The 57381-nt window shown below is 52.2% G+C and carries 54 protein-coding genes, 5 tRNA genes, 1 other RNA gene and 1 pseudogene (1 of these 61 only partly in view); 33 read left to right on the top strand and 28 right to left on the bottom strand.

The window, feature by feature from the left end; all coding sequences use genetic code 11:
- A partial coding sequence (locus tag OGY13_RS02660) for an IS5 family transposase (RefSeq protein ID WP_230199854.1) occupies window positions 1-950 on the top strand: 950 nt, incomplete at its 5' end.
- 85 nt (window positions 951-1035) lie between these two features.
- Here OGY13_RS02660 and OGY13_RS02665 read toward each other — a convergent pair.
- Genes OGY13_RS02665 through otnK form a run of 5 tightly spaced genes read right to left on the bottom strand, consistent with a single transcriptional unit; the run spans window position 1036 to window position 5347 of the window.
- Window positions 1036-1848 carry a beta-keto acid cleavage family enzyme gene (locus OGY13_RS02665; RefSeq protein WP_213752990.1) on the bottom strand — a complete coding sequence of 271 codons (813 nt, stop codon included), beginning with the start codon at window positions 1846-1848 and terminating at the stop codon, window positions 1036-1038.
- 28 nt (window positions 1849-1876) lie between these two features.
- Complete coding sequence (locus OGY13_RS02670) at window positions 1877-2653, bottom strand: hydroxypyruvate isomerase family protein (RefSeq protein ID WP_020996542.1); 777 nt, start codon at window positions 2651-2653, stop codon at window positions 1877-1879.
- A complete protein-coding gene (locus OGY13_RS02675; protein ID WP_008784145.1) occupies window positions 2634-3443 on the bottom strand; it encodes a DeoR/GlpR family DNA-binding transcription regulator in 810 nt (269 codons plus the stop codon). The genes OGY13_RS02670 and OGY13_RS02675 overlap by 20 nt, the downstream gene beginning before the upstream one ends.
- A 6-nt stretch (window positions 3444-3449) precedes the next feature.
- Window positions 3450-4094, bottom strand: a complete 645-nt coding sequence (gene otnC, locus OGY13_RS02680; protein WP_008784146.1) for a 3-oxo-tetronate 4-phosphate decarboxylase — start codon at window positions 4092-4094, stop codon at window positions 3450-3452.
- Entirely contained in the window at window positions 4091-5347 is a 1257-nt protein-coding gene (gene otnK, locus OGY13_RS02685) for a 3-oxo-tetronate kinase (protein ID WP_079934622.1), read from the bottom strand. The genes otnC and otnK overlap by 4 nt, the downstream gene beginning before the upstream one ends.
- Before the next feature lie 372 nt (window positions 5348-5719).
- On the opposite strand from otnK, the gene OGY13_RS02690 reads away from it, so the two are divergent.
- Entirely contained in the window at window positions 5720-6613 is an 894-nt protein-coding gene (locus tag OGY13_RS02690; RefSeq protein ID WP_048235841.1) for a PocR ligand-binding domain-containing protein, read from the top strand.
- Here the strand turns inward: OGY13_RS02690 and cobA are convergent.
- Window positions 6592-7380, bottom strand: a complete 789-nt coding sequence (gene cobA, locus OGY13_RS02695) for a uroporphyrinogen-III C-methyltransferase (RefSeq protein ID WP_003831416.1) — start codon at window positions 7378-7380, stop codon at window positions 6592-6594. The genes OGY13_RS02690 and cobA overlap by 22 nt on opposite strands.
- Window positions 7381-7785: 405 nt before the next feature.
- On the opposite strand from cobA, the gene OGY13_RS02700 reads away from it, so the two are divergent.
- The gene (locus OGY13_RS02700) at window positions 7786-8688 is read left to right on the top strand and encodes a LysR substrate-binding domain-containing protein (RefSeq protein WP_003022936.1); all 903 of its coding nucleotides are present in this window, start codon (window positions 7786-7788) and stop codon (window positions 8686-8688) included.
- Window positions 8689-8770: 82 nt separating this feature from the next.
- Here the strand turns inward: OGY13_RS02700 and cobO are convergent, their stop codons facing one another.
- The 10 genes and pseudogenes from cobO to glmS form a co-directional block, all read right to left on the bottom strand.
- Window positions 8771-9373 carry a cob(I)yrinic acid a,c-diamide adenosyltransferase gene (gene cobO, locus OGY13_RS02705; RefSeq protein ID WP_063940686.1) on the bottom strand — a complete coding sequence of 201 codons (603 nt, stop codon included), beginning with the start codon at window positions 9371-9373 and terminating at the stop codon, window positions 8771-8773.
- Window positions 9374-9382: 9 nt separating this feature from the next.
- Entirely contained in the window at window positions 9383-11035 is a 1653-nt protein-coding gene (locus OGY13_RS02710; RefSeq protein WP_057068971.1) for a class I fumarate hydratase, read from the bottom strand.
- 109 nt (window positions 11036-11144) lie between these two features.
- On the bottom strand, window positions 11145-12146 hold the full coding sequence (gene glsA / locus OGY13_RS02715; RefSeq protein WP_032942734.1) for a glutaminase A: 1002 nt from the start codon (window positions 12144-12146) through the stop codon (window positions 11145-11147).
- A gap of 119 nt (window positions 12147-12265) precedes the next feature.
- Window positions 12266-13547: pseudogene (locus OGY13_RS02720) on the bottom strand (dicarboxylate/amino acid:cation symporter); the annotation flags it as partial.
- A gap of 169 nt (window positions 13548-13716) precedes the next feature.
- On the bottom strand, window positions 13717-14034 hold the full coding sequence (locus OGY13_RS02725) for a DUF4387 domain-containing protein (protein ID WP_003831425.1): 318 nt from the start codon (window positions 14032-14034) through the stop codon (window positions 13717-13719).
- Complete coding sequence (locus OGY13_RS02730) at window positions 14031-15401, bottom strand: acyclic terpene utilization AtuA family protein (protein ID WP_003022951.1); 1371 nt, start codon at window positions 15399-15401, stop codon at window positions 14031-14033. Before OGY13_RS02730 ends, OGY13_RS02725 begins: the two co-directional genes overlap by 4 nt.
- A 3-nt stretch (window positions 15402-15404) precedes the next feature.
- On the bottom strand, window positions 15405-16646 hold the full coding sequence (locus tag OGY13_RS02735; RefSeq protein ID WP_032942736.1) for a methylaspartate ammonia-lyase: 1242 nt from the start codon (window positions 16644-16646) through the stop codon (window positions 15405-15407).
- Window positions 16646-18091 (bottom strand): methylaspartate mutase subunit E, encoded by a 1446-nt coding sequence (locus tag OGY13_RS02740; RefSeq protein ID WP_079934626.1) that lies wholly within the window; start codon window positions 18089-18091, stop codon window positions 16646-16648. Before OGY13_RS02740 ends, OGY13_RS02735 begins: the two co-directional genes overlap by 1 nt.
- 18 nt (window positions 18092-18109) lie before the next feature.
- A complete protein-coding gene (gene glmL, locus OGY13_RS02745; RefSeq protein WP_003831429.1) occupies window positions 18110-19498 on the bottom strand; it encodes a methylaspartate mutase accessory protein GlmL in 1389 nt (462 codons plus the stop codon).
- Window positions 19498-19947, bottom strand: a complete 450-nt coding sequence (gene glmS, locus OGY13_RS02750) for a methylaspartate mutase subunit S (RefSeq protein WP_003022963.1) — start codon at window positions 19945-19947, stop codon at window positions 19498-19500. Before glmS ends, glmL begins: the two co-directional genes overlap by 1 nt.
- 1217 nt (window positions 19948-21164) lie before the next feature.
- Between glmS and cydA the strand changes: the two genes are divergently transcribed.
- The 19 genes from cydA to pnuC all read left to right on the top strand — a co-directional run bounded on the left by cydA (window position 21165) and on the right by pnuC (window position 33360).
- Window positions 21165-22733, top strand: coding sequence for a cytochrome ubiquinol oxidase subunit I (gene cydA, locus OGY13_RS02755; protein ID WP_008784156.1), 1569 nt, complete (start codon window positions 21165-21167; stop codon window positions 22731-22733).
- Window positions 22734-22748: 15 nt separating this feature from the next.
- Window positions 22749-23888 carry a cytochrome d ubiquinol oxidase subunit II gene (cydB, locus tag OGY13_RS02760; RefSeq protein ID WP_213752093.1) on the top strand — a complete coding sequence of 380 codons (1140 nt, stop codon included), beginning with the start codon at window positions 22749-22751 and terminating at the stop codon, window positions 23886-23888.
- A gap of 14 nt (window positions 23889-23902) precedes the next feature.
- Window positions 23903-24016, top strand: a complete 114-nt coding sequence (gene cydX / locus OGY13_RS02765) for a cytochrome bd-I oxidase subunit CydX (RefSeq protein ID WP_003022970.1) — start codon at window positions 23903-23905, stop codon at window positions 24014-24016.
- On the top strand, window positions 24016-24309 hold the full coding sequence (gene ybgE / locus OGY13_RS02770; protein WP_003831434.1) for a cyd operon protein YbgE: 294 nt from the start codon (window positions 24016-24018) through the stop codon (window positions 24307-24309). The genes cydX and ybgE overlap by 1 nt, the downstream gene beginning before the upstream one ends.
- A 542-nt stretch (window positions 24310-24851) precedes the next feature.
- Window positions 24852-25256: a tol-pal system-associated acyl-CoA thioesterase gene (gene ybgC, locus OGY13_RS02775; protein WP_003831439.1), complete on the top strand. Its 405-nt coding sequence runs from the start codon at window positions 24852-24854 to the stop codon at window positions 25254-25256.
- On the top strand, window positions 25253-25945 hold the full coding sequence (tolQ, locus tag OGY13_RS02780) for a Tol-Pal system protein TolQ (RefSeq protein WP_003022976.1): 693 nt from the start codon (window positions 25253-25255) through the stop codon (window positions 25943-25945). Before ybgC ends, tolQ begins: the two co-directional genes overlap by 4 nt.
- Before the next feature lie 3 nt (window positions 25946-25948).
- The gene (gene tolR, locus OGY13_RS02785; RefSeq protein ID WP_003022978.1) at window positions 25949-26377 is read left to right on the top strand and encodes a colicin uptake protein TolR; all 429 of its coding nucleotides are present in this window, start codon (window positions 25949-25951) and stop codon (window positions 26375-26377) included.
- A 64-nt stretch (window positions 26378-26441) separates the two neighbouring features.
- Complete coding sequence (gene tolA, locus OGY13_RS02790) at window positions 26442-27695, top strand: cell envelope integrity protein TolA (protein ID WP_079934627.1); 1254 nt, start codon at window positions 26442-26444, stop codon at window positions 27693-27695.
- 131 nt (window positions 27696-27826) lie between these two features.
- Window positions 27827-29119 carry a Tol-Pal system beta propeller repeat protein TolB gene (tolB, locus tag OGY13_RS02795; RefSeq protein WP_003022981.1) on the top strand — a complete coding sequence of 431 codons (1293 nt, stop codon included), beginning with the start codon at window positions 27827-27829 and terminating at the stop codon, window positions 29117-29119.
- A gap of 34 nt (window positions 29120-29153) precedes the next feature.
- Window positions 29154-29672: a peptidoglycan-associated lipoprotein Pal gene (pal, locus tag OGY13_RS02800; protein WP_003022983.1), complete on the top strand. Its 519-nt coding sequence runs from the start codon at window positions 29154-29156 to the stop codon at window positions 29670-29672.
- Window positions 29673-29681: 9 nt separating this feature from the next.
- Entirely contained in the window at window positions 29682-30473 is a 792-nt protein-coding gene (gene cpoB, locus OGY13_RS02805) for a cell division protein CpoB (RefSeq protein ID WP_213752092.1), read from the top strand.
- Window positions 30474-30638: 165 nt separating this feature from the next.
- Window positions 30639-30714 (top strand) — tRNA-Lys (locus OGY13_RS02810).
- 36 nt (window positions 30715-30750) lie between these two features.
- Window positions 30751-30826 (top strand) — tRNA-Val (locus tag OGY13_RS02815).
- A 3-nt stretch (window positions 30827-30829) separates the two neighbouring features.
- A tRNA-Lys gene (locus OGY13_RS02820) sits at window positions 30830-30905 on the top strand.
- 45 nt (window positions 30906-30950) lie between these two features.
- A tRNA-Lys gene (locus tag OGY13_RS02825) sits at window positions 30951-31026 on the top strand.
- Window positions 31027-31058: 32 nt separating this feature from the next.
- Window positions 31059-31134: transfer RNA gene (locus tag OGY13_RS02830), tRNA-Lys, on the top strand.
- 22 nt (window positions 31135-31156) lie between these two features.
- A non-coding RNA gene (locus tag OGY13_RS02835) (RtT sRNA) lies at window positions 31157-31289 on the top strand.
- A 281-nt stretch (window positions 31290-31570) separates the two neighbouring features.
- On the top strand, window positions 31571-32614 hold the full coding sequence (gene nadA, locus OGY13_RS02840) for a quinolinate synthase NadA (RefSeq protein ID WP_003837113.1): 1044 nt from the start codon (window positions 31571-31573) through the stop codon (window positions 32612-32614).
- Between the two features lie 26 nt (window positions 32615-32640).
- Window positions 32641-33360 (top strand): nicotinamide riboside transporter PnuC, encoded by a 720-nt coding sequence (gene pnuC, locus OGY13_RS02845; RefSeq protein ID WP_008784161.1) that lies wholly within the window; start codon window positions 32641-32643, stop codon window positions 33358-33360.
- On the opposite strand, the gene zitB is transcribed toward pnuC, so the two are convergent.
- Together zitB and OGY13_RS02855 are read right to left on the bottom strand one after the other, a co-directional pair.
- Entirely contained in the window at window positions 33357-34298 is a 942-nt protein-coding gene (gene zitB / locus OGY13_RS02850; RefSeq protein WP_213752091.1) for a CDF family zinc transporter ZitB, read from the bottom strand. The genes pnuC and zitB overlap by 4 nt on opposite strands.
- Window positions 34299-34411: 113 nt before the next feature.
- Window positions 34412-34786: a YbgS-like family protein gene (locus tag OGY13_RS02855; protein ID WP_003022994.1), complete on the bottom strand. Its 375-nt coding sequence runs from the start codon at window positions 34784-34786 to the stop codon at window positions 34412-34414.
- Between the two features lie 317 nt (window positions 34787-35103).
- Here OGY13_RS02855 and aroG point away from each other — a divergent pair, with 317 nt between their 5' ends.
- The gene (gene aroG, locus OGY13_RS02860) at window positions 35104-36156 is read left to right on the top strand and encodes a 3-deoxy-7-phosphoheptulonate synthase AroG (protein WP_100272745.1); all 1053 of its coding nucleotides are present in this window, start codon (window positions 35104-35106) and stop codon (window positions 36154-36156) included.
- Window positions 36157-36264: 108 nt separating this feature from the next.
- Here the strand turns inward: aroG and gpmA are convergent, their stop codons facing one another.
- The 7 genes from gpmA to modE form a co-directional block, all read right to left on the bottom strand.
- Window positions 36265-37017, bottom strand: a complete 753-nt coding sequence (gene gpmA, locus OGY13_RS02865; protein ID WP_003022999.1) for a 2,3-diphosphoglycerate-dependent phosphoglycerate mutase — start codon at window positions 37015-37017, stop codon at window positions 36265-36267.
- 232 nt (window positions 37018-37249) lie between these two features.
- Window positions 37250-38290, bottom strand: a complete 1041-nt coding sequence (gene galM / locus OGY13_RS02870; RefSeq protein WP_213752090.1) for a galactose-1-epimerase — start codon at window positions 38288-38290, stop codon at window positions 37250-37252.
- Window positions 38284-39432 (bottom strand): galactokinase, encoded by a 1149-nt coding sequence (galK, locus tag OGY13_RS02875; RefSeq protein ID WP_032942744.1) that lies wholly within the window; start codon window positions 39430-39432, stop codon window positions 38284-38286. Before galK ends, galM begins: the two co-directional genes overlap by 7 nt.
- 3 nt (window positions 39433-39435) lie before the next feature.
- Window positions 39436-40482 carry a galactose-1-phosphate uridylyltransferase gene (galT, locus tag OGY13_RS02880; RefSeq protein WP_032942745.1) on the bottom strand — a complete coding sequence of 349 codons (1047 nt, stop codon included), beginning with the start codon at window positions 40480-40482 and terminating at the stop codon, window positions 39436-39438.
- Window positions 40483-40491: 9 nt separating this feature from the next.
- Window positions 40492-41508, bottom strand: coding sequence for a UDP-glucose 4-epimerase GalE (galE, locus tag OGY13_RS02885; protein WP_003831462.1), 1017 nt, complete (start codon window positions 41506-41508; stop codon window positions 40492-40494).
- 217 nt (window positions 41509-41725) lie between these two features.
- A complete protein-coding gene (gene modF / locus OGY13_RS02890) occupies window positions 41726-43198 on the bottom strand; it encodes a molybdate ABC transporter ATP-binding protein ModF (RefSeq protein ID WP_213752089.1) in 1473 nt (490 codons plus the stop codon).
- A 67-nt stretch (window positions 43199-43265) separates the two neighbouring features.
- A complete protein-coding gene (gene modE, locus OGY13_RS02895; protein WP_003831465.1) occupies window positions 43266-44054 on the bottom strand; it encodes a molybdenum-dependent transcriptional regulator in 789 nt (262 codons plus the stop codon).
- A 129-nt stretch (window positions 44055-44183) separates the two neighbouring features.
- Here modE and OGY13_RS02900 point away from each other — a divergent pair, with 129 nt between their 5' ends.
- The 4 genes from OGY13_RS02900 to modC all read left to right on the top strand — a co-directional run bounded on the left by OGY13_RS02900 (window position 44184) and on the right by modC (window position 47041).
- Window positions 44184-44333, top strand: coding sequence for an AcrZ family multidrug efflux pump-associated protein (locus OGY13_RS02900; RefSeq protein WP_020996536.1), 150 nt, complete (start codon window positions 44184-44186; stop codon window positions 44331-44333).
- Between the two features lie 184 nt (window positions 44334-44517).
- Window positions 44518-45291 carry a molybdate ABC transporter substrate-binding protein gene (gene modA / locus OGY13_RS02905; protein ID WP_003831470.1) on the top strand — a complete coding sequence of 258 codons (774 nt, stop codon included), beginning with the start codon at window positions 44518-44520 and terminating at the stop codon, window positions 45289-45291.
- Window positions 45291-45980 (top strand): molybdate ABC transporter permease subunit, encoded by a 690-nt coding sequence (gene modB / locus OGY13_RS02910; RefSeq protein ID WP_213752088.1) that lies wholly within the window; start codon window positions 45291-45293, stop codon window positions 45978-45980. The genes modA and modB overlap by 1 nt, the downstream gene beginning before the upstream one ends.
- A gap of 2 nt (window positions 45981-45982) precedes the next feature.
- A complete protein-coding gene (gene modC, locus OGY13_RS02915; protein WP_003831474.1) occupies window positions 45983-47041 on the top strand; it encodes a molybdenum ABC transporter ATP-binding protein ModC in 1059 nt (352 codons plus the stop codon).
- Here the strand turns inward: modC and OGY13_RS02920 are convergent, their stop codons facing one another.
- Window positions 47042-47860 carry a pyridoxal phosphatase gene (locus OGY13_RS02920; protein WP_213752087.1) on the bottom strand — a complete coding sequence of 273 codons (819 nt, stop codon included), beginning with the start codon at window positions 47858-47860 and terminating at the stop codon, window positions 47042-47044.
- A 165-nt stretch (window positions 47861-48025) separates the two neighbouring features.
- Here OGY13_RS02920 and pgl point away from each other — a divergent pair, with 165 nt between their 5' ends.
- Window positions 48026-49021 carry a 6-phosphogluconolactonase gene (gene pgl / locus OGY13_RS02925; protein ID WP_020996535.1) on the top strand — a complete coding sequence of 332 codons (996 nt, stop codon included), beginning with the start codon at window positions 48026-48028 and terminating at the stop codon, window positions 49019-49021.
- An 82-nt stretch (window positions 49022-49103) separates the two neighbouring features.
- Here the strand turns inward: pgl and OGY13_RS02930 are convergent, their stop codons facing one another.
- A complete protein-coding gene (locus OGY13_RS02930; RefSeq protein ID WP_213752086.1) occupies window positions 49104-50387 on the bottom strand; it encodes a putative acyl-CoA thioester hydrolase in 1284 nt (427 codons plus the stop codon).
- 224 nt (window positions 50388-50611) lie between these two features.
- On the opposite strand from OGY13_RS02930, the gene hutI reads away from it, so the two are divergent.
- From hutI to hutH, 5 genes are all read left to right on the top strand, one after another.
- Window positions 50612-51835, top strand: a complete 1224-nt coding sequence (gene hutI / locus OGY13_RS02935; RefSeq protein WP_103284911.1) for an imidazolonepropionase — start codon at window positions 50612-50614, stop codon at window positions 51833-51835.
- A complete protein-coding gene (gene hutG / locus OGY13_RS02940) occupies window positions 51832-52773 on the top strand; it encodes a formimidoylglutamase (protein WP_213752085.1) in 942 nt (313 codons plus the stop codon). Before hutI ends, hutG begins: the two co-directional genes overlap by 4 nt.
- Before the next feature lie 87 nt (window positions 52774-52860).
- The gene (locus tag OGY13_RS02945; RefSeq protein WP_213752084.1) at window positions 52861-53580 is read left to right on the top strand and encodes a histidine utilization repressor; all 720 of its coding nucleotides are present in this window, start codon (window positions 52861-52863) and stop codon (window positions 53578-53580) included.
- 136 nt (window positions 53581-53716) lie between these two features.
- Window positions 53717-55402 (top strand): urocanate hydratase, encoded by a 1686-nt coding sequence (gene hutU, locus OGY13_RS02950; RefSeq protein WP_079934633.1) that lies wholly within the window; start codon window positions 53717-53719, stop codon window positions 55400-55402.
- Window position 55403: 1 nt separating this feature from the next.
- Entirely contained in the window at window positions 55404-56924 is a 1521-nt protein-coding gene (hutH, locus tag OGY13_RS02955; RefSeq protein WP_048226039.1) for a histidine ammonia-lyase, read from the top strand.
- A 95-nt stretch (window positions 56925-57019) separates the two neighbouring features.
- On the opposite strand, the gene OGY13_RS02960 is transcribed toward hutH, so the two are convergent.
- A protein-coding gene (locus OGY13_RS02960; RefSeq protein ID WP_008784178.1) for a kinase inhibitor crosses the window boundary here: on the bottom strand, window positions 57020-57381 show its 3' portion. It continues 115 nt past the right edge of the window; 362 of the gene's 477 nt are visible here — the last part of the coding sequence; its start codon lies off the right edge, out of view; the stop codon is at window positions 57020-57022.

The following is a 57381-nucleotide window of genomic DNA, read 5'->3' on the forward strand; positions in this document are numbered from 1 at the left end:
ATCTTCCCGACAACGCAGACCGTTCCGTGGCAAAGCAAAAGTTCAAAATCACCAACTGGCCCACCTACAATAAAGCCCTCATCAACCGTGGCTCCATAACTTTCTGGCTGGATGATGAAGCTATTCAGGCCTGGTATGAGTCAGCAACACCTTCTTCACGAGGCAGACCTCAGCGCTATTCTGACCTTGCCATCACGACTGTGCTGGTCATTAAACGCGTATTCAGGCTGACCCTGCGGGCTGCGCAGGGCTTTATTGATTCCATTTTTTCTCTGATGAACGTTCCGCTACGCTGCCCGGATTACAGCTGTGTCAGCAGGCGGGCAAAGTCGGTTAATGTCAGTTTCAAAACGCCCACCCGGGGTGAAATCGCACACCTGGTAATTGATTCCACCGGGCTGAAGGTCTTCGGTGAAGGCGAGTGGAAAGTCAAAAAGCATGGCCAGGAACGCCGCCGTATCTGGCGTAAGCTGCATCTCGCCGTTGACAGTAAAACACATGAAATCATCTGCGCTGACCTGTCGCTGAACAACGTTACGGACTCAGAGGCCTTCCCCGGGTTAATCCGGCAAACCCACCGGAAAATCAGGTCAGCCGCCGCCGATGGCGCTTACGATACCCGGCTATGTCACGATGAACTGCGGCGTAAGAAAATCAGCGCGCTTATCCCTCCCCGAAAAGGTGCTGGTTACTGGCCCGGTGAATATGCAGACCGTAACCGTGCAGTGGCTAATCAGCGAATGACCGGGAGTAATGCGCGGTGGAAATGGACAACAGATTACAATCGTCGCTCGATAGCGGAAACGGCGATGTACCGGGTAAAACAGCTGTTCGGGGGTTCACTGACGCTGCGTGACTACGATGGTCAGGTTGCGGAGGCTATGGCCCTGGTACGAGCGCTGAACAAAATGACGAAAGCAGGTATACCTGAAAGCGTGCGTATTGCCTGAAAACACAACCCGCTACGGGGGAGACTTACCCGAAATCTGATTTATTCAACAAAGCCATAGTCATGTTGAAATGTCCTTGCTGTTGTTATTGCTGCCGGGGTGGAATAGATAACATGCGCCGCGCAATTTCCGGCGTAGCAACTTTTTTATCCATACTGCGAATGAGCGTAGCGAGTTTGGCTACCTGCTGATAATTATGCTGCGCTTTTTCTTCGGCGCTTAAATAATAACTATCTTCATAGCCGATTCGCACTTCACTGGCACCCATAGCGACCGCGGCAGCGATAATATCGAAATTCCTTCTGCCAAAATGAGTAATTCCCCATAAGGCTTCGCGTGGGATCATGCTACGCAGAGCAATTAATGCATCAACGGTTGCAGGCGTACTGCCGCGGTAACCGAGAACAATATTAAAGAGCATAGGTTTTTGAAATTTTATTTTATCTTCAAGGTTCAGGATGTTATTAATCATGCCGATTTCAAAAACTTCAAACTCTGGAATAATATTGCGTTCAGTTATTTGCCGTGAACAATATTCCACGTCCGGACCGGGATTAAAATACACCGCATCACCGAGGTTAACGGAACCGACGTTCAGCGAGGCCATCTCCACGCCGGGGCAGGCCAGTGGCGCGCAGCGCTCGGCGATGGACATCGAAGAGACGCCGCCGGTAGAAGCCTGAATAATCAGGTTTGAATGGCGAATAACGCGGTCAATTGTTGCCTGAAAGTCGGTAGTATCTGGCGTCAGGCGTCCCTGTTTATCGCGAACGTGTAAATGGACGATGGACGCGCCATGTTCTACGCTGGCGAGTATTTCCTGCGCCAGTTCTTCGGGTATAACTCTGGGGCAATCCGCGGCAACGGGTGCCAGCGAAATAATAACAGTATCCGACATTTTTTCCTCCGGTACAGAGATATTAAAATTATAGGTAAGGCGTTATCCAGCGTAATGATTCCGGCCCTGATGTTGATGGTTGATATTCACAGCCAATCCAGTCCTGGTAATTCATTTTTCTTATAAAATTAAATAGCCATGCTTCATTTAACTCCCCGGTTCCCGGTTCATGGCGATAAGGAACAGAAGCGATTTGAAAATGTTTAATAAGGGTAAAATAGCGTTCGATATTTTTCGCCACGTTGCCATGAGTTTTCTGACAGTGGTAAATATCAAACTGTAAGCCGATATTCTTCTTACCAACCTCGTGAATGATAGATTCAGCCAGCGGGAAACTGTCAATAAAATAACCGGGCATATCCTGCGAATTTAATGGTTCAATCAGTACATCGATTTCCGCGTCTGCCATCACATCGCAGGCGATGCGCAGTCGATTCGTCAGGAGGTCGCGCTGGGCGTGCAGCGTCAGGTCATTGCAGCGCAAGCCGGACATAACGTGAACCCGGCGACAACCCAGTGCGGTGGCGTAATCTCGCGCCACGTTCAGGCTGTGATGAAATTCCTGGTCTCGACCGGGCAATGCTGCGAGTCCCCGTTCACCCTGTGCCCAGTTGCCAGCCGGGGCGTTCATTAGCACCACCGGCAGAGAAGTTTCCCGCTGAGCGGCCCGCAAATGCTCCAGCGGGTGCTGCCAGAGAAACAGCCCTTCTACGCCGCGAAAACCGGCTGCTTTTGCCGCCTGAAATCGACCCGCTATCGGTAAATCAGTAAATAACCAGTCGAGGTTAGCCGCTAACTTCAGCATGGCGTGCACCCTCCCGGCCATCAACCAGATGCAGCTTAACGCCCTGGCTGACAATAGTCTGCTGCGCATTTTCCGGTAACCGGTTATCAGAAATAATGTCGGTTAACTGCTCCAGCCCACAGATGTGGAACATGCCGTATTTGCCAAATTTACTGCTGTCACAGACCAGCACCCGACGCCGGGAGACGGTAAGCACCGCTTCTTTGACCGAGGCTTTCCCTTCACTCGGCGTCGACATGCCGCGCTCGGTATCCCACGACGATGAACTGAGAAACGCCACATCAATATTAATGGTGCGCAGAAAACTGGCGGCGCTTTTGCCAAGACATGAGCGGTTACGCTGATCCACCAGACCGCCGGTGTGATAGAGCGTAATGTGTGGCATATCCATCAGATAGTGGCTGATGGAAAAATCGTTGGTGACGACCGTCAGATTGAAACAGTGGCTGGCGGCCACCGCTTTCGCCACTTCAAACAACGACGTTCCGGCATCCAGATACAGCGTTTGTCCGGGCTCAATGAGCATTGCGGCGAGCTGGCCCATCTTACGCTTCACGTCATGATTCAACTCGGCTTTTTCCCGCCACGGCAGTTCGGATTTCAGCAGGTTATTGAGCTTTACGCCGCCGTTAATGGCAATAACTTTGCCTTCTTCTTCCAGCAACTGAATGTCGCGACGCACGGTCATATGCGACACGCTCATCAGATCTGCCAGTTCATTAAATGAGGCGGCATTCTTTTCGTGCACATAGCGGTAGATAAAATCACGTCGTTGCTCGGGGATCATCATGTCACCTCACGCTTGCCGGGAATGTTCAAGTTCGGCCACCGCCTCTTCTGAGAGCGGAACATAGCCGAGCGGTTTTAATGTCAGCCAGATGCGGGCGCTGTCTTCCAGTTCCTCGGCGTTAAACACCGCCTCACGCAGCGAGCGACCGCTTACTACCGGCCCGTGATTGGCCAGCAACGCAGCCGTATGATCTGCCGCGATTTCACTCAATGCGCTGGCAATGCCTTCATGGCCGGGCTTGAAATAAGGCAGCAGTGGTAGCTGTCCGACGCGCATCACATAGTATGGCGTTAGTGGCGGTAGACAGTTTTCTGGCGTAGAGCAAGGCAGACAGGAGAGCGCGGTCAGCCATGGAGAATGCAGGTGCACAACCGCGCCGCAGGATGGCCGATGCCGATACCACGCCAAATGCATGGGCACCTCTTTTGACGGTTTGTCGCCGCTAAGATGCACGCCGTTGGCATCCAGCCTACTTAGCGTGGCAGGATCAAGCTCACCCAGGCAGGAGTTGGTCGGGGTCACCAGATAGCCGCCATCCGGCAATTTGACGCTGAGGTTGCCGGAGCCGCCGCTGCTGTAACCACGCATAAACAAGGAACGGCCATAGTGGACGAGTAGTTCGCGTAGTTGGTGTTCACTCACCGGATTCATAATGCGTACTCCTGGGCTGTAAAAAAGAAATCTTCGTCACCAAAGTTGCCTGACTTCAGCGCCAGCGCCAGACCGGAGGAAAATACCCACGGCACGCCAGGCGCAATGGCTTTGCCAACGGACAGACGCTTCACCTGCAGTGCCTCTACCACGGTGCCGGATGTTTCTCCGCCTGCGACGATAAAGGTGTTTACACCTGCAACTTGTAGCTTTGCGCTCAGTCGGGAAAAAGCGTGTTCGATCGCCTGGCTGGCATTCTGTTCGCCGTACTCTTGTTGAATGCGTTGGAGTACGTCTGGCGGCTGGGTGGCGTATATCATCGGCGCGAATGGGTCGTTGATATGCGTCATCGCCCAGGCACACAGTTCATCAGTGTAGCGTTCTGTATCAGACAGGCAGCGGGCCACGTCGAGTACACGAGAGGCTGCTGCGGCCTTATAGCGATTGACCTGACGATTACTCATTGCAGAACAGCTACCGGAGAACACCACCGTTTTAGCAGGTAGTGGAAAAGCGTCCAGCGGCATGGTTTGCTGAGTTCCGGTGCAGGCGGCCAGTGCGCCACCGAGCCCGGAGCCCCCGGCTAACAGAGGGCTGGCATGGAGTGCCTGCGCCAGCGTGGTGAGATCTGCTTCATCCAGCGTATCGACGATAACGTGACGCGTACCTTCAGCCTGAAGTTGGGCCAGAGCGTTAGTGACCGCTTCCACACCTTGACGCAGCGTCGTGAGGTTGATGCAACTAACCTTGCCTGGCGTTTGCGCGCTCAGCAGGCGCGGCAGGCTGGCATCGGTCATAGGATTAAGCGGGTGCTTTTCCATCCCGGATTCGTTAAGCAGTACGCCGTTTACAAAAAGATGGCCATGCACCACCGTGCGCCCGTTTTGCGGCAGGGCGGGGCAGTGGACGATCACGGGTGTATGCAGCTCGTTCATCAACGCATCGCTGACCGGTCCAATGTTGCCTGTTGGCGTGGAGTCGAACGTCGAACAATATTTAAAATAGATCTGGCGGACACCTGCCTTTTGTTTCAGCCAGCGGGCACAGGACAGAGATTGTGCGATGGCCTGTTCTGCGGGTAATGAGCGGCTTTTCAGCGAGATGACGATAGCTTCGACCTCTTCATTCCAGCATTGAGTGGTATCAGGCATTCCGGGCAGTAGCGCAACGCGCCACCCCTGCTGCGCCATAAAGCTTGCAATGTCCGTTGCGCCGGTGAAATCGTCGGCGATAACGCCTGTGGTGACGGCCATGGATCAACTCCGTTCAGATTGTTTGCTAATTGAACATATTATTCAGGAGGGCCTTTCACATTCACATGATGATTATCACAAATAAGCACATCATTGATTCACAGTAAAAATGAGTAATCTATTGAAAATAATGGATAAAGATGTTTGGTGTTGCGAAAAGAGTCTCACAAGAGAGTGTGAAGATTCGTTAATCTTTGAGAAAGCGAAGTCAGTAGTATGCAGCGGAGTATTATCGAGGTCGCTTTAACTCTCTTGCCAATTGATCATAATCATCTGCATAAATGAGATTATTTTTTGCGGTGAGCATCATTCTTTCTCTTGATTAAATTCTGCATATTACCGGCTTTAATTTCATTAATGCCGGAGGATACCGTGTCGTTGAAAATCCAGGATGATTATCTACAACGTTTTTTCTCGATAGCAAAAGTATTCTCCAGTGCGACTGGATTAGCCACGGTTGTGGTTGATGTTAACGGAAAAACTCTCTCGGATTGCCATAACTTTAATTCGTTCTGCACATTAATGCGGGCGGATGAACGCTATTGTACGAGTTGCCAAAAGTGTGACAAATATTGTGCTTTTGAAGGTTTAAAACACCTTAAACCCAGAATACTCAGCTGCCACGCAGGGCTAAGTCTGTTTTCTATGCCATTAATTCGCGATGGGCATCTGTACGGTTTTATGCTCTGTGGGCAGGTGCGGGCAAAATATCAGGAATATAAAACTATCGTTATTGATAATGAATGCTCATGGATGGATGAACCAAAAATAAAAGCTGAATGGAGTCAGGTGGCGGTAGTCGATAATAATACGCTGGTGGCATCAGCTAATTTATTAAATTTTATTGTTGATAATTTTGAGACAGAACAGCAACAACCTGATGAGTTTGTTATCCCGCCGACCAGTTACATGCGTCATTATTTTACAGAGCCTTCCCGACACGAGAAAAAGCTTCTGGCAGCGTTGCGTTATATTGATGAGAATTTATATAGTGAATTATCCCTGGAATCCGTAGCAGCTCACGTTTGCTTAAGCGCAAACTATTTCAGCCGTTTTTTTAAGAAACGCCAGGGCGTTAACTTTAAAACCTGGGTGAATCAGAAAAAAATGCAAAAAGCGGGGGAGTTATTGCACGATCCCGTTCATTCAATAGACAGCATTGCCCGGAAACTCCAATACGCACAAACCAGTTACTTTTGCCGTGTTTTCCGGGCGGCGCATCAAACGTCGCCCCAGTCTTTTCGTCATGCCAGACTGTCACAGTAAAGGTTTTCTGGCAGCGTGATGGCTTCAGGGATAAAAGAGAGCCGATCGCTCAGGGTTACCACATCACCAATCACTATCAGCGCAGGGGGGAGGATGTTAGCTTCCTGCGCCTTGCTCAGTAGTGAACCGAGCGTACAGGTCAGTCGGCGTTGGTTATCGCGGGTGGCGGACATAATTAGCGCTGCAGGCGTATCTGCTGATTTTCCACCCATCAATAATTCCTCACAGATAAACGCCAGATTGGCGATACCCATGACAATAACCAGCGTACCATTCAGTTTCGCCAGCTGACGCCAGTCCTGCTGTTGGTTGCCCTCCCGCGTATGACCGGTTACCACGTGAAATCCCGAGGCGAAATCGCGGTGTGTTACCGGAATCCCGGCATAGGTCAGGCCACCAATGGTTGAGCTAATACCCGGCACCACTTCAAACGGGATGCCCGTCTCGACGAGATCTTCAACTTCTTCAGCCCCACGTCCAAAAACATACGGATCGCCGCCTTTCAGACGCACAATATTATTGTGCGTTTGGGCATACTGGACAAGCAGTGCATTGATTTCATCCTGCGGTACACAATGGAAACCCGGGTTTTTGCCGACATTGATAAGCAGACAATCAGGTAATGCCCATTCCAAAATTTTAGGATTGACCAGCCGATCGTAAATAATGACATCAGCCTGTTTAATGCACATCATTGCTTTGAGGGTAAGTAATGAAATATCACCGGGACCTGCCCCAACGAGCCAGACCTTTCCGAAAGTTTTCACATTGTGTCCTTTATCACATCGATCAAAAAAAGGCAGAAACCACATCAAGGAATGATAAAAAGCAGTCGTTTGCCCGTAAGTTATAACGTGAAATTATCCAAAATTATCGCACTGATAATATTGATTAATCTCGCAAAGTTTTTTCTGCAATAAACAAGATAACTTGAAAAATTATTAAGAACTTATTGGCACCATTTGCTTAGGTTTAACCTTATTTAAATTGTGTTTATTGCTGCTCTTGAGTATTATTGGTTAATATTTATCCGCCATCAGTGTGAGTAAATCATGGATTGGATCAATGACATTAATGGATGAAATAAAATATAACTCTCGGTGCTTATCTGGGTAGCTTGAATTATTTTTTATAAATTAAACTATTTTTGTACGCTGCATATGGAAGAGGTTATGAGAGGAAAAATACCCAAGACGGAGTTGCTGGTAACTTTTGAAGTTGTTGCGCGTCACGAAAGTTATACCCGGGCAGCTGAAGAGCTGGCTTTGACACAAAGTGCTGTTTTCCGCCAGGTAAATGCACTGGAGGATTTTCTCAATACCGCGCTATTTAATCATGCCAAAAAACGCATTTTCTTAAATGCGGCCGGCAAACACTATTTAAGTATCGTTAAAGAAACGTTAAATAAACTTGAACGAGATACGACAACGATAATGACCTGGCAGCCGACGGTACAGGTTATTGAGCTGGCGGTGAATCCGACGTTCAGCACGCACTGGCTGATCCCAAACCTGCGTGAGTTTAACAAACTTAATCCTGATATTATCGTGAACATTCATTCCCTGGCGAATATTGGTGATTTTCTCAATCGAGAGTATGACGCGGCAATCATGCGCGAAGACTTTTATTCGCCATGGTCAGGGGTTGAGTACCTGTTTGAAGAGGAAATTCTGCCGGTTTGCAGTCGCTGTTTGCTGGCCGAACCGGAACGAAAACTGGCGGTGAACGAATTACTAAACGAATTTCCGCTCTTACACCAAAGCACGCGCATCAAAGGGTGGCAGGAGTGGTTTGCGCTGTCAGATGTCAGCAGTCCGCTGGTGAATAAAGGTCCGAGATTTGATTTGTTATCGATGCTGATCGCGGCGGTCCGCTCTAATCTGGGCGTTGCGCTGCTCCCACGTTTTGCCATTCAGCACGATCTGGACAGCGGTGATATGGTCATTCCTTGCGATGTTCCAATGCGTACCGGGAATCGATTTATTATGACGTGGCGTGAAGAGAAATCGGAATCCGAGCATTTACAGATTTTCCGTAACTGGTTGCTCAGTAAGTCCGTGGTATCGGCTGCCTGAAGGTGGCTTGTGCCTTATCAGGCCTACAACGATGGGTAGGCCGGATAAGACGCGTTAGCATCGTTATCCGGCAAAAGAACGGCTACCAGTCGATCCCAACCTGTGCCTGAATACCGCGGTCAAACGCGTGTTTGACCGGGCGAATTTCACTGACCGTATCGGCCAGTTCCAGTAACAGCGTATGGCATCCGCGTCCTGTGACGATAACGCTCTGACCGGCAGGACGATTTTCGATGGCGCTGATAACCTCTTGCGTATCCAGATAGTGGTAAGCAAGCATGTAGGTGAGTTCATCCAGCACCACTAGATCGTAATGCGCATCAGCCAGCATGCGCTTACTTTCCTGCCAGACAACCGTTGCCGCCTCGATATCTGCTTGCCGATTTTGGGTTTCCCAGGTAAATCCGGTGCCCATAATATGGAACTCGACGCCGAGGGGTTGCAGGGTGTTGTACTCGCCATTATCCCACTGACCTTTAATAAACTGCGCGATGCCAACGGTTTTTCCGTGACCCACTGCGCGCGTTGCCGTGCCAAAGGCTGCGGTGGATTTTCCTTTTCCGTTGCCGGTGAAGACAATCAGGATCCCTTTCTTCTCCGTTGCCGCCGCTACGCGGGTATCAACCTGCTCTTTCAGCTTCTGCTGACGCTGACGGTGTCTGTCGTTATTGGCGCGCGCTTCCATGGAAACTCCTTAATGCCCTGCCGGACAAGTTGCGCAGCGATGCTGCTGCTCGAACTGGCTAAAGAAGTTATTGCCTTTGTCATCCACTAATACGAAGGCCGGCATATTTTTAACTTCCATCATCCATACGGCTTCCATTCCCAGTTCGGGATATTCAAGGCACTGCAGGCTTTTCACGTACTGCTGTGCCAGCAGGGCTGCTGCACCGCCAATGCTGCCGAGGCTAAATCCACCGTGTTTGTGACAGGCATCAGTGACCTGCTGGCTACGGTTACCCTTGGTGAGCATAATGAGGCTGCCACCTTGTGCCTGGAAAGCATCGACATACCCATCCATGCGCCCGCCGGTGGTGGGCCCCATTGAGCCACAAGCCTGATTTTCCGGGGTTTTGGCGGGACCCGCGTAGTAAACGATATGCTTTTTCATGTATTCCGGCATCGGTTCGCCGTTATCCAGTCGCGCTTTGATGTTCGCGTGGGCGATATCGCGAGCGACAACAATCGGGCCGCTTAACGACAGGCGTGTACCAATGGGCAGAGCGGAAAGGTCATGCAGGATGTCACGCAGCGGACGGTTCAGATCCAGTTGTACGGTCTGAGCGCCGTTTTCTACTCGCTGTGAATCAGGAATGAATTTGCCCGGATTATGCTCGAGTTTCTCCAGCCAGATACCGTGTTTATTAATTTTGGCCTTAATGTTACGGTCGGCTGAGCAGGAGAGGGCCATCGCGATTGGGCAGGAGCCGCCGTGGCGCGGTAAGCGAATTACGCGGATATCGTGGGCAAAGTATTTGCCGCCAAACTGCGCCCCGATGCCAAACTCGCGGCTGGCATTGAGCAACTCGGCTTCCAGCGCCGTATCACGGAACGCCTGGCCCAGCTCGTTCCCGCTGGTGGGTAGATTATCGTAATATTTGGTTGAAGCCAGTTTGGCGACTTTCAGCGCCTGGTCGGCGGATAAGCCCCCAACCACAAAAGCGATGTGATACGGCGGACAAGCGGCTGTACCCAGTGATTTCATTTTTTCGATCAGGAACGCAGTGAGTTTTTCCGGCTGTAGAATGGATTTGGTTTCCTGGAACAGCGCCGCTTTGTTAGCTGAGCCGCCACCTTTATTGACGAACAAGAAACGGTATTCGTTACCTGGGGTGGCGCTAATGTCGATTTGTGCGGGCAGGTTGGTCTGGGTATTGACCTCGGTATACATATCCAGCGGGGCATTTTGCGAGTAACGCAGGTTGTTTTCGGTAAAGGTGGAATACACGCCTTTGCTTAATGCTTCTGCGTCATCGCCGCCGGTCCAGACATGTTGTCCTTTGCTGGCCACTATGGTTGCCGTCCCGGTATCCTGGCAGTTGGGCAGTACGCCTTTAGCTGAAACCTCTGCATTGCGCAGCAGCTGCAATGCGACGTACTTATCGTTACTGCTGGCCTGTGGGTCGTGCAAAATGCTGGCAATCTGTTTTAAATGTCCGGCGCGCAGGAAAAATGAAGCCTCATAAAACGCCTGCTGTGCTAACAAGGTTAACGCTTCCGGTGCAACCTTGATCACTTCCTCTCCGTCTAACTCCGTTACCGTAACGTGCTGGTTACTAAGTAATTCATACTCGGTACTATCTTTACTCTGAACAAAGAGTTCCTGCCAGACAAATGGTTTAGACATGTTTACTTCTCACCTCTTCGTGTTGTTTACCGGATGGCGCTTCGCTTATCCGACCTACATCAATGCGTTAATCGTAGGCCGGATAAGCGAAGCGCCATCCGGCGTAAAGTTATTTGGCTAAAAAGACATTGGCTTTTGTCGCTTCGGCGACATATTCGATAGTTTTCTGGGCACGAACGCTGTTTCCGGCTTCATCAAGCGGTGGAGAATAGACCGCAATCGCATATTCGCCTGGGACAACGGCAACCATGCCGCCGCCGACGCCGCTTTTCGCCGGGATGCCAACGGTGTACAGCCATTTACCGCTACCGTCGTAAAGCCCGGCAATTGCCATTTCTGCCAGCACCTGCGGAACATATTTCTCATTCAGCAACTGTTTACCGTTGAACGGAGATTTGCCTTTGTTCGCGAGTACGGCACCCATTTTGGCCAGTTGCTCAACGGTGATATCCACCGAACACTGGCGGGTATAAATTTCAACGGCTTCGTCAGTGTTGCCATAGAAGCTGTTATAGGATTCCATCAGCTTGGCCAGCGCCTGATTGTGCTGGTTGGTTTCCATTTCAGATTTGAAAACCGGTTCGTTCACGGTGAGAGTGGCATCGGCCCAGACGTTCAGGTTGTCGAGGATTTTGTTCCAACGATCTGTTTTGTCTTTGGCTTCGATCAGGCTAACGGTGCTCATGGCCCCGGCGTTTACCAGAGGGTTTTCAGGCGCGCCTTTGGTCAGTTCAACGGCTAAACCTGAGTTGAATGGCATACCGGTGGCATTGGCGCCAAGTTTATCCAGCACTACCTGAGGACCGTGCTGCTCCATGGCAAGCGCCATGGTGAACACTTTACTCAGGGATTCCATTGGGAAAGGTTTGTTAACATCGCCAACCTGGTAGATCTTGCCGTCCACCGTCGCAATGGTGATGGCAAAATTTTTCGGGCTATAGGTCGCCAGAGCAGGGATGTAGTCGGCGACTTTTCCATCGTTGTTACTTTTGTACTTCTGATGAGCCTGTTCTATCAGCTTGGCGTAGTCGGGCGTGGTTTGCGCGAATGTGGTTGCGCTAAACAAGACGCTGAAAGAAAAGAGACTCACGCCGAGAATTGTTTTATTCATTATGCATTCCTGTTGGTGTTGTTGGGAAAACAATCCTGTAGGCCGGATAGGGCGTTCACGCCGCTATCCGGCCTACGATTAGTTGTTCTTCTACTGTCAGGACAAAGCGACTTCCGTTTCGGTAACCGGACGTTCCTGCTCCGGGGACTTCACTGGTGCAGAGCCACGGCAACCCTGGCCGAAGTGTTCACCTTCCCAACGGCTGACAATGGCTGCTCCCATGGCGTTACTCATAACGTTCGTGGCGGAACGACCCATATCGAGGAACGGATCGACACCCATCAGCAGAATCAGACCTGCTTCTGGAATGTTGAACTGGTTCAGGGTTGCAGCGATAACCACCATTGATGCGCGCGGTACGCCTGCCATTCCTTTTGAGGTCAGCATCAGGATTAACAGCATGGTGATTTGCTCGCCCATGCTCAGTTCGATGTTGCACGCCTGGGCAATAAAGACGGTGGCAAATGAGCAATAAGCCATGGAACCGACCAGATTAAAGGAATAACCGATAGGCAGAACGAAGCTGGCGATTTTTGAAGAAACACCGAATTTTTCCAGCTTGTCCAGCGTACCCGGGAAGGCGGCTTCAGAGCTTGAAGTGGTAAAGGCCAGCAGAGCGGGTTCGAGGATTGATTTAGTTAACCGTGCGATGCAAGGCCCGACGATCATAGTAGACAGGCCAATGAGGATCGCCCACAGCATACCCAGCGTCAGGTAGAACTCACCCATGAAGATCCCGGCGCTAACCATCACACCCAGACCACGTTCGGCAATCAGACCTGAAATAGCGGCAAACACGGTCAGTGGTGCAAACAGCATGACGTAACCCGTCAGCTTCAGCATGACGTGCACCAGTGAATCCAGCACTTTCACGATAGGATCGGCTTTTTCACCAATCGCAGCGAGGCTGCAACCGAGGAAGATTGAGAACACGACGATCTGCAGAATTTCGTTACGCGCCATCGCATCGACAATACTGGTCGGTACCGCGTGTGAGATGAATACTTTCAGCGTGAATGGCTCTGACTTAACGGCGGCAACGGCTCCGACGTCATGTGGCACAAAGTTGATACCTGCGCCTGGCTGGAAGATATTAACGATAACCAGACCCAGTGCAATTGACACCAGAGAGGCGCAAATAAACAGGAAGAAGGTTTTCGAAAATATACGTCCCAGCGTTTTGGCATCGCCCATTTTGGCAATACCTACAACCAGAGTTGAAATAACCAATGGAGCGATAATCATTTTCACCATACGTAAGAATATGGTGGTGAAAATGGAAATATCTGCTGCATAAGATTTTGCTGTTTCAGCCGCGGCCATATTATTTATGGCCACCCCGGCAATCATGCCGAGTATCAGGCCTAATATGATCATCTTCGTTAAACTAATTTTCTTCATGTGTACTCCATCGGATAAAGGCTGGTAATTGGAATTGTGTAGGGTGGCGTGCGCCTGAACCTGGACAGCACCTCAGACGCACGCCTGTTGTGACCAACCGCATGAATAATTCGAAGCACTGTGATACAGCTGAATTCTGTGCTCCAATGGTTGTTATTGTGTTTTTTTGTTACAAGTCGAACTCAATACTTAATAATGGAGCGTGTTGCTGCGCACCATAAACATCATTGTCACCGACGTTGCCGGAAATAATATCTCGTGGCATGACGATTTTTACGGCATTCGCTGGATCGAACCAGACGATATTGTGAATAAATTCAGGCTCAACATTATATAAACCGGCAATAAGCTGTGGCGTTAATTGCTCGCAGGCTTTTACCCGCTGATAGTCTTCCCTTGTTTTAAATAAAATATCTAAAACCAGTTCGTACGGTCCGGCGTTTTTGGAACGAATTACTTGCGCCAGTGAACAAATTGAGTGTTTCATGCCTGAACTCCTTCTGGCGTCACCTGTTCAATGTGGAAATCAAAACGCAGCGCATCGCTCGCTTCAATCAGGTGATAGATCGAGAACTCATACACCGGTCCACTCTGAATATCAGATGGCGAGAACGGGAAGGCGAGGTTGCCCGCAGTCGCAATGCGATTTTCATAGCCGTAGTGCAGCAGGGTAGAGCGCACCAGCGAGCAAACACTGTTAGCGATATCCTGTGTTGGCGCAACGACATCCAGTAAAATTCCCAGTTCATGGCCCGCAGTTTTCATCGGCTCATGGTTGCCCATCACACCGTTCTTACCGTACAGGTGGAACGTCATACGGATACTGTCGTCATTCAGTGAGAGGTTACGTGCAACGCTTGCCTGTACCTCTTCAAGAATCGTGTCAATCCCGGCAATCATAATCGGGTCACGTGTTCCGGCGATGGTCAGGCAACGGAAGCCAACCTGGCGTGCACCTTCCAGTTTCAACGCATACGGTGTTTCTTCATGGCGTGAACCGCTGACATACACTTCACCCTCGTTAACCTGGGTGAAAGTGCATGCCTTCAGGTTCAGCACACCGCCTGGCCCTGGCAGGAAGTACGGATCTGACTTCTCGTACAGAGTGTGCGCTGCTGCGGAAGTCTCGGTGAACTTACGCTTGGGATTGAACGCCTTCAGCGTAAAGCCGTTATCGTCAATGATTCCCATCGCACAATCTGAGCCGGAACCAGGGGTGGCGGCAATGGCTGCACACTCAAGGATCTTACCGCAATGAAGCGCCAGACCTTCATCAAAGCCCTGCATAATCGGCAGCGCGGCGAAGCAGGCCGGATCGTAGGCACGTCCGCCCAGGACCACCTGCGCACCGGCTTTCAGCGCACGCTGGAAAGGTTCGACGCCCATCTGCGCGACAATGTAGGTGCTCTCTTCAATGGCCTCGTGAGTCAGTTCAGGCACAAAATCGAGCGCGGTGATTTTGCCGTTATCCAGCGCCTGATGAACGATTTCTTTGTCGACATCAGACGGAATCAGCGCCATTGAGAAAGACAGTTTTTCTTCCTGCGCGATCTCATGGATTATCTGGCGACACCACTCCAGATGCGGAGCTGCGCCAGAACCACCGGCTGTGCCGATCACGACAGGGATGTTGTTCTTAACGCCTGCCACAATCATATAGCGCAGATCGCGTTTCACACCGGCCCTGTCAGTAAAGGGTTTACCTGCCCCCAGGTAGTGGGGGCCAGGATCGGAGGAACCTGCGTCAACAGCAATAAGATCCGGTGACTCTTCCATGGCTTTACGAAAACTTTCTTCCGGGAAGCCATAACCCAGGATAGCCGTAGGCGATAAGATCTTAAATGTGCGTGCCATCTCTTAATCCTTAGTTTGCAACAGCGCGATGGTGCGGTTCATTTCGTTAAACACGATGTTGAGACCTTCATCGAAACCCATACCCGGTTTGATCAGCATGCGCATTGGACGCGCGGCCAGCGCGACGTGTACGCAGGTACGAGCACTGATTTCCGTTTCGTTACAGGTACCGCCCTGATAGGCTTCCATTCCGTGTTTGTTGCAATACAGCACTGCATCAACGATGTTGTGAATACCGCCCAGGTCCGGGGTTTTAATCTGCACCATGTGGCAGCTGCCCGCGTCGGTGAAGTCCACGATGTCCTGATAGGTGTTACACCATTCATCCGCAACGATTTTCACGCCAGAACCCAGACGAGTCAGCTCCTGAGTGATCTCGGTTAACATGCGGATCTGATCCGGCTTGTTACCGGCATCAACCGGGCCTTCAATGTACAGCGGCAGGCCTTGCGCTTCGGCTTCCAGGCTGGCGATGTATTCGGCGCAACGCACTGGATCCATATCGAAGATCAGACCGATGGTGCCGTAGACATCAATGTGCAGCGTTGGGTGATAGCTATCGTTGGTGCGCAGGCTCAGGATGCGGTTAGATAACCAGCGGACGTACTCACGCAGTTTTTCACCTTTAAAGCCCAGCTTCTCTTCTACGTTATTGATCAGCGCATGCGGTAGGACATCCACACCTTTGAGGATCATCTTGTCGACGGCGATATAACGGTCGTCGCCGCTCTGACCAAATAACGGAATGGCTTCCGGGACGCATGGCAGCTGCCATTCATCACAAACCACTTCGGCTTTCAGACGACCGGTAGCCAGTGCCGCTGCGTCGAGCAGCGCCTGAGACAGACCATAACGTACGGCGGTATGCAGCAGATGGCCATCAATACGCAGTTCGTCAAAGAAACGGGCGTTGGTCAGGAACGAATCAACGTCACGACCTTCCAGCAACGGCTTGATGTGGTCGTTGAGGAACGGAATGAAGTTTTCAGCCAGGAACAGCGGGTCACGACCGCCTGCACCTGAATATTGCACCGCTGCGCAATCGCCCACAGCCACCGCGCCGTTTTCCAGAATCAGCTGTACGGAAACACATTCACCCGCCTGACGAACAGACGTAAATCCAGGCGTTACCGGATCGCCGGTATAGATAAACCCGTCATGACCGGCGCCGTTTTTGATGGCCTGCTGATCGTCAAAATAAAATGAGGAGTAGCCAGCTGTGAAAAGGGCCTGTTTAATTTTCATTATGGTCTTCCTATTAATTTACTGTGGGATACGGCGTTGATGTCATCAATGACCATCTGGAAAGAAGGCTTGCGACCTTCGAAATGTGCGCGCTCTGCAACGTAGTCGTGGTGCAGGGCGAGAATATCTTTCGGCAGCGGCACGGCACCGGCTTCAAGAATACGGATTGCGCCTGTGTTATCGCGAACAGGCAGGATCTTACCGGCGTTACAGGCGGCAGGAGCGAAAGGCACATCCAGCACGCCAGCTTCAAAGGCAAGCACCGTACCGCGCGCAATGTCACCATTGCCCAGTTCGAAGACTTTCTTCAATACCGCGCGGACTTCGCTCTTAATCAGGTCAACTTCCTGCTCCACGGCAGCGCACTGCGGGAATTTCTGATCGCTGACCATGTTGAGCATCTGGCGTGACGCTTTCAGACCCTGGGCGTTAGCTGCCGCGGTTGGGATACCGAATGCTTCGTGCGGACTTTTGGTAATAACTTTTGTGGCACCAGACATACCGGCAACCGCTGCGCCCCAGGCGATAACGGAGAAGGCTTTTGCTTCATCTTCCGGGAATCCGCCCATCCACTGGTGGAAAACGGTGCTCAGCTCGTAATCGTCGAAGCCATGGTTATGGAAGTATTCGTGGGACAGTTCACGCAGTGCCTGAATAGCAGCGATATCCTGTGTCAGGCTACCGACCTGGCCGTAGCCGACGGTAATAGACTTCACGCCCTGTTCCAGCGCCAGCAGACCTTCGATAATCGCGACTGAGTGGGACATGAACGGCGGGATCAGCGTGCCGGTCAGCGGACCAAACGGTTCCCGGTTGATGCGAATGCCGTTCTCTTCGTACAGACCCATCAGACGGTCGCAGTACTGCCAGTCGCGGATAGATTTTTCCAGGGTGACGCGTTTGGCGTAAGGGATGTTGTAGGAGATACCGCCGCCTTCGTAGCTGGTAAAGCCACTGGCCATGGCGATTTCTGCCAGCAGACGCGCATCCGGTGTACCATGGCGAACCTGGATCGGTTTATCCAGCGATTCAGTCATACGACGGCAGGCAGCAACCCCGTGATTGACGACCGGTAAACCATTCAGCTTGGAAGTACCTGCTTCGATGGATTTTTGGATCCCGATAGCGGCTTCTTCATAGCGGTTCAGACGGGTATAGGCATCGATAGTACTTGGCAGGAGGTCGCACTCTTCCTGCAATGTTTTGAGCAGCGCAATATGCTCATCCATTAATGCCACACCTGCGCGCGGCTGGCTCAGAGTTTTACCTTCCTGATCGGCCTTCAACAGGGCGAGGGAGAAACGCTTTTTCTCTGGAATTGATTGCTGGTACTTCACGCCATCTTCGAAGTTCTCAACGTCTTTGCCGGTTTCCCAGGTTTGTAACACCTGATGCCTTTCGGTCATAAATTCGTCGTGGGTCAATTTTTTATTTCGAAGTTCCATTCGTAGCTGCCTTAAGTTTTATAGGGTTAAACACTGAATGCTGGTGCGAGCAGCGGCTTGCGGGTACAGCCTGGCGACGTTTGCCAGTAGAGGGAGCAGGCCATTTGAATCGCGGTAATACTCAAACTGATTCGGTAACAGAATTCTTTTACCCTGGTCGTCCAGCTCCCTGTATTTGAGCCAGTTATGGATATCGAACTGGCTGGCGCGAGAGAGCCATCCCCCTGAACCGACGACTTTGCGTACGGTGGTGAGATCGCGACCCATCTGTAAATCCACATTACCCACGCAGGTGCAAACCTGCTTTTTAGTGCCCGCGTGGCGCTCAGCGGCATAGCCCACGCATAAACCTGCCAGCAGGGTGTCGAAATATTTCTCTTCCTCGCTGAGTGGCAGGTAATCCGGTTGCCCAACCAGGTGGCGTAGATAGCGGTAAAACGCTTCCTCGCGCTGTGGCTGCTGGGCGAAGATGACTTTCACCATATCCTGCGTGCTTTCTCCTACCACAACGGCGGAAACGCGCATTCCAAGGTCGCCTTCAACGGTACGTTTGACGAACGGTTCAGGAACACCATGCAGGACGGTATCGGGGGAGAGGGTATTCGCGCTGGCCGAATAGACATCCGTGGTGGCTCCGCCCATATCAATCAGCATGAATTCCTTCCATGCGCTGTCGTAATCGCTAATGGCTTTGACTAACTCATATACCGTCCATGGCGTCGGCATAGGCTCTTCGCCTGTTTCGCCGACGATAACGTCCAGACCTTTGCCTTTGACTATGCGTGACAAGAACACATCGCAAATCGCCTGGCGCGCGGCAAACGGATTCGGGTGATCGAGGTCCGGCAGAATGTTGTCTACCGTGGTCAGATCCTTATGTCCCAGAATCGTTTGTATTTCGTCCTGAATGTCCCGGTTTCCGGCGTAGATAATGGCGCAATCAAGCTTTGAGCCTGCCAGCGCGTGCGCATTCGCCAGGCCGTAACTTTCTTCGCCACCGTCTGTCCCGCCGGTAAACAACAGAATGTCTGGCGGTGATGATTCCAGCTCCTGGATGTCATGACGGTTCAGCTTGTACGAATAATATTGCGCGATTTTCGCTCCTGCCGAATGGGCGGTAACTTTTGCCGACTCCAGCGTAATGGAAGGCACCAGCCCCATTGCTGCAACGGCGAGCCCACCTTTCGCTGAGGAGGAGTATTTCAACTGCACTTCACCACTTTTCAGTAACGGGCGAGCATCGGCAACATTCAGCACCTGATTCAGGCTGGCAAAAAAACCGTCTGCCAGATGATGTGTGGTGGTTGGGGTCAGGACATGGTTTACCAGGGTTAATTCCTCGCCTTCATGTGCGAAGAGGGCTGCCTTGGTCCATGTCGAGCCGATATCGACAGAAACTGTTTGCATCAGATGGCCTCTTCCAGGCAACGCTGTTCGAGGCCATTGTGTTGGTGAATATCATTAGTGATAAGCGCGCAAACATCTTCCAGATCGTGGCTGGGGGCGAAAACCCGGTTAAAGCCCATCTCTTTAAACTTCACTTCCACGTCGGCGAAGTCATGTTTACCGACGACCAGGTTGCCGCCGACGTACAGCAGAATGTCGCCAAGGCCGCGTTCGATGCAGCGCTCACGTAATCCGAGGCAGTCAATGTCGCCATGACCGTAGATAGAGGACACCACGATGGCATCGGCGCCTGTTTCAATCGCAGCATCAATATATTCATCCTGGCTCACCATCACCCCGAGGTTGATTACGTGAAAATCATGAGCAGTAAAAACGCGATCCAGAACTTTATTACCTACTGCATGGCAGTCAGCACCGATGACGCCAATAACAAGTGTAGATTTCTTCATGGGTAATCCTCTGTAGGGCTGATGGTCAATAAGTGAAATTATTTTCTAATATTTAGAACATGGATTGTGACAACCTCTTAATAGGGTTGGAGTTTCTGTGGAAGCGAAAAAGGAAGCAATTGATCTATTTTCAAAATATCCTGAGAAAAATGATTGTTATATTTGTCATCTATAAAATCCTTTCATAATCAACATGATAGATTATCTTTTCTTAGCTGGGTTTAATTTATTAGAGAATTGGGTAATAAATGACTTGCCATGTTTGTGATCGAAATCTTATTTTGTTATGCGCGCCGTTTATGACGTGTTTTAAATAATTTCGAAAATCCCAATTACTAATTAACTTGTGAACGACATAACGGTTTTTTATTTTTTAATCTTATATGTCACAATTCATTTTTGTTAAATTTAGGATAAAAATGATAAGGAAATGTTTGTGGCATATTTAATCTTTGCCACATAAGAGAAGAGGGGGTGTTAATGATAACTTTCAGTGATGACTTAAGCGAAACGTCAGCGTTCTCTCGCAGAACGACAAACGCAATGCATCGGTCATTGTGGAACGTTTTCGCTTCCAGTTGAGATAGTTACATCTCGGTGTTAATTATAAGTAAAATTTAAATGAATAATTTGTATGAAATAACAAATCCATGACTTGCTAAACAAAAAACTGTGAGCTACCCAGCATTAGTGATTCTTTATCTTCTATCAATTAAGTCATCCGGGCTGGTTAAAAGATCGTGTACATTTAAATAAATATCCTATCATTTGTAGTAACGGCAATTACTCATTGAAAAACATGTTGTTAACATCGCGTTTACTAGTAGCGTGAGTGCTAAACACTATTAACATTAAATTTGAAAATTGATTTAAATCAATGTTTAAAACTTGGAAAACATCATCAAAAGAGGGTAAATTGCTTCAGATCAAATTGGTCTGAAAGTGGTAAATTAGCTATAAATTGATCACTATCGAAAAATGCAAATTTGTCTCGATAAAAACCTGTTTATTGTAAGGATTTTACGGCGTAATATAATTGCGGGATCAATTTGAGTGTTTTATTAACATGTTTGTAACCTTTCATCATTGTCCTTTCTTCAAATGAGAGGAAAGGGTAGCGGCGGAAGGAAGCAGATAAATTTGTATTGGGGCATGCGTGTGACCCTTTCTAACGGGGTTCACTCTCGGAGTCTTCATGCGATGAGCAAGGAGTCATGATGTTAGATATAGTCGAACTGTCGCGCTTACAGTTTGCCTTGACCGCGATGTACCACTTCCTGTTTGTGCCACTGACGCTCGGTATGGCGTTCTTGTTGGCCATCATGGAAACGGTCTACGTCCTTTCCGGCAAACAGATTTATAAAGATATGACCAAGTTCTGGGGCAAGTTGTTTGGTATCAACTTCGCTCTGGGTGTGGCTACCGGTCTGACCATGGAGTTCCAGTTCGGGACTAACTGGTCTTACTACTCCCACTATGTAGGGGATATTTTCGGTGCGCCGCTGGCGATCGAAGGTTTGATGGCCTTCTTCCTCGAATCCACCTTTGTAGGTCTGTTCTTCTTCGGCTGGGACCGTTTGGGTAAAGTCCAGCATATGTGTGTCACCTGGCTGGTGGCTCTGGGTTCTAACCTGTCCGCGTTGTGGATTCTGGTTGCGAACGGCTGGATGCAGAACCCAATCGCAGCGGATTTCAACTTCGAAACCATGCGTATGGAGATGCTGAGCTTCTCTGAACTGGTGCTCAACCCGGTAGCACAGGTGAAATTTGTTCACACTGTGGCATCTGGTTATGTATGTGGCGCGATGTTCGTTCTGGGTATCAGCTCCTACTATATGCTGCGCGGTCGTGACTTCGCGTTTGCTAAACGTTCTTTTGCTATCGCTGCCAGCTTTGGTATGGCTGCTATTCTGTCTGTTATCGTTCTGGGTGATGAATCTGGTTACGAAATGGGCGACGTGCAGAAAACCAAACTCGCTGCGATTGAAGCAGAATGGGAAACTCAGCCTGCACCGGCTTCCTTCACGCTGTTCGGTATTCCGGACCAGGATGCGCAGGAAAACCATTTTGCGATTCAGATTCCTTATGCGCTGGGCATCATTGCCACCCGCTCTGTTGATACACCGGTCATTGGTCTGAAAGACCTGATGGTGCAACACGAAGAGCGTATCCGTAACGGGATGAAAGCGTATCAGCTGCTGGAAGAACTGCGTGCTGGTACTACCGACCAGGCCGTTCGCGACCAGTTCAACAGCATGAAGAAAGACCTGGGTTATGGTCTGCTGTTGAAACGCTATACGGACAAAGTTACCGACGCGACCGAAGCGCAAATTCAGCAGGCAACGAAAGATTCTATTCCTCGCGTTGCGCCGCTGTACTTCGCTTTCCGTATCATGGTGGCATGCGGCATTCTGATGCTGGCAATTATCGCGGTGTCCTTCTGGACTGTGCTTCGTAACCGTATCGGTGAGAAAAAATGGCTGCTGCGCACCGCGCTGTATGCGATTCCTCTGCCGTGGATTGCTATTGAATCCGGTTGGTTTGTTGCAGAGTACGGTCGTCAACCGTGGGCGATTGGTGAAGTGTTACCAACAGCCGTAGCGAACTCTTCGCTGACTGCTGGCGACCTCATCTTCTCGATGCTGTTGATTTGCGGCCTGTATACCCTGTTCCTGGTGGCTGAACTGTATCTGATGTTCAAGTTCGCACGCCTTGGGCCGAGTAGCCTGAAAACCGGTCGTTATCACTACGAGCAGTCCACTGTGACTTCTCAGCCGGCACGCTAAGACAGGAGTCGTCAAATGATCGATTATGAAGTATTGCGTTTTATCTGGTGGCTGCTGGTTGGCATTCTGCTGATTGGTTTTGCGGTCACTGATGGCTTCGACATGGGGGTGGGCATGCTCACCCGTTTCCTCGGTCGTAATGATACCGAGCGTCGAATTATGATTAACTCCATCGCCCCGCACTGGGACGGTAACCAGGTTTGGCTCATCACCGCGGGTGGCGCACTGTTCGCTGCCTGGCCGATGGTGTATGCCGCTGCGTTCTCCGGTTTCTATGTGGCGATGATTCTGGTTCTGGCGTCCTTGTTCTTCCGTCCGGTCGGTTTTGACTACCGCTCTAAGATTGAAGATATGCGCTGGCGCAACATGTGGGACTGGGGCATCTTCATTGGTAGCTTCGTGCCACCGCTGGTGATTGGCGTGGCGTTCGGTAACCTGCTGCAAGGGGTTCCGTTCCACGTAGATGACTACATGCGTTTGTACTACACCGGTAACTTCTTCCAGTTGCTGAATCCGTTTGGTCTGCTGGCAGGTGTCGTGAGCGTTGGGATGATCATCACCCAGGGTGCGACCTATCTGCAGATGCGTACGGTAGGTGAACTGCATCTGCGTGCTCGTGCAACTTCACAGGTTGCGGCGCTGGTGACTCTGGTCTGCTTCGCTCTGGCCGGTGTGTGGGTGATTTACGGTATTGACGGTTATGTTGTGACCTCAGCACTGGATCATCATGCCGCCTCTAACCCGCTGACCAAAGAAGTGGCTCGTGTGGCTGGCGCATGGATGGTGAACTTTAACAATGCACCTATCCTGTGGCTGGTTCCTACACTGGGCGTGGTTCTGCCGCTGTTGACCATCCTGACTTCTCGTATGGAGAAAGGGGCATGGGCGTTCGTCTTCTCCTCACTGACGTTAGCCTGCATCATCCTGACTGCCGGTATCGCAATGTTCCCGTTTGTGATGCCATCCAGCACCATGATGAACGCAAGTTTGACCATGTGGGATGCCACCTCCAGCCAGCGTACATTGAATCTGATGACCTGGGTCGCGGCGGTGTTTGTACCGATCATTCTGCTGTACACCAGCTGGTGTTACTGGAAGATGTTCGGTCGCATCACTAAAGAAGATATTGAAAGCAACACCCACTCTCTGTACTAAGTAAGGAGCTTAAAATGTGGTATTTCGCATGGATTTTGGGAACGCTTCTTGCCTGTGCATTTGGGATAATCACAGCGCTGGCGCTTGAGCACGTTGAATCAGGCAAAGCCGGGCAAGAAGATAGCTAATGACCAACATTATCGCGATGGTATACAACGCGATGGACAAGCGCCCCTTGCGGGCGCTTTCATTTGTGCTGGCAATCGTGTTGGCTGGCTGCATATTCTGGGATCCGTCTCGTTTTGCGGCCAAAACCAGTGAGCTTGAAATCTGGCATGGTTTCCTGCTGATGTGGGCGGTCTGCGCAGGCATTATTCACGGCGTTGGCTTCCGTCCTCGCGCCGTACATTGGCAGGGCATCTTCTGCCCGCTGATCGCGGATATTGTCCTCGTTGTTGGTCTGATTTTCTTCTTCTTTTGAATAAGAAACATCCTTAAATATTTATGGGCTTGCATAAGCCCATAATTTTTTACTCTCCGTTTACTTTCCCCCATTCCAAAGCACCATTCCCGCGCGTATAGTAGCGAAGTTTGAAAGCACTAACCTGAGGTTGTGCCCTGTGGTTGTGTGCGGTGGCGACGCTGTACCATCAGGACGTTATCAAGGCGGAGTGCGCTGGACATAGTAGAACTATGTCCAAGTGCGACAACACAGAGAACATCCTGATGGAACGCGTCCCGAAGGGCTGAGAATCTTTTTGCACAGTACTGCGTTACTTGCGTCTTGTTTGGAATTACCAAACTTCGCCACTCGCGCCTTGTTCTGTGCAAAAATTTTCGTCAGCGCCATCCGCGAACAACCACAGGACACAACCTAATTGCATTACCGGGATGTACAGTGAAGACAGCGCGATATACAACGACATTCTTGATGCATCGCGGCGGCAAGAACGCGAATCACCAGACGCTTACAAAGGTAAGTAACTGGTGTGAGTGGGCGAAGCCAACAAAGAGGCAGTAGGAATGAATAAGTATATGTTTCGATGGCCGGTTCGTGTCTATTATGAAGATACCGATGCCGGTGGGGTGGTTTACCACGCCAGTTACGTCGCTTTTTATGAAAGAGCACGCACAGAAATGCTTCGTCATCATCACTTCAGTCAGCAGGTCCTGTTGGCCGAACGTGTCGCCTTTGTGGTGCGCAAGATGACCCTCGAGTATTTTGCGCCTGCCCGGCTCGACGATATGCTCGAAGTTCAAACCGAAATTACGTCAATGCGTGGCACCTCATTGGTTTTCACGCAACGCATTGTCAACGCAGAGAACACCGTGCTGAATGAAGCCGAAGTTCTGATTGTTTGCGTTGATCCACTCAAAATGAAGCCTCGTGCGCTTCCCAAGTCTATTGTCGCGGAGTTTAAGCAGTGACTGACATGAATATCCTTGATTTGTTCCTGAAGGCAAGCCTTCTGGTTAAACTTATCATGTTGATTTTGATTGGTTTCTCAATCGCATCCTGGGCCATTATCATCCAACGGACCCGTATTCTTAATGCTGCTTCACGTGAAGCCGAAGCATTTGAAGACAAGTTCTGGTCCGGCATTGAATTGTCGCGCCTGTACCAGGAAAGCCAGGGGCGTCGTGATAATTTGGCGGGCTCGGAGCAAATTTTCTACAGCGGATTCAAAGAATTTGCGCGTTTGCATCGGGCAAATAGCCACGCGCCGGAAGCGGTCGTTGAGGGGGCTTCCCGTGCGATGCGTATCTCGATGAACCGTGAGCTGGAAACGCTGGAAACGCATATTCCATTCCTCGGAACCGTTGGCTCCATCAGCCCGTATATCGGTCTGTTCGGTACCGTTTGGGGGATCATGCACGCATTTATCGCGCTTGGCGCGGTAAAACAGGCGACGTTGCAAATGGTCGCACCGGGTATCGCAGAAGCGTTGATTGCAACGGCTATCGGTCTGTTTGCGGCAATTCCAGCGGTTATGGCCTACAACCGTCTGAACCAGCGCGTGAACAAACTGGAACTGAATTACGACAACTTTATGGAAGAGTTCACCGCGATTCTGCACCGCCAGGCGTTTACCGTTAGCGAGAGCAACAAGGGGTAAGCCATGGCCAGAACGCGTGGACGAGGTCGTCGCGAACTCAAGTCCGAAATCAATATTGTACCGCTGCTCGACGTACTGCTGGTGCTGTTGCTGATCTTTATGGCAACCGCGCCGATCATTACGCAGAGTGTGGAAGTCGACTTGCCGGATGCGACCGAATCGCAAGCCGTCAGCAGTAACGACGAACCCCCGGTCATTATTGAAGTTTCCGGTATTGGGCAATACAGCGTGGTGGTTGAGAAAGATCGTATGGATCAACTACCACCGGAGCAGGTTATTGCGGAAGCGAAAAGCCGCCTGCAGACCAATCCGAAAACGGTCTTTTTAATCGGTGGTGCGAAAGACGTGCCTTATGATGAAATAATTAAAGCGCTGAACTTGTTACACAGTGCAGGCGTAAAATCGGTTGGCTTGATGACGCAGCCAATCTGATGACTGCGTTTTGCTGGCTTGAAAGATAGCACGTAACAGGCGAACAGTTTTTTGGGAACCGAGAGTGTCAAAGGCAACCGAACAAAACGACAAGCTCAAAAGGGCGATAATTATTTCAGCGGTGCTGCATGTCATTTTATTTGCAGCGCTGATCTGGAGTTCGTTCGATGAGCACATTGATGCTTCAGCCGGCGGCGGTGGCGGTTCGTCCATCGACGCCGTTATGGTCGATCCTGGCGCCGTTGTGCAACAGTACGACAGGCAGCAGCAACAGCAGGCAAGTGCGAAACGCGCTGAAGAGCAGCGTGAAAAGCAGGCGCAGCAGCAAGCTGAAGAACTTCGCGAGAAGCAGGCAGCTGAGCAAGAGCGACTGAAGCAGCTGGAAAAAGAACGTTTAGCCGCGCAGGAAAAAGTGCGCGAACAGGCGGAACAGCAGAAGCAAGCTGAAGCCGCCGCAGCGAAAGCGCAAGAGCAACAGAAACAGGCTGAAGAGGCTGCGGCGAAGGCTGCTGCAGACGCGAAGGCTAAAGCTGATGCCCAGGCTAAGCAAGCGGCAGATGCCGCGAAGAAAGCCGCTGCAGACGCACAGAAAAAAGCTGAGGCTGAAGCCGCTAAAGCCGCCGCTGATGCGAAGAAAGCTGCAGAAGCACAAGCTGCTAAGGCAGCTGCGGACGCTGCGAAGAAAGCACAGGCTGAGGCCGCTAAGCAAGCAGCAGCCGAGAAAGCTGCTGCTGAGAAAGCAGAAAAAGCCGCTGCCGCGAAAGCTGCCGCTGCTGAAAAAGCGGCGGCTGATAAGAAAGCCGCTGCAGAAAAAGCAGCAGCAGACAAAAAAGCTGCAGCTGAGAAAGCCGCTGCCGATAAGAAAGCTGCGGCAGATAAAGCAGCTGCTGCTAAAAAGGCTGCGGCCGAAAAAGCCGCTGCAGCCTCTGGCGTTGACGACTTGTTGGGTGACCTGAGCTCCGGTAAGAATGCACCGAAATCGGGCGGTGGAGCGAAAGGAAACAATGCTTCCCCGGCAGGGAGTGGTAATACTAAAAATAATGGCGCATCGGGCGCGGACATCAGTAATTATGCAGGGCAGATTAAATCTGCTATTGAAAGTAAGTTCTACGACGCATCGTCCTATGCAGGCAAAACCTGTACGCTGCGGATAAAACTGGCTTCTGATGGTATGTTGCTGGATATTCAGTCTGAAGGTGGAGATCCCGCACTTTGTCAGGCTGCGCTTGCCGCAGCCCGACAGGCGAAGATTCCAAAACCACCAAGCCAGGCGGTATACGAAGTATTTAAAAACGCACCTCTGGACTTTAAACCGTAAGCTGGGTTTTCCCGAATTTTCGGAAGAAAACGGTCTAAGGTTGAGACAGAGTTCTGGTAGTTTTGTGTATTTGAGTTTGTTAACATTCTGCTAAATTATCGTGGGCTTTCCGTCCAGATAAGGGAGATATGATGAAGCAGGCATTACGAGTAGCATTTGGTTTTCTGATGCTGTGGGCAGCGGTGCTGCACGCAGAAGTACGTATCGAGATCACCCAGGGGGTGGACTCGGCGCGCCCGATTGGTGTTGTCCCCTTCCAGTGGGCAGGACCGGGTGCTGCACCTGAAGATATCGGTGGTATCGTAGGTGCTGACCTGCGTAACAGCGGTAAATTTAACCCGTTAGACCGTTCTCGTCTGCCTCAGCAGCCCGGTACCGCGCAGGAAGTTCAACCTGCCGCTTGGTCTGCGCTGGGCATTGATGCCGTAGTCGTCGGCCAGGTTACGCCGAACCCGGATGGTTCTTACAGCGTTGCCTATCAGCTGGTTGACACCGGTGGCGCACCGGGTACCGTACTGGCACAGAACACCTATAAAGTGAACAAGCAGTGGCTGCGTTACGCGGGCCATACTGCAAGTGACGAAGTGTTTGAAAAACTGACCGGCATTAAAGGTGCATTCCGTACCCGTATCGCTTATGTTGTTCAGACCAACGGTGGTCAGTTCCCGTACGAATTACGTGTGTCCGACTACGATGGTTACAACCAGTTCGTGGTACACCGCTCTCCGCAGCCGCTGATGTCTCCGGCGTGGTCCCCGGACGGTTCAAAACTGGCGTACGTTACCTTCGAAAGCGGTCGTTCTGCACTGGTTATTCAGACACTGTCTAACGGCGCGGTTCGTCAGGTAGCCTCGTTCCCACGTCACAACGGTGCGCCTGCGTTTTCTCCGGATGGCAGCAAACTGGCGTTTGCCCTGTCTAAAACCGGTAGCCTGAACCTGTATGTCATGGACATTGGTTCCGGTCAGATCCGTCAGGTGACGGATGGTCGTAGCAACAACACGGAACCTACCTGGTTCCCGGACAGCCAAAACCTGGCCTTTACGTCTGACCAGGCCGGTCGTCCGCAGGTATATAAAGTTAACGTCAACGGCGGTGCTCCGCAGCGCATTACCTGGGAAGGTTCGCAAAACCAGGATGCGGATGTGAGCAGCGACGGTAAATTTATGGTAATGGTAAGCTCGGCCAACGGTCAGCAGCACATTGCCAAACAAGATCTGGTAGCGGGTGGCGTACAAGTTCTGTCGTCAACGTTCCTGGACGAAACGCCAAGTCTGGCACCTAACGGCACTATGGTAATCTACAGCTCTTCTCAGGGGATGGGATCCGTGCTGAATTTGGTTTCTACAGATGGGCGTTTCAAAGCGCGTCTTCCGGCAACTGATGGACAGGTTAAATTCCCTGCCTGGTCGCCGTATCTGTGATAATAAATAATTGATTAATAAAGGAATCATTGAAATGCAACTGAACAAAGTGCTGAAAGGGCTGATGATTGCTCTGCCTGTTATGGCTATTGCAGCGTGTTCTTCTAACAAGAACGCCAGCAATGACGGCAGCGAAGGCATGCTGGGTGCCGGCACTGGTATGGATGCAAACGGCAGCGGCAACATGTCTTCTGAAGAGCAAGCGCGTCTTCAGATGCAACAGCTGCAGCAGAACAACATCGTTTACTTCGATCTGGACAAGTACGATATCCGTTCTGACTTCGCTGCAATGCTGGATGCTCACGCTAACTTCCTGCGTAGCAACCCGTCTTACAAAGTCACCGTAGAAGGTCATGCGGACGAACGTGGTACTCCTGAGTACAACATCTCCTTGGGTGAGCGTCGTGCGAACGCCGTTAAGATGTACCTGCAGGGTAAAGGCGTTTCTGCTGACCAGATCTCCATCGTTTCTTACGGTAAAGAAAAACCTGCAGTACTGGGTCATGACGAAGCGGCTTACGCCAAAAACCGTCGCGCCGTACTGGTTTACTAAGAGAATTGCATGAGCAGTAACTTCAGACATCATCTGTTGAGTCTGTCGTTACTGGTTGGCATAGCGGCCCCCTGGGCCGCTTTTGCACAGGCGCCAATCAGTAGTGTCGGCTCTGGCTCGGTCGAAGACCGTGTCACTCAACTCGAGCGTATTTCTAACGCTCACAGTCAGCTTTTAACCCAACTCCAGCAACAACTCTCCGATAATCAGTCCGATATTGATTCCCTGCGCGGTCAAATTCAGGAAAATCAGTATCAACTGAATCAGGTTGTTGAACGCCAGAAGCAGATATTGCTGCAGATGAATAATCTTGGCAGCGGTAGTGCACCTGCTGCGCAATCTGCGGGCGGCGATCAGAGTGGGGCAGCAGCAACCCCTGCACCTGATGCGGGTCCAGCGGCAGCGTCAGGTGCTCCGGTACAAACTGGCGATGCGAATACCGATTACAATGCGGCCATTGCTCTGGTGCAGGATAAATCCCGCCAGGATGACGCGATTGAAGCATTTCAGAACTTCATTAAAAAGTACCCAGACTCAACTTACCTGCCAAATGCGAATTACTGGCTGGGTCAGTTGAATTACAACAAGGGGAAAAAAGATGATGCAGCGTTCTATTTTGCTTCAGTAGTCAAAAACTTCCCGAAATCACCAAAGGCTGCAGACGCGATGTATAAAGTCGGCGTCATCATGCAGGACAAAGGTGATAAAGAGAAAGCGAAAGCCGTTTATCAGCAGGTTATCACTAAATACCCTGGCACTGATGGCGCGAAACAAGCGCAAAAACGCCTTGGCGCGATGTAATGAACACCATGCGACCAGAAATCGTGTTAATTCTGGTCGCGTCGTGTGATTCCTAAGCAGTTGAGTTGTTTACATCGAAATTTTTGTTGCGCTAAAATCTGAAATCAGTAATATATGCCGCCGTTGCCAAGGGATATCAAACAGCCCGAAAGCGGCAAAAAAAGTGGGTCGTTAGCTCAGTTGGTAGAGCAGTTGACTTTTAATCAATTGGTCGCAGGTTCGAATCCTGCACGACCCACCACTAACTTAGTTAGTAAGTAGTATCCAGCGCAGTATCGGGTGATTAGCTCAGCTGGGAGAGCACCTCCCTTACAAGGAGGGGGTCGGCGGTTCGATCCCGTCATCACCCACCACTCGGGGCGTTAGCTCAGTTGGTAGAGCAGTTGACTTTTAATCAATTGGTCGCAGGTTCGAATCCTGCACGCCCCACCAACTTATTGGTGGCACCGAGTAAAAATTTTCAGGTTATACCCGAGCGGGTCGTTAGCTCAGTTGGTAGAGCAGTTGACTTTTAATCAATTGGTCGCAGGTTCGAATCCTGCACGACCCACCATCCTGAAAGTATAAAGAAGTAAACCCCATACGGGGGCGTTAGCTCAGTTGGTAGAGCAGTTGACTTTTAATCAATTGGTCGCAGGTTCGAATCCTGCACGCCCCACCAGTGTAAAAAGGCGCCCTAAAGGCGCCTTTTTGCTATGCGCAGAATTAACGATTCGAACCTGCAGCAGGTTCGGGTCTCACGTAGTGAGACAACGGAGCCGTTTACGGCGACGGCCCGGAGGGCGAGCAAAGCGAGTCATCCTGCACGCCCCACCAGTGTAAAAAGGCGCCCTAAAGGCGCCTTTTTGCTATCTGCGATTTATAAGATTCGAATCTGCTTGCCTGATGCGCTTCGCTTATCAGTCCTACAGACGACACTATTCACGTAGGCCAGATAAGACGTCAGCCGCCTTCCGGCATTCATCACACGCAATTATTGTGACTTTCTTACGCCAATCCGCTATCTTGTTTAGCATATAAAACAAAACTAACCGAATACGGCGTGCGTCACGCTTTTAATCGGTTATTTCGTTAAGCCAGTAAAACGAGAAAGCAAGATGAGCGTGATGTTTGATCCAGAAGCAGCAATTTATCCGTTTCCGCCGAAGCCAGCCCCGCTGAGTGTGGATGAAAAGCAATTTTATCGTGAAAAAATCAAGCGCCTGCTGAAAGAGCGTGATGCCGTTATGGTCGCGCACTATTACACCGATCCCGAAATTCAGCAGTTGGCCGAAGAGACCGGTGGTTGTATTTCTGATTCTCTGGAGATGGCGCGTTTCGGCTCAAAACATTCTGCCTCTACGCTGTTGGTTGCAGGCGTGAGGTTTATGGGGGAAACCGCCAAAATCCTCAGCCCGGAAAAGACCATCCTGATGCCGACCCTACAGGCGGAATGCTCATTAGATCTGGGCTGTCCGATTGATGCGTTCAGCGCGTTTTGTGATGCGCACCCGGATCGTACCGTAGTGGTTTACGCCAATACCTCAGCCGCCGTTAAAGCACGTGCGGACTGGGTCGTCACATCCAGTATCGCGGTAGAACTTATTGAGCATCTTGATAGTTTAGGTGAAAAAATCATCTGGGCTCCGGACAGACATCTGGGCAACTACGTCCAAAAACAGACCGGTGCAGACGTTCTTTGTTGGCAGGGGGCCTGTATCGTCCACGACGAATTTAAGACTCAGGCTTTAACACGCATGAAGGGGCTTTACCCTGATGCAGCGGTGTTGGTGCACCCGGAGTCCCCTCAGTCTATCGTTGATATGGCCGATGCGGTTGGCTCAACCAGCCAGTTAATCAACGCAGCTAAATCGTTACCGCATCAACAGCTGATTGTGGCGACTGACCGGGGCATATTTTACAAAATGCAGCAGGCCGTTCCGGATAAAGAATTGCTTGAAGCGCCGACGGCTGGTGAGGGGGCAACCTGCCGCAGCTGTGCGCATTGTCCGTGGATGGCGATGAACGGCCTCAAGGCGATTGCTGAGGGCCTGGAACAAGGCGGAGCGGCTCATGAGATACATGTTGATGCTGCGCTGCGAGAAGGGGCGTTGTTGCCGTTAAACCGCATGTTGGAATTTGCGGCTACACTTCGAGCTTAATTAATTTTTTGGCTCTGGGGGAAAAGATGGACTTTTTTAGCACGCAGAACATTCTGGTACATATTCCGATTGGCGCTGGCGGTTACGATCTGTCGTGGATCGAAGCTGTGGGGACGATCGCTGGGTTGCTGTGTATTGGCCTGGCAAGCCTTGAGAAAATCAGCAATTACTTCTTCGGCCTGATAAACGTCACGCTGTTTGCGATTATCTTCTTTCAGATCCAGCTCTATGCAAGCCTGTTGCTGCAAGTTTTCTTCTTTGCCGCCAACATCTACGGCTGGTATGCCTGGTCCAGGCAAACCAACCAGCATGAAGCGGAACTGAAAATTCGCTGGCTGCCGTTACCAAAAGCGATCGGCTGGCTGGCGGCTTGCGTGGTGGCGATCGGTCTGATGTCGGTCTATATCGATCCGGTCTTTGCGTTCCTGACCCGCATTGCGGTGAACATTATGCAGGCATTAGGATTGCAGGTTGTTGTGCCTGAGTTGCAACCCGATGCATTCCCGTTCTGGGACTCCTGCATGATGGTGTTGTCGATTGCGGCGATGATCCTGATGACGCGTAAGTACGTTGAAAACTGGCTGCTGTGGGTGATCATTAACGTAATAAGCGTAGTGATTTTCGCCCTGCAAGGCGTATATGCCATGTCGCTGGAGTATATGATCCTGACGGTTATCGCCCTGAACGGTAGCAGGATGTGGATTAACAGCGCGCGCGAGCGGGGTTCCCACGCGCTGTCCCATTAATGGTGATGGTGTGAATGGCCGGATACCCCCTGATACAGGTGGCAGTCCGGCCCATTACACGGCTGATACTCCATCTGGATCGTGGCGTGTTCAATCTGGTAGTGATGGATAAGGAAATGCTGAATACGCTCCAGCAGCGCGTCGTGATCGTGCGGCGGGACCACCTGCACATGCAGCGTCATTACCGGTTTTTCACCCACCATCCAGACATGGACATGGTGCACATTGCGGACTTCGGGGATATCCCGGCCGAGATGGCGCTGCAGTGCGGCGATATCCAGCGTCAGCGGGGCGCCTTCCAGTAATTCATTAACGCTATCCTTTAACAGTCGCCAGGCGCTACGTAGTACCAGCACGGAAACCAGAATCGAGAGAATCGGGTCCGCAGGCGTCCAGCCCGTCCAGATAATAATCAGCGCAGCGATGATCGCCCCGACCGAGCCGAGTAAATCGCCCATCACATGTAGTGCCGCGGCGCGGACGTTCAGGTTTTTATCCTCACTGCCGCGGTGTAGAACCCAAAAAGCCAGCACGTTAGCCAGTAAACCCGCGACAGCTATAACCATCATCATGCCGCCAGCCACGGGGCGGGGCGTATGGAAGCGCTCAATGGCTTCCCAGACGATTAAAATGGTGATCACGACCAATGCGATGGCGTTAACAAACGCGGCCAGTGTCGTGAGCCTCAGCCAGCCGAAGGTGTGTCGTATTGTGGGCGGGCGATGGGAAAACCGGACGGCCAGCAGCGCAAAAAGGAGCGCTGCGGCATCAGTGAGCATATGCCCGGCATCGGCCAACAAGGCCAGTGAACCTGAAAGTATGCCACCCACCACTTCAACCAACATAAATCCGGCTGTAATGCAGAATGCAAACATCAAGCGGCGGGCATTATTGTCCTTGGGTTGCTCAGAAGAAGTATGAGTATGCGAGTGCGCCATTATGCCATCCCTTTGTTATTCTCATCTTTACTGTATGCCATCATACCGTTTTTGGGATGATAAAATTAAAAAGGAGAGCTATTGCTCTCCCATTATTAGCTTTATTTTCAGCGTTACTGCGTAGTGCCATCAGTTTTTGTCTCAGCATCATTGTTAATGCCGTTTCCGGTCTCAACCTTCTTATTCACATCAGGGCAGCGACCGTCCTTACACATGGTGTTTTTGTGCATCTCATCTTTGGTCATCCCTTCATGGTTCATTGATGAACCGTTCGGGTGCAGCATTGTGCCACCCGAATTCACGTTACTGTTGTCGACATTATTTGGTGCCACGTTTTCGCGTGCGTCTGGGGCGACCTGACCGGCATCCGCCGAGGAATTTGCCTGGCCGTTATTGGACTGCGTATTGGTTTCAGCAGCCAGCGCCGCGCCGCTGGCGAGGCTGAGTGTAGCGGTAAGAAAGAGTGAAGCCAGCTTTGTCATATGCATAATATGCTCCTGTTATGGTCGATATGTCGGATAACGTCTTCCAACAGTGCATGTGCCAGTTACATCATCAATATGTGGTTAATAGTTTTGCCAGAGAAATTAAACCCAGCATAGAATCTTGAAATTTATGAAAATTAAAGCTGTTACAGTTATAAATTGTAGGTTGGATCTCGTTTTTCGCTACTTTATTGCGTTTTTTTGGCCAATTCCAGGATTAATCCGTCCAAAGTGTAAAACCCCGTTTACACTTTATGACTGAAGATATAGATTGGAGGGATTGCATTCATTTATATAAGTATGGCAACGCTGGAATAATCATGAATTATCAGAACGACGATTTACGCATTAAAGAGATCAACGAGTTATTACCGCCAGTCGCATTGTTGGAAAAATTCCCCGCTACTGAAAATGCCGCAAACACGGTGGCTCATGCCCGTAAGGCGATTCACAAAATCCTGAAAGGGAGTGACGATCGCCTGTTGGTAGTGATTGGGCCTTGCTCTATTCATGATCCGGCAGCCGCCAAAGAGTATGCCGCTCGCCTGCTGGCACTGCGTGAAGAGTTAAAAGGCGAGCTTGAAATCGTTATGCGCGTCTATTTTGAAAAACCGCGAACTACCGTCGGCTGGAAAGGGCTTATCAACGATCCGCACATGGACAACAGCTTCCAGATCAACGATGGGCTGCGCATTGCGCGTAAACTGCTGCTGGATATCAATGACAGCGGATTGCCTGCTGCGGGTGAATTCCTCGATATGATTACGCCGCAATACCTCGCCGACCTGATGAGCTGGGGCGCGATTGGGGCACGTACCACAGAATCTCAGGTGCACCGCGAGCTGGCGTCTGGTCTGTCCTGCCCGGTTGGCTTTAAAAACGGTACTGATGGCACGATAAAAGTAGCGATTGATGCGATTAATGCCGCAGGAGCGCCGCACTGCTTCCTGTCTGTGACCAAATGGGGTCATTCGGCGATCGTAAATACCAGTGGTAATGGCGATTGCCATATTATTTTGCGCGGCGGCAAAGAGCCGAACTACAGCGCTCAGCACGTTGCCGACGTGAAAGAAGGTCTGATCAAAGCAGGGCTTTCAGCGCAGGTGATGATCGACTTTAGCCATGCCAACTCCAGCAAGCAGTTCAAAAAGCAGATGGATGTCGCGAAAGATGTTTGCGGACAAGTTGCTGGGGGCGAAAAAGCAATTATTGGCGTGATGATCGAAAGCCATCTGGTAGAAGGCAATCAAAACCCGGATAGCGGTGAGCCGCTGACCTACGGTAAGAGCATCACCGACGCCTGCATTGGCTGGGAAGATACCGATGCGGTGTTGCGCCAGCTGGCGGATGCGGTAAAAGTGCGCCGCGGTTAAAAAATTCATCCGGGCTATGCTCGGTAGGCCGGATAAGGCAACGCCGTCATCCGGCAATAAAAAAGCGTGGAGCATTCCACGCTTTTTTCGTTTGACCCAAGATGAAAATTACTTCGCTTTACCCTGGTTCGCAACGGCTGCTGCTTTTGCTGCGATCTCGTCAGCATTACCCAGATAGTAATGTTTGATTGGTTTGAAGTTTTCGTCGAACTCATATACCAGCGGTACGCCGGTCGGGATGTTCAATTCAAGGATCTCATCTTCGCCCATGTTATCCAGGTATTTAACCAGCGCACGCAGAGAGTTACCGTGAGCGGCGATAATTACGCGCTCACCGCTTTTCATGCGCGGCAGAATGGTTTCGTTCCAGTAGGGGATAACGCGATCGATGGTCAGCGCCAGGCTTTCGGTAACCGGCAACTCTTTGTCGGTCAACTTCGCATAACGCGGATCGTGACCCGGATAACGCTCGTCATCTTTGGTCAGTTCCGGTGGAGTTACCGCAAAGCCGCGACGCCATTGTTTAACCTGCTCGTCACCGTATTTTTCAGCGGTTTCAGCTTTGTTCAGACCCTGCAGCGCGCCGTAATGACGTTCGTTCAGTTTCCAGGATTTTTCAACCGGCAGCCAGGCCTGATCCAGTTCGTCCAGTACGTTCCACAGGGTGTGGATGGCACGTTTCAGCACAGAAGTATAAGCAAAATCGAAGCTGTAGCCTTCTTCTTTCAGCAGTTTACCTGCCGCTTTTGCTTCGCCCACGCCTTTCTCTGACAGATCAACGTCATACCAACCGGTAAAACGGTTTTCGTTGTTCCACTGACTTTCACCGTGACGTACCAGAACCAGCTTAGTTACAGCCATACACTCACTCCTATAAATCATATTGAATGATAATAATTCTCATTATATTGCCGTAAAGCGTCAGCGGCAATGCTTACGCATAACCATAGCGAAAATAGCGCCACAGTGTAAGGTTCTTGTGAATTCAAGGTTGCGATTTTGTCTTTGAGTGGTGGGGATTTGAGCGGTTCTACTGTGATAAACAAATAACAGGCCCGCTACGTTACGTCATCGGGCCTGTGAGGGGAAAGGATCAGACTGGAATAAACTGATATTCCGTCACGCTGGCATACTCTTCACCCGGGCGTAAGAAGCAGTCCGGCTGCTGCCACTCTGGATGGTTTGGGCTGTCCGGGAGAAACTCACTTTCCAGCGCCAGGCCTTGCCAGTCTTTGTAGGCATCAGGCCCACGAGATGGCGTACCGCCGAGGAAGTTGCCGGAGTAAAACTGCAATGCCGGGGCGGAGGTGTATACCACCATCTGCAGTTTTTCATCCTGGGACCACAGTCGGGCGACCGGCGTACGCGCATTGCCCTGTGCCTGAAGCAGGAAGGCGTGATCGTAACCTTTCACCTTGCGCTGATCGTCATCGGCAAGAAATTCACTACTGATCATTTTAGGCGTGCGGAAATCGAAAGTGCTACCAGCGACGGATTTCAGCCCGTCATGCGGGATGCCCATTTCATCAACCGGCAAGTACTCGTCCGCCATAATTTGCAGCTTATGCTGGCGCACATCCGTTTTGTCACCGTCGAGGTTAAAATAAACGTGATTCGTCAGATTCACCGGACAGGGCTTATCGACCGTGGCGCGGTAGGTTATCGAAATACGATTATCGTCAGTCAGGCGATACTGCGCGGTGGCGCATAGATGGCCAGGAAAACCCTGATCGCCATCGTCAGATGTTAAGGCGAACAGCACCTGACGGTCATTCTGATTGACTATCTGCCAGCGACGTTTGTCGAAACCGTCTGGCCCGCCGTGCAGCTGGTTGTTGCCCTGACTTGGTACCAACTCAACGGTTTCGCCGGCAAAGGTATAGCGGCTGTTGGCGATACGGTTAGCGTAGCGACCAATTGAAGCGCCCAGAAACGCAGCCTGCTCCGGGTATTGTTCCGGACTGGCGCACCCGAGCAATGCTTCACGCACGCTACCATCGCTAAGCGGAATACGCGCAGAGAGCAGCGTCGCGCCCCAGTCCATGAGCGTGACGACCATCCCTGCGTCATTGCGCAGGGTGAGCAGGCGAAACGGCTGACCGTCCGGAGCCTGCACAGGGATTTCGCTTAACATTGTCCTGCTCCTTGTGAAGGTTTGCAGACGTAGAATGTTTCTTTGATACCGGTTTTTGCTTCGTATTGTTCCGCGACGGCCTGCTGTACGGCAGGTACCAAATCTTGCGGGATCAGCGCCACGATGCAGCCGCCGAAGCCGCCGCCGGTCATACGGACACCGCCTTTATCGCCGATGGTCGCTTTGACAATCTCGACCAGCGTATCAATTTGCGGCACGGTAATTTCAAAGTCATCGCGCATTGAGGCGTGAGATTCCGCCATCAGCTGGCCCATGCGCAGCAGGTCGCCTTTTTCCAGCGCCTGTGCGGCTTCAACGGTACGCGCATTTTCCGTGATCACGTGGCGAACGCGTTTGGCGACAATCGGATCCAGTTCGTGGGCGACAGCGTTGAAGGCTTCAAGGCTGACATCACGCAGCGCTGGCTGCTGGAAGAAACGCGCGCCGGTTTCACACTGTTCGCGACGGGTATTGTATTCGCTACCGACCAATGTGCGTTTAAAGTTACTGTTGATGATCACCACCGCTACGCCCTCAGGCATGGAAACGGCTTTGGTGCCCAGCGTTCGGCAGTCGATCAGTAGCGCATGATCTTTCTTACCAAGTGCCGAGATCAGTTGATCCATAATGCCGCAGTTACAGCCGACAAACTGGTTTTCAGCTTCCTGGCCATTCAGGGCAATCTGCGCGCCGTCGAGCGGCAGATGATAGAGCTGCTGGAATACCGTACCCACAGCGACTTCCAGTGAGGCAGAAGAGCTTAAGCCCGCACCCTGCGGGACGTTACCGCTGATCACCAGATCCGCGCCGCCAAAGGCGTTATTGCGCTTTTGCAGATGTTTCACTACGCCACGCACGTAGTTTGACCACTGCTGGCTGTCATGAGCGATAATTGGCGCATCAAGCGAGAACTCATCAACCTGATTGTCGTAATCAGCGGCGATCACACGGACTTTTCGATCGTCGCGTGCCGCACAGCTGATAACGGTTTGATAGTCGATAGCGCAGGGCAGAACGAAGCCGTCGTTATAATCGGTATGTTCACCGATCAGGTTCACACGACCCGGTGCCTGAATAGTATGGGTGGCAGGGTAGCCAAATGTTTCAGCAAACAGAGATTGTGTTTTTTCTTTCAGACTCATTATTTAAACTCCGGATTCGCGAAAATGGATGTCGCTGACCGCACGCAGTCGTTCAGCCGCTTGTTCTGCCGTCAGGTCGCGCTGGGTTTCTGCCAGCATTTCATAACCGACCATAAATTTACGCACGGTCGCGGAACGCAGCAGCGGCGGGTAAAAGTGTGCGTGCAACTGCCAGTGTTGGTTTTCTTCACCGTTAAACGGTGCGCCGTGCCAGCCCATAGAATAGGGGAATGAGCACTGGAACAGGTTGTCATAACGACTGGTCAGTTTTTTCAACGCCAGCGCCAGGTCAGCACGCTGTTCGTCGGTCAAATCGGTAATTCGCAACACGTGCGCTTTCGGCAGCAGCAGCGTTTCGAACGGCCACGCGGCCCAGTAAGGGACAACTGCCAGCCAGTGCTCGGTTTCAACGACCGTACGGCTGCCGTCCGCCAGCTCACGCTGGACGTAATCAACGAGCATCGGCGCGCCTTGTTCGGCGAAGTACGCTTTCTGCAGGCGATCTTCACGTTCGGCTTCGTTAGGCAAAAAGCTGTTGGCCCAAATTTGTCCGTGTGGGTGCGGGTTTGAGCACCCCATCGCTGCGCCTTTATTCTCAAATACCTGCACCCAGGGATAGGTTTTGCCTAAGTCTTCAGTCTGTTCCTGCCACGTTTTCACAATTTCTGTTAGTGCAGGGACGCTGAGTTCCGGCAGCGTTTTGCTGTGATCGGGCGAGAAGCAAATTACACGGCTGGTACCGCGCGCGCTCTGGCATCGCATTAACGGATCGTGACTGTCCGGCGCGTCCGGGGTATCGGACATCAGCGCCGCAAAGTCATTGGTAAAGACATAGGTCCCGGTGTAATCCGGGTTTTTGTCGCCGGTAACGCGCGTATTGCCAGCGCACAGGAAGCAGTCCGGGTCATGTGCAGGCAGTACCTGCTTAGACGGAGTTTCCTGCGCCCCTTGCCACGGGCGTTTGGCGCGATGTGGTGATACGAGGATCCACTGCCCGGTGAGCGGGTTAAAACGGCGATGTGGATGATCGACAGGATTGAATTGCGTCATGATTGGTCCTTAATCCGAATATCCCTGCGGGTGGCGTGACTGCCAGTGCCAGGTATCTTGTGCCATTTCATCCAGTGTGCGGGTCACGCGCCAGTTGAGCTCGCGATCGGCTTTGCTGGCGTCAGCCCAGTAGGCCGGAAGATCGCCATCACGGCGCGGGGCGAAATGGTAATTCACCGGTTTACCGCAAGCTTTGCTGAAGGCGTTGACCACGTCCAGCACGCTGCTGCCGATGCCTGCACCGAGGTTGTAAATATGTACGCCCTGTTTGCCCGCCAGTTTTTCCATGGCAGCAACATGGCCGTCGGCGAGATCCATCACGTGGATGTAGTCGCGTACGCCGGTGCCATCTTCAGTAGGGTAGTCATTGCCAAATATGGCAAGAGATTCGCGACGGCCAACGGCAACCTGCGCGATGTAAGGCATCAGGTTGTTTGGAATACCTTGCGGATCTTCCCCCATATCTCCCGATGGATGAGCGCCAACCGGGTTAAAGTAGCGCAGCAGGGCAATGCTCCAGTCGGGCTGCGCTTTTTGCAGATCGGTCAGGATCTGTTCCACCATCAGCTTGCTTTTGCCGTACGGACTTTGCGGCGTGCCGGTGGGGAAGCTTTCAACGTAAGGAATTTGCGGCTGATCGCCATAGACGGTCGCGGAGGAGCTGAAAATGAAGTTTTTCACGTTGGCAGCGCGCATTGCATTCACCAGACGCAGAGTGCCGTTGACGTTGTTGTCATAGTACTCCAGCGGCTTGGCAACGGATTCTCCAACGGCTTTTAAACCGGCAAAATGGATGACCGTATCAATGGCATGATCGTGCAGAATTTCGGTTATCAGCGCTTCGTTACGGATGTCTCCTTCCACGAAGGTCGGATGCTTGCCGCCTAAACGCTCAATGACGGGCAGTACGCTACGCTTGCTGTTGCAGAGATTATCCAGGATCACCACTTCGTGACCGTTTTTCAGCAACTGCACGCAAGTGTGGCTTCCAATGTAACCGCTACCACCTGTAACCAATACTCTCATAATTCGCTCCGTTAAGCCTATGGTATGCAATAACCATAGCATAACAAAGATGCGAAAAGTGTGACACGGAATAAATTAGTGGAATCGTTTACACTCCGGTGTTTTCACTCGATGCTGCCAGTTACTTTATTATAAATCATTATGTTAGGTTGTTATTTCAGCACTTGTCTGAAAAAAAAGCAGAAAAAAGGGCGTGATAAACGCCCTGGCATGAAAATTAACGCAGAGAGGTTTGTCGATAGGCGTAGATATCACCCTCGGGTACAAACTCTAGCCGATTGGTAATGCAGGCCGGGGCATCTTCGGCGTGATGAGAGACAAACAAAAGCTGAGTTTCACCTTCACCGATCAGGACATCCACAAACCGACGGATCAGTTGACGGTTGAGCGGATCTAATCCTTGTAACGGTTCATCGAGGATCAGCAACGTAGGATGTTTCACCAGTGCACGAACAATCAATGCCAGCCGCTGCTGCCCCCAGGAAAGACTATGAAATGGCGCATCCGCGGTACGTTTATCGATGCCCAGAATATCCAGCCACTGTTGTACCAGCTTGTGCTGCCTGTCGGAGACGGCCTGATAAATGCCGATTGAATCGAAATAACCGGAGAGAATAACGTTGCGAACTGTCGTACTTACCCGGTAATCCAGATGCAGGCTGCTGCTGACATAGCCAATATGTTTTTTGATATCCCAGATAGTTTCACCGCTGCCCCGGCGGCGGCCAAACAGGGTCAGGTCGTTGCTATATCCCTGGGGATGATCGCCAGTGATTAAACTGAGCAGGGTTGATTTCCCCGCACCGTTGGGGCCGATGATTTGCCAGTGTTCCCCCGGATTTACCCGCCAGCTCAGATGATGCAGGATAGGGCGATCGTTATACGAGACGGTGCCGTCGTTAAGCACAATGCGCGGCTCGTTATCTGACAACGTGTGGCGCACCGAAGGCTCATCCGGTTCGGGTAACTGGATGCCTTCCAGCCGTTCGCTATGGGCAAGCTGAGCGATTAATGCCTGTTGCAGAAGGTCGGGTTTTGCACCGATTTCCGTCAGCGTGCAGTCGGCAAGTACGCCGGCAAACTGCACGAACTCAGGAATTTCATCAAAGCGATTAAGCACCAGTACCAACGTTAAACCGGCCCGGTGCAACTCAGCGAGCAACTCTGCTAACTGGCGACGGGACGCCACGTCCAGCCCGTCAAAGGGTTCATCAAGGATCAGTAAATCCGGTGTGGACATTAATGCCTGGCAGAGTAGGGTTTTGCGCGTTTCACCGGTGGAAAGGTATTTGAAACGCCTGTTAAGTAGGGATGAAATGCCAAACTGCTGCGCCAGCGCAGCGCAGCGGGCGGGGTCGTGGACTTCGTCCTGAATGATTTCTGCGGTCGTGCGCCCGGTGTCGTCTTCACCGGGACTAAGAAGATCGGTGTTGTTTCGCTGCCACTCGTCGCTGACCAGCTTTTGTAGCTGCTCAAATGAGAGCCGGGTAATACGCGTAAACTGACAGTGACGTTCGCCTTTCAGAAGCGGTAACTCGCCCGCCAGCGCGCGGGCCAGCGCAGATTTCCCGCTGCCGTTAGAGCCAACAAACGCCCAGCTATCACCCGCGTTTAACGTCAACGCATCTAACTGGAGCGTTTTTGTGTCGCTAAGACGAAACGTGCCTTGCGAAATTTGCAACGATGACATTTTGTATCCCATTATTTGCAGCGATGAATAACAGGGATACGTGTTCTTCAGGCTGATGTCAATTAACTCAGCACAGTGTGGCGATAATCACCCTGTCCGCATTAAAATATGCTGTGACGTTAGCGCCTTCCGTTAATGTGTGGGTCTGCTCTATCGGCAAAGTCGCGCACAGCGTCTGGCCGTCTGGCAAGGTCATCAACACTTCGCACTGCTCCGCTCCGCGTTCGATATGGCTGATTGTGCCCTGCAACTGGTTATCGGCGGCCTGAGCGATGGCGTCGTCCTGAGTGATTCCTACCCACGGCGCTTTCAACAGAATCAGTACTTCTTTGCCTTCCTCAAGCCCGAGACGCTCGCCGCTTTGTGCAGTGATTGCCACTTTCAGGCGCGTTTCGCCATCCGCCAGCAGCACGTCGACATGCTGTTGAACCTGATCGTGGTCGCGGGCGGTAATGGTGCCAAACCACTGGTTACGGGCGCTGGTTTGCAGCGAAAAGCGAGAGATCGCCGCCAGCAGGCTATTGAGCGGGAGTGCGTCGTCATCGCTCAAAACATCGAAGGCTTTCTGTTGGATTTGCGCTAATAAATCATACAGCTGGATTAAGCGTTGGCCGTAGCGCGTTAATACCGCGCCGCCGCCGCCTTTGCCGCCAGTGGCGCGCTCAACCAGCGTCTGCTCGCTGAGCTGATTCATTTCGTTAATCGCATCCCAGGCGCTTTTATAGCTGATACCTGCATCCTTCGCGCCCTGACTGATGGAGCCGGAAAGTGCAATGTGCTTAAGCAGAGAAATGCGACGGGGATCGGCAAACAGTTTTTGCTGAAGTTTCAGCGTAAGAAGGATTTCGGCCTGCATCACAAGCTCCTGGCAAAAGGGGTATTGTGACGGAAAACCGCGCGCGCGCAAAGCCAACCGCACAAAAGGGGAGTGCTTTTCTGTGTTATGTGGTTAGAATACAACTAAGGACTATATCTGGAGTTGACCATGTTAGAGTTATTGAAAAGTCTGGTATTCGCCGTAATTATGGTTCCTGTGGTGATGGCTGTCATCCTGGGGCTGATTTACGGACTGGGTGAAGTGTTCAACATCTTCTCCTCTATCGGTCAGAAAGACCAGTCCAGACAGAATCATTGATTCCCCAAACGCCCGCTCAGTCGGGCGTTTATATTTTTTGCCTGCCAACTCGTTTTCTCAAGATCTTGCTTTCCCTGCCGATATTTTCTTTGTGTAACCTCTAATTGGTATCAATAACCACTGGGAAAATCCTGGTTTACTCGTTATATTTGCGCCTACATAACGAAACGCAAAGGAGTTACAGATGGCACGTACATGGTTACGCTTGTTTGCAGGGGCAACACTTTCTCTTACCGTTGCCGGGCATGCGCTGGCGGATGAAGGAAAGATTACCGTTTTTGCAGCGGCTTCGCTGACCAACGCGATGCAGGACATTGCAACGCAATATAAAAAAGAGAAGAACGTTGATGTTGTCTCCTCTTTTGCTTCTTCTTCCACACTGGCGCGTCAGATTGAAGCAGGCGCACCGGCCGATCTGTTTATTTCTGCCGATCAGAAATGGATGGACTACGCGGTAGACAAGAAGTCGATTGATACCGCATCGCGTGAAACGCTGTTGGGTAACAGTCTGGTGGTGGTTGCGCCGAAAGCCAGCGCACAGAAAGACTTCACCATTGACAGTAAAACCAACTGGACCAGTCTGTTGAATGGTGGACGCCTGGCTGTTGGCGATCCAGAACATGTTCCGGCGGGCATTTATGCCAAAGAAGCGCTGCAAAAACTGGGTGCATGGGATACCCTGGCCCCGAAACTGGCTCCTGCTGAAGACGTGCGCGGTGCGCTGGCGCTGGTAGAACGTAACGAAGCGCCGCTGGGGATCGTCTATGGTTCCGATGCTGTCGCCAGTAAGGGCGTAAAAGTTGTTGCGACTTTCCCGGAAGATTCGCACAAAAAAGTGGAATACCCTATCGCGATTGTTGATGGGCACAAAAACGCAACGGTTAGCGCGTTCTATGATTACCTGAAAGGACCGCAGGCTGCTGAAATCTTTAAACGTTATGGATTTACGACCAAGTAATGATACTGACCGATCCTGAATGGCAGGCCGTCATCCTGAGCCTGAAAGTTTCTTCCCTGGCTGTGTTGTTTAGTTTGCCGTTTGGGATCTTCTTTGCCTGGCTGCTTGTGCGATGCAAGTTCCCGGGCAAAGCGCTGCTCGACAGCGTTCTGCATTTGCCGCTGGTTCTGCCGCCGGTCGTGGTGGGCTATCTGCTGTTGGTCGCCATGGGGCGGCGCGGATTCATTGGCGAATGGTTGTACGACTGGTTTGGCATTACCTTTGCCTTTAGCTGGCGCGGTGCGGTACTGGCTGCGGCGGTGATGTCTTTTCCTCTGATGGTACGGGCAATTCGTCTGGCGCTGGAAGGTGTCGACATCAAGCTGGAGCAGGCGGCCCGCACGCTGGGAGCCGGACGCTGGCGTGTATTCATGACCATTACGCTACCGCTGATGCTGCCCGGCATTATTGTCGGTACGGTGCTGGCGTTCGCGCGTTCCCTCGGGGAATTCGGCGCAACCATTACTTTTGTTTCCAACATTCCTGGTGAAACCCGCACCATTCCTTCGGCGATGTATACCCTGATCCAGACTCCCGGCGGCGAAAGCGCGGCGGCGAGGTTGTGTATCATTTCTATTGTTTTAGCGCTGATTTCGCTGCTGATTTCTGAATGGCTGGCGCGTATTAGCCGTGAGCGGACGGGGCGATAATTATGCTGGAACTCAATTTCTCCCAGACGCTGGGGACGCATTGCCTGACGCTCAACGAAACGCTGCCAGCCAGCGGCATCACCGCTATTTTTGGCGTTTCCGGTGCGGGCAAAACCTCACTGATTAACGCCATCAGCGGCCTGACACAGCCGCAGTCCGGACGCATCGTGCTCAACGGTCGGGTCTTAAACGACGTCGAGAACGGTATCTGTTTAACGCCGGAAAAACGCCGGGTGGGCTATGTTTTCCAGGATGCGCGCCTGTTCCCGCACTATAAAGTGCGCGGCAACCTGCGTTACGGAATGGCGAAAAGCATGGCCGGACAGTTTGATAAGCTGGTGGCGTTGTTGGGCATTGAACCGCTGCTTGACCGTCTGCCTGGCGGTCTTTCTGGCGGTGAAAAGCAGCGTGTCGCCATCGGTCGGGCGCTGCTGACCGCGCCTGAGTTATTGCTGCTTGATGAGCCGTTAGCCTCACTGGATATACCGCGTAAACGCGAACTGCTGCCTTACCTGCAACGCCTTGCACGTGAAATCAATATTCCGATGCTGTATGTCAGCCACTCGCTTGATGAGATTTTGCACCTGGCGGATAAAGTGATGGTGCTGGAGAACGGGCAGGTCAAAGCGTTTGGTTCGCTGGAAGATGTCTGGGGTAGCAGCGTGATGCACCCCTGGCTGCCTAAGGAACAGCAAAGCAGTATTCTGAAAGTCAGCGTGCTGGAACATCATCCACACTATGCGATGACCGCGCTGGCGCTCGGCGATCAGCATCTGTGGGTCAATAAGCTGGAGCAACCGCTGCAAACCGCGCTGCGTATTCGTATTCAGGCATCTGATGTTTCACTGGTGCTCCAACCACCCCAGCAGACCAGTATTCGTAACGTTCTCCGGGCAAAAGTCGCGCAATGCTATGACGATAACGGTCAGGTGGAAGTTCAGCTTGAGGTGGGCGGTAAGACGCTGTGGGCGAGGATTAGCCCATGGGCCAGGGATGAACTGGGTATCAAACCTGGCCTGTGGCTGTACGCGCAAATTAAGAGCGTATCGATTACCGCCTGATTACAGCAGGTGGGAGTAGATAAATTTCGCGATGCTGTCTGTGGTGTTGTCACCAATCACGATGTTGGCGCGGGCTTTGACCGCGTCATCCGCGTTGCCCATCGCCACACCGATACCTGCGGCTTCCAGCATGCTGATATCGTTAAAGTTATCACCAAAGGCAATCACGTTTTCCATTGACCTGCCCTGTGCTTCAATCCACTGGGTAAGGCGTCGTCCTTTGCTGTTGCCTTTACGTGCAATGTCGACCTGATCATGCCAGGACCATTCACACTCCAGTCCCAGCTGTTGCTCAACGTACTGGCCAAACTGCTGCAGTTTCGGAATATCTTCGTCGGTTAGAGCAAATTTCCAGACGGCGTTGACGTCATGTGCGGCCTGCGCCAGCGAAGGAACCTGGGTGAAGGTCGGGCGCTGTTCCGGCGGCAGAGTTTGCGCCCAGTTAGCGGTACGCACCACATGCCCGGTTGGGCGCTCATACAGCATGGCCTCATCCACATACATCAGCCCGTGGATCTGATGTTCATCCAGCATTTCGATCAGCTGTAATGCCTGGTCTACCGGGAGGGGATCGGATTCCAGTACCTTTTTTGCCTGATAATCATACAAGTAGGTACCGTTACAGCAAATTGCAGGTGTATCCAGCGCCAGTGCCTGATAAAAAGGATGAATAGCAACGTGATGGCGACCTGTGACAATGATAAGTTGGTAGCCTGCTTCTCTGGCGCGCGAGAGCGCTTCGAGAGAGGATGGCAGCAAGGTTTTTTTCGGGGTCAACAGGGTACCGTCTAAATCCAGGGCAATCACGCGTGCGGTCATAGTTTTTTCCAGATTAAGGTTGAGAATTTTGTCTGCTGGAATGGTACACCGAGACGGGAGCCGGACAAAATTCTGAGCCTTAATTAAGCATTCACCGTTAAAAGCGTCTACCTTAGGCGTGTGTCAGGCAATTGCAGCCACCTGCCAAAAAGCAAAGGAGTATTCATGAAGCAAACCGTTTATACCGCCAGCCCTGAAAGTCAGCAAATCCACGTCTGGAGCCTGAATCACGATGGTTCTCTGACGCTGACGCAGGTGGTTGATGTACCGGGTCAGGTACAGCCGATGGTCGTCAGCCCGGATAAGCGTTACCTCTATGTTGGTGTGCGCCCGGAGTTTCGCGTGTTGGCTTATCGTATTGCGCCTGATGACGGAGCGCTGACCTTCGCGGCAGAGTCAGCGCTGCCGGGTAGCCCGACGCATATTTCTACCGATCATCAGGGACGTTTCGTGTTCGTTGGCTCTTATAACGCGGGTAGCGTGAGTGTCACGCGTCTGGAAGATGGCCTGCCGGTGGAACTGGTTGACGTGGTAGAAGGTCTGGATGGTTGCCACTCAGCCAACATCTCTCCGGATAACCGTACCCTTTGGGTTCCGGCGTTGAAACAGGATCGTATCTGCCTGTTTGACGTTAGCGATGATGGCCATCTGGTTGCGCAGGAACCGGCTGAAGTGACTACCGTTGAAGGCGCGGGCCCGCGTCATATGGCGTTCCATCCGAATAAGCAATATGCCTACTGCGTGAACGAGCTGAATAGCTCTGTTGATGTCTGGGAGCTGAAAGATCCGTACGGCAAGATTGAGTGTGTGCAGACGCTGGATATGATGCCTGCTGATTTCGCGGATACCCGTTGGGCAGCAGATATTCACATCACACCGGATGGTCGCCATCTGTATGCCTGTGATCGCACCGCCAGCCTGATTACGGTCTTTAGCGTCTCTGAAGATGGCAGCGTGTTGACCAAAGAAGGTTTCCAACCTACCGAAACTCAGCCGCGCGGTTTTAATATCGATAACAGAGGTAAATACCTGATTGCAGCCGGACAAAAATCGCACCATATCGCGGTATACGAGATTGCTGGCGAACAAGGACTGTTGACGGAGAAAGGTCGTTACGCGGTAGGACAAGGCCCGATGTGGGTGGTTGTTAACGCGTACTAATATTGCGTCTAATGCCGGATGAGTATCCGGCACATTGCCCGGCAGAGCATGAATCTGCCGGGTTTACATCAGAGAATGACGTTTACTGCTTAGGTTCAGCAACCACTTTGCTACCGATACCGCGGTTGTTGTATTCCCACATACGGTTGAAGTTGGTGTCGTTCAGGTTACGCTGGATTTCACCTTTGTCATCTTCCGCACCGGTATTACCGGCAAACGGGCGTTTTGCGATAACGCTGTCAGCCCATGGTTTTGCCATGTTAAAGCCTTCGTTAATCACGCTGTCACGAATCACGACCTGACCGTTAGTGTTGGAATCGACATCCAGCGAGCGGCCTAACTGCGCCACGCCATCGCCACTTGCCGTGAAGCGACTATTAATCGCCAGGAAACCGTAGTAGATGTTTGACAGGGTAGCCGGTGCGAACACATAGGCTTCCTGCTGGGTACGGGAGTTCACTACGCGGAAATCGGTGTTATCGAACACTACGGCACCGCGACCGGAAACGATATCCACATCACCTTCAATGTAGCTGTTGGTAACCAGCGTACGCGGTTGACGATCGTTTTCCAGACGGTTTTGTACGCCGCTATTGGTCACGAAGAAGGTATTCTGGCGGCCAAGGATATTGACCTTGTTGATCTGCACTTTATCGCCATCGGTACGCAGTGCAACGGCCGGGTGGTTACCAGCATCAACGCTGTCACCCAGGTTGTTTTCGATGGTCAGGTTCTGCAATTGCAGACCGTTATTTTGCGACCAGACGACAGCAGAACACATCACACCAATATTTGTGCCACGTTTGTTCTGGCAATTATCAAACATATACCACGCAGGTTTACCCGGCATGTATTTACCGCCTGGGTTCACCGTACGACGCCAGTCAGCGGTGCTCATGTCACCGTCAATAGCCTGGCCAATTTTCACATCAAGCGGTTTTTCGCCCATGCCGTACAGCGTCAGGCTACCTGTTGCTGCCGGAATATATACCGTGCCCTGGTACTCGCCTGGCATAATCGCGATGTACTGACGTTTGTTAGTACGTTTGATGATTGCTGCATCAACAGCGGCCTGAATGCTGGTATGGGTGACGCCCTGAGTCCCTGCCGGGCCAACAACGAAGTCAGGCTGTGCAGGCAGAGAAATAGAAGAAGGACTCCACGGCGCGGTGTTTGGCGTCAGCGCGGAAAAATAGTGCGCAGTAACGAAGTTTTTCGCTTCATTGGCCGACAAAATTGGGCGCGAAGAGGTGCCTGGCGCGGTCTGATCGGAAGGAATTTGATCGGGCGGCGTAGAGCTACAGGCGGTCAGCGTCACGCCAAAAGCCATAGCCAGCGCCAGACGGGAAACTGATGATATGTTCACAGGTTGCTCCGGGCTTTGAAAGTTATCCATTAAAGCCTGCTTTTTTATACTAAGTTGAGCGAAACGGGAAGGCGAAAAGGTAAAAAGTTGTTTTTTATCGCAGCAATGTCTGGCGCGGAGAGTCTTTATATCACAAATAGATAACAATTATGGTTCTTCAGGTTGACAACATCCCTATAATCAAAAATAAATGTCTATACAACCTATGACAAGTGGTGAGTCGAATGCAGCAATTCTTCCCTGATGATGTTATCTGGCGCAATGTTCGTCTGGCGACTATGGACCCTGAACGTGGTACCCCATATGGGCTGTTGGATGGTCACGCGCTGATCGTCCGCCAGGGCAAGATTCGCGATATCGTCCCGGAATCATCGTTATATCTCACGCATGACAATACTTTTGATATGCAGGGCAGGCTGATTACGCCTGGCCTGATTGATTGCCATACGCATCTGGTCTTTGGCGGAAACCGCGCAGGTGAGTGGGAGCAGCGGCTAAATGGTGTCTCCTACCAGCAGATAAGCGCTCAGGGTGGGGGGATCAATGCCACCGTATCGGCGACCCGCAGCGCCACGGATGAACAACTCTTACACGTAGCCCATCAGCGGATGGAACAGCTGATCAAAGAAGGTGTTACGCTGCTGGAAATAAAATCCGGCTACGGCCTGGATTTGCCGACAGAAGAGAAAATATTGCGCGTGGTGGCAGCGCTGGCGGCAGAGAATATCGTTGAAATCAGCCCGACGCTGTTGGCTGCGCATGCAACTCCAGCGGAATACCGGGATGATCCTGACGGCTATATTACGCTGGTGTGTGAGACCATTATGCCGCAATTGTGGGAACAAGGGCTGTTTGAGACCGTCGATCTGTTCTGTGAAAGCGTTGGTTTTTCGTTGGCGCAGAGCGAGCGGGTGTTTCAGGCTGCACAGGCGCTGGGCATCCCGATTAAAGGCCATGTCGAACAACTGTCATTGCTTGGCGGCGCACAGTTGGTAAGCCGCTACCACGGGCTATCCGCCGATCATATTGAATACCTCGATGAAGCGGGTGTAGCGGCGATGAGCCAAAGCGGTACGGTCGGTGTGCTGCTGCCCGGCGCATTCTATTTCCTCAAAGAGCAGCAGCGCCCACCGGTAGCGTTGCTGCGTCAATATCAGGTACCGATGGCGGTAGCGACAGATTTTAACCCCGGTACCAGTCCGTTTATCAGCCTGCACTGGGCGATGAATATGGCCTGCGTTCAGTTTGGCCTAACGCCGGAAGAAGCATGGGCGGGCGTAACCCGTCATGCGGCCCGGGCACTGGGGCGTCATGCCACCCACGGTCAATTGAAGGCCGGGTTTGTGGCCGATTTTGTGGTGTGGGATGCAACCCTCCCGGTCGAGATCCTGTATGAACCCGGGCGCAATCCGCTCTACCAACGCGTATTCAAAGGACAAATAGCATGACCAACTGGCAACCAGCCTCACCTGCGCTGTGGCAGGGACGTGATGACCGCGCCGAATCGCCGAATGCGCTGCGCCTGTTTCAGACTATCACCCTGAGCCAGACGTTTAGCCCAGAAATGTACCGCGAGCAGATAGCGTTACTCGGGTTTGCCTGCGACGAAGGCGTTAAACGCAATCAGGGGCGCACGGGCGCCGCCGGAGCACCCGATGTGCTACGCAAGGCGCTGGCGAATTTAGCCAGCCACGATGGGCACAATCGGCTGGTGGATCTGGGAAATATTGTGGCGCAGGCTCCCGATCTTGAGGGTGCGCAGCAGGCGTTACGTAATGCGGTACAGCGCTGTCAGCACGAGAACATGCGTACCTTTGTTTTGGGCGGGGGACACGAAACTGCCTTTGCGCATGGCGCGGGCGTACTGGGTGCGTTCCCGCAGGCGAAAGTGGGGATAGTCAACTTCGATGCGCATCTCGATTTGCGCAAAGCTGAACAAGCTACATCCGGTACGCCATTTCGCCAGCTGGCGCAGCTTTGCGATGAACAGCAGCGTGAATTTCACTATGCCTGTATCGGCGTCAGTCGGGCGGCAAACACCCAGGCGCTTTGGGATGAGGCCCAGCGGCTCGGTGTTACCGTGGTGGAGGATCTGCATTGCGATACGGCGCAGGCGCAGTTAGCGCAGTTCATTGCCAATCTGGATGTCATCTATCTGACAATCGACCTCGACGTGCTGCCGGTGTGGGAAATGCCCGGCGTGTCGGCCCCCGCCGCGCTTGGCGTACCGTTGGCGACGCTGCTGAGACTGATTGAGCCTCTGTGTCGTAGCGGTAAACTCCTGGCGGTGGATATGGTTGAATTTAATCCACGCTTTGACGATGATGGCAGAGCAGCACGCGTGGCGGCGCGATTAGGCTGGCAAATCGCCCACTGGTGGCACTGATATACCTGATGGCGTTGCGCTTATCAGGCTCGGGTAATGCCTGTAAACTCTACCCACTCACATTTTCAGCTTAAGGAAGGCTCACGCATGCTCCCATCCCGTTCTGCTCCGGCTCCTTTTTACGAAAAGGTCAAACAGGAGATCAGCGAAAAAATTGCCAGCGGTATCTGGCAGCCTCACGATCGCATTCCTTCTGAGGCAGAGCTGGTGGCGCAGTATGGTTTCAGCCGCATGACCATCAACCGGGCGCTACGTGAGTTAACGGATGAAGGTTTACTGGTGCGTTTGCAGGGCGTGGGGACGTTTGTCGCCGAGCCCAAAGGTCAGTCCGCGCTGTTTGAAATCCGCAGCATCGCAGATGAAATCAACGCCCGTCAGCATCAGCACCGGTGCGAAGTGCTGACGCTGGAAAAAACCCAGGCCAACGCGCAGCAGGCTTTGGTGTTAAACGTCAAAGAAGGCACCTCCATTTTTCACTCTGTCATGGTGCACTACGAGAACGATTTGCCGGTACAGATTGAAGATCGCTGCGTGAATGCAGATATTGTGCCGGAGTATCTGGCGCAGGATTACAGCCAGACTACGCCGCACGCTTACCTGTCGCTGATAGCCCCTTTAACGGAAGGTGAGCATATTGTTGAAGCGGTACGTGCCAGCGCCGAAGAGTGCGCGCTGCTGAATATCAAAGAACACGATCCCTGCCTGCTGATCCGCCGTAAAACCTGGTCTGCGTCATCCATTGTCTCTCATGCCCGTTTGCTGTTCCCGGGTTCTCGCTATCGCCTGCAAGGACGGTTTATGTCCTGATACAGGACATGAAAACCGTGATTGCTGACGCAATATAATAAAAATGTATCTTAATTGTTAAAATGACCCTTGCGGCAGCTTGTATAGACAAGTATATGTTACTTATCTATCCGACGTTCGCGAGGAGTTTTCTGTCATGTCCCATAGCAAATATCGTCAGCAGGATATTCGTGCCCCACGCGGCACCACCTTAACGGCCAAAAGCTGGCTGACCGAAGCGCCGCTGCGCATGTTAATGAATAATCTGGATCCCGATGTGGCGGAAAATCCGCATGAGCTGGTGGTATACGGTGGGATTGGCCGCGCCGCGCGGGACTGGGAATGTTATGACGCCATCGTCAACGCGCTGACCAAACTGGAGACCGATGAAACTCTGCTGGTCCAGTCTGGTAAACCGGTAGGCGTATTCAAAACTCACGACAACGCACCGCGCGTGCTGATTGCCAACTCCAACCTGGTGCCACATTGGGCTACCTGGGAACACTTCAACGAACTGGACGCCAAAGGGCTGGCGATGTACGGCCAGATGACCGCCGGAAGCTGGATCTACATCGGCAGCCAGGGCATCGTGCAGGGGACTTATGAAACCTTCGTTGAGGCCGGGCGTCAGCATTATCAGGGTAACCTCAGCGGACGCTGGGTGCTGACCGCCGGGCTGGGCGGCATGGGCGGAGCACAACCGCTAGCCGCTACACTTGCGGGTGCGTGTTCGCTGAACATTGAATGCCAGCAAAGCCGAATTGATTTCCGTCTGCGTACCCGTTATGTCGACGAGCAGGCGACATCGCTTGACGATGCGCTGGCGCGTATCGACAAATACACCCGCGAGGGTAAAGCTGTGTCCATTGCGCTGTGTGCTAATGCCGCCGACGTTGTGCCGGAACTGGTGAAGCGCGGTGTGCGCCCGGATATGGTCACCGACCAGACCAGCGCCCACGATCCGCTGCATGGTTATCTGCCGTGCGGCTGGAGTTGGGAAGAGTATCAGGCAAAAGCGGTGTCCGATCCCCACGGCACGGTGCAGGCGGCGAAACGTTCAATGGCAACGCATGTCGAAGCGATGCTGGCGTTTAGCAAAATGGGCGTACCGACGTTTGATTACGGTAATAACATTCGCCAGATGGCCAAAGAGATGGGCGTGGAAAACGCCTTTGATTTCCCCGGCTTCGTACCTGCTTATATTCGCCCCCTGTTCTGTCGCGGCATAGGCCCGTTCCGTTGGGTGGCACTGTCAGGCGATCCGCAGGATATTTATAAGACAGATGCCAAAGTGAAAGAGATCGTTGCTGATGATAAGCACCTTCATCACTGGTTGGATATGGCGCGTGAGCGGATCAACTTCCAGGGCTTACCAGCGCGTATCTGCTGGGTCGGCCTGGAGTGGCGACAAAAGCTGGGGCTGGCGTTTAATGAGATGGTGCGCAGCGGTGAAGTATCTGCGCCGATTGTTATTGGCCGTGACCATCTGGACTCCGGTTCTGTTGCCAGCCCAAACCGCGAAACAGAAGCTATGCGCGACGGTTCAGACGCCGTATCCGACTGGCCGCTGCTGAACGCGCTGCTTAACACCGCCAGCGGAGCGACCTGGGTGTCGCTGCATCACGGCGGCGGGGTTGGCATGGGCTTCTCTCAGCATGCCGGGATGGTGATTGTTTGCGATGGCACCGATGAAGCCGCGGCGCGCATCGCCCGAGTCTTACATAACGATCCGGCTACCGGGGTGATGCGCCACGCCGACGCCGGGTATGACATTGCGGTGGAGTGCGCCGTTGAAGAAGGGCTGAATTTGCCAATGATTGCTGCGACGCAGGAGAAACGCTGATATGAACACCATGACACTCACGCCGGGCCAACTGAGTTTTACCCAGCTACGTGAAATCTGGCAGCAGCCGGTCAAACTGAACCTGGATGCCGGGGCGATTGATGCAATCAACGCCAGCGTCGCCTGCGTCAATAATATTGTCGCTGAAGGCCGTACGGCGTATGGCATTAATACCGGCTTTGGCCTGTTGGCTCAGACCCGTATCGCCACGGAAGATTTGCAGAATTTACAGCGTTCGCTGGTGCTTTCGCATGCGGCAGGCGTTGGCGAGGCGCTGGATGACGCAATGGTTCGCCTGATTATGGTGCTGAAAATCAACAGCCTGGCGCGTGGGTTTTCCGGCATTCGTTTGAGCGTGATTGAAGCGTTGATTGCGCTGGTGAATGCCGAGGTGTATCCACTGATCCCGGCGAAAGGGTCGGTGGGCGCATCGGGCGACCTGGCGCCGCTGGCACATATGTCGTTGACGCTACTGGGCGAAGGTAAAGCGCGCTGGCAGGGGGAATGGCTCCCGGCTACCGACGCGCTGAAAAAGGCCGGACTGGAGCCGATCACGCTGGAGGCGAAAGAGGGACTGGCGCTGCTCAACGGCACTCAGGCTTCCACCGCCTTTGCACTGCGCGGGTTAATTGAAGCTCAGGAACTGTTTGCGTCTGCGACGGTGTGCGGGGCGCTGACCACAGAAGCCGTGCTGGGCTCCCGTCGTCCGTTTGACGCCCGTATTCATGCCGCGCGAGGGCAGCGTGGGCAGATTGATGCCGCAACGCTATACCGTCATGTGTTGACCGACTCCAGCGCGCTTTCGCAGTCGCATCATAACTGTGAAAAGGTGCAGGACCCGTATTCTCTGCGCTGTCAGCCACAGGTGATGGGGGCATGTCTGACACAAATGCGCCAGGTGATGGATGTTCTGCTGGTTGAAGCCAACGCGGTTTCCGACAACCCGCTGGTGTTTGCCGAAGAGGGCGATGTGATCTCCGGTGGGAATTTCCATGCTGAACCGGTGGCGATGGCGGCAGATAATCTGGCGCTGGCGATTGCGGAAATCGGCTCGTTGTCAGAGCGGCGCATTGCGCTGATGATGGACAAACATATGTCGCAGTTGCCGCCGTTCCTGGTGAAAAATGGCGGGGTTAACTCCGGCTTTATGATTGCTCAGGTAACCGCCGCCGCGCTGGCGAGCGAGAACAAAGCGCTGGCGCATCCGCACAGCGTGGACAGCTTGCCGACCTCCGCCAACCAGGAAGATCATGTTTCTATGGCTCCGGCGGCGGGGCGCAGACTGTGGGAGATGGCAGCAAATACGCGCGGTGTGATTGCCGTGGAGTGGCTGGCGGCGTGTCAGGGGATTGACCTGCGTGAAGGGTTAACCTCCAGTCCGTTGCTGGAGCAGGCGCGACAGGCGCTGCGCGAGCAGGTTGCCCACTACACGCAGGATCGCTTTTTTGCCCCGGATATTGAGTGCGCGACCGAGTTGTTAGCGCAAGGAACGTTGCTGCAATTGCTGCCTGAATTTCTGTAGAAAATTGCCTGATGTCGACGCTGACGCGTCTTATCAGGCCCACGGTCTGCTTTGTAGGCCGGATGAGGTGAAGCCGACATCCGGCACAACACAGCTTAGCTAAACATCGCCGTAATCGAGGCGCTGGCGAGCGAGTGGAAATGGACGTTAAATCCAACCATCGCGCCGCTGGCACCTTCATCGACATCAATACGCTCCACATCCAGGGCGTGAACCGTAAAGATATAGCGGTGGGTTTCGCCCTTCGGCGGCGCAGCGCCGCCATAACCGGCTTTGCCAAAATCTGTACGGGTCTGAATCACCCCATCCGGCAGCGCAACCAGCCCGGAGCCGAATCCTTGTGGGAGTACGCGGGTATCAGCCGGCAGATTTACCACCACCCAATGCCACCAGCCGGAGCCGGTTGGCGCATCAGGATCAAAGCAGGTCACGACAAAGCTTTTGGTTCCTGCGGGTA

It is taken from the genome of Citrobacter sp. Cpo045 (assembly GCF_030332875.1).
GTDB lineage: Bacteria > Pseudomonadota > Gammaproteobacteria > Enterobacterales > Enterobacteriaceae > Citrobacter > Citrobacter portucalensis.

Bases quoted from the DNA above. Each gene is read 5' to 3' on its own strand.
- glmS (WP_003022963.1), bottom strand. From the start codon at position 19,947: ATGAAGAAATCTACACTTGTTATTGGCGTCATCGGTGCTGACTGCCAT.
- OGY13_RS02730 (WP_003022951.1), bottom strand. From the start codon at position 15,401: ATGGCACGCACATTTAAGATCTTATCGCCTACGGCTATCCTGGGTTAT.
- cydX (WP_003022970.1), top strand. From the start codon at position 23,903: ATGTGGTATTTCGCATGGATTTTGGGAACGCTTCTTGCCTGTGCATTT.
- hutI (WP_103284911.1), top strand. From the start codon at position 50,612: ATGCAGCAATTCTTCCCTGATGATGTTATCTGGCGCAATGTTCGTCTG.
- zitB (WP_213752091.1), bottom strand. From the start codon at position 34,298: ATGGCGCACTCGCATACTCATACTTCTTCTGAGCAACCCAAGGACAAT.
- cydA (WP_008784156.1), top strand. From the start codon at position 21,165: ATGTTAGATATAGTCGAACTGTCGCGCTTACAGTTTGCCTTGACCGCG.
- OGY13_RS02725 (WP_003831425.1), bottom strand. From the start codon at position 14,034: ATGAAACACTCAATTTGTTCACTGGCGCAAGTAATTCGTTCCAAAAAC.
- glsA (WP_032942734.1), bottom strand. From the start codon at position 12,146: ATGAATAAAACAATTCTCGGCGTGAGTCTCTTTTCTTTCAGCGTCTTG.
- OGY13_RS02855 (WP_003022994.1), bottom strand. From the start codon at position 34,786: ATGCATATGACAAAGCTGGCTTCACTCTTTCTTACCGCTACACTCAGC.
- OGY13_RS02945 (WP_213752084.1), top strand. From the start codon at position 52,861: ATGCTCCCATCCCGTTCTGCTCCGGCTCCTTTTTACGAAAAGGTCAAA.
- OGY13_RS02665 (WP_213752990.1), bottom strand. From the start codon at position 1,848: ATGTCGGATACTGTTATTATTTCGCTGGCACCCGTTGCCGCGGATTGC.
- ybgC (WP_003831439.1), top strand. From the start codon at position 24,852: ATGAATAAGTATATGTTTCGATGGCCGGTTCGTGTCTATTATGAAGAT.
- modC (WP_003831474.1), top strand. From the start codon at position 45,983: ATGCTGGAACTCAATTTCTCCCAGACGCTGGGGACGCATTGCCTGACG.
- ybgE (WP_003831434.1), top strand. From the start codon at position 24,016: ATGACCAACATTATCGCGATGGTATACAACGCGATGGACAAGCGCCCC.
- nadA (WP_003837113.1), top strand. From the start codon at position 31,571: ATGAGCGTGATGTTTGATCCAGAAGCAGCAATTTATCCGTTTCCGCCG.
- pal (WP_003022983.1), top strand. From the start codon at position 29,154: ATGCAACTGAACAAAGTGCTGAAAGGGCTGATGATTGCTCTGCCTGTT.
- galE (WP_003831462.1), bottom strand. From the start codon at position 41,508: ATGAGAGTATTGGTTACAGGTGGTAGCGGTTACATTGGAAGCCACACT.
- gpmA (WP_003022999.1), bottom strand. From the start codon at position 37,017: ATGGCTGTAACTAAGCTGGTTCTGGTACGTCACGGTGAAAGTCAGTGG.
- OGY13_RS02920 (WP_213752087.1), bottom strand. From the start codon at position 47,860: ATGACCGCACGCGTGATTGCCCTGGATTTAGACGGTACCCTGTTGACC.
- aroG (WP_100272745.1), top strand. From the start codon at position 35,104: ATGAATTATCAGAACGACGATTTACGCATTAAAGAGATCAACGAGTTA.
- glmL (WP_003831429.1), bottom strand. From the start codon at position 19,498: ATGCAAACAGTTTCTGTCGATATCGGCTCGACATGGACCAAGGCAGCC.
- OGY13_RS02710 (WP_057068971.1), bottom strand. From the start codon at position 11,035: ATGTCTAAACCATTTGTCTGGCAGGAACTCTTTGTTCAGAGTAAAGAT.
- galK (WP_032942744.1), bottom strand. From the start codon at position 39,432: ATGAGTCTGAAAGAAAAAACACAATCTCTGTTTGCTGAAACATTTGGC.
- OGY13_RS02735 (WP_032942736.1), bottom strand. From the start codon at position 16,646: ATGAAAATTAAACAGGCCCTTTTCACAGCTGGCTACTCCTCATTTTAT.
- modB (WP_213752088.1), top strand. From the start codon at position 45,291: ATGATACTGACCGATCCTGAATGGCAGGCCGTCATCCTGAGCCTGAAA.
- hutU (WP_079934633.1), top strand. From the start codon at position 53,717: ATGTCCCATAGCAAATATCGTCAGCAGGATATTCGTGCCCCACGCGGC.
- otnC (WP_008784146.1), bottom strand. From the start codon at position 4,094: ATGAATCCGGTGAGTGAACACCAACTACGCGAACTACTCGTCCACTAT.
- pnuC (WP_008784161.1), top strand. From the start codon at position 32,641: ATGGACTTTTTTAGCACGCAGAACATTCTGGTACATATTCCGATTGGC.
- cobO (WP_063940686.1), bottom strand. From the start codon at position 9,373: ATGGAAGCGCGCGCCAATAACGACAGACACCGTCAGCGTCAGCAGAAG.
- otnK (WP_079934622.1), bottom strand. From the start codon at position 5,347: ATGGCCGTCACCACAGGCGTTATCGCCGACGATTTCACCGGCGCAACG.
- modF (WP_213752089.1), bottom strand. From the start codon at position 43,198: ATGTCATCGTTGCAAATTTCGCAAGGCACGTTTCGTCTTAGCGACACA.
- OGY13_RS02740 (WP_079934626.1), bottom strand. From the start codon at position 18,091: ATGGAACTTCGAAATAAAAAATTGACCCACGACGAATTTATGACCGAA.
- hutH (WP_048226039.1), top strand. From the start codon at position 55,404: ATGAACACCATGACACTCACGCCGGGCCAACTGAGTTTTACCCAGCTA.
- hutG (WP_213752085.1), top strand. From the start codon at position 51,832: ATGACCAACTGGCAACCAGCCTCACCTGCGCTGTGGCAGGGACGTGAT.
- tolB (WP_003022981.1), top strand. From the start codon at position 27,827: ATGAAGCAGGCATTACGAGTAGCATTTGGTTTTCTGATGCTGTGGGCA.
- cpoB (WP_213752092.1), top strand. From the start codon at position 29,682: ATGAGCAGTAACTTCAGACATCATCTGTTGAGTCTGTCGTTACTGGTT.
- cydB (WP_213752093.1), top strand. From the start codon at position 22,749: ATGATCGATTATGAAGTATTGCGTTTTATCTGGTGGCTGCTGGTTGGC.
- OGY13_RS02900 (WP_020996536.1), top strand. From the start codon at position 44,184: ATGTTAGAGTTATTGAAAAGTCTGGTATTCGCCGTAATTATGGTTCCT.
- modA (WP_003831470.1), top strand. From the start codon at position 44,518: ATGGCACGTACATGGTTACGCTTGTTTGCAGGGGCAACACTTTCTCTT.
- OGY13_RS02670 (WP_020996542.1), bottom strand. From the start codon at position 2,653: ATGCTGAAGTTAGCGGCTAACCTCGACTGGTTATTTACTGATTTACCG.
- modE (WP_003831465.1), bottom strand. From the start codon at position 44,054: ATGCAGGCCGAAATCCTTCTTACGCTGAAACTTCAGCAAAAACTGTTT.
- pgl (WP_020996535.1), top strand. From the start codon at position 48,026: ATGAAGCAAACCGTTTATACCGCCAGCCCTGAAAGTCAGCAAATCCAC.
- OGY13_RS02700 (WP_003022936.1), top strand. From the start codon at position 7,786: ATGAGAGGAAAAATACCCAAGACGGAGTTGCTGGTAACTTTTGAAGTT.
- galM (WP_213752090.1), bottom strand. From the start codon at position 38,290: ATGTTAAGCGAAATCCCTGTGCAGGCTCCGGACGGTCAGCCGTTTCGC.
- tolR (WP_003022978.1), top strand. From the start codon at position 25,949: ATGGCCAGAACGCGTGGACGAGGTCGTCGCGAACTCAAGTCCGAAATC.
- OGY13_RS02675 (WP_008784145.1), bottom strand. From the start codon at position 3,443: ATGATGATCCCCGAGCAACGACGTGATTTTATCTACCGCTATGTGCAC.
- galT (WP_032942745.1), bottom strand. From the start codon at position 40,482: ATGACGCAATTCAATCCTGTCGATCATCCACATCGCCGTTTTAACCCG.